53 protein-coding genes and 4 tRNA genes (1 of these 57 running past the window's edge) are annotated in these 57,671 nt (G+C 53.7%); 44 read left to right on the top strand and 13 right to left on the bottom strand.

Annotation, left to right across the window (positions count from 1 at the left end):
* From rffC to ABIE10_RS22725, 11 genes are all read left to right on the top strand, one after another.
* Positions 1–605, top strand: the 3' portion of a protein-coding gene (gene rffC / locus ABIE10_RS22775) for a dTDP-4-amino-4,6-dideoxy-D-galactose acyltransferase (protein ID WP_279263656.1). The gene continues 73 nt to the left of window position 1, outside the view; 605 of the gene's 678 nt are visible here — the last part of the coding sequence; its start codon lies off the left edge, out of view; the stop codon is at positions 603–605.
* A gap of 4 nt (positions 606–609) precedes the next feature.
* Positions 610–1,740 (top strand): dTDP-4-amino-4,6-dideoxygalactose transaminase, encoded by a 1,131-nt coding sequence (rffA, locus tag ABIE10_RS22770; RefSeq protein ID WP_200047449.1) that lies wholly within the window; start codon positions 610–612, stop codon positions 1,738–1,740.
* A 1-nt stretch (position 1,741) separates the two neighbouring features.
* Positions 1,742–2,992 carry a lipid III flippase WzxE gene (gene wzxE / locus ABIE10_RS22765; RefSeq protein ID WP_279263655.1) on the top strand — a complete coding sequence of 417 codons (1,251 nt, stop codon included), beginning with the start codon at positions 1,742–1,744 and terminating at the stop codon, positions 2,990–2,992.
* Positions 2,989–4,068 carry a TDP-N-acetylfucosamine:lipid II N-acetylfucosaminyltransferase gene (locus tag ABIE10_RS22760; protein WP_279265398.1) on the top strand — a complete coding sequence of 360 codons (1,080 nt, stop codon included), beginning with the start codon at positions 2,989–2,991 and terminating at the stop codon, positions 4,066–4,068. Before wzxE ends, ABIE10_RS22760 begins: the two co-directional genes overlap by 4 nt.
* Positions 4,065–5,420 (top strand): ECA oligosaccharide polymerase, encoded by a 1,356-nt coding sequence (gene wzyE, locus ABIE10_RS22755; protein WP_103767360.1) that lies wholly within the window; start codon positions 4,065–4,067, stop codon positions 5,418–5,420. Before ABIE10_RS22760 ends, wzyE begins: the two co-directional genes overlap by 4 nt.
* Positions 5,420–6,160, top strand: a complete 741-nt coding sequence (wecG, locus tag ABIE10_RS22750) for a lipopolysaccharide N-acetylmannosaminouronosyltransferase (RefSeq protein WP_047358750.1) — start codon at positions 5,420–5,422, stop codon at positions 6,158–6,160. The genes wzyE and wecG overlap by 1 nt, the downstream gene beginning before the upstream one ends.
* 278 nt (positions 6,161–6,438) lie before the next feature.
* A complete protein-coding gene (gene thrP / locus ABIE10_RS22745) occupies positions 6,439–7,824 on the top strand; it encodes a bifunctional threonine/serine APC transporter ThrP (RefSeq protein WP_181626745.1) in 1,386 nt (461 codons plus the stop codon).
* Between the two features lie 102 nt (positions 7,825–7,926).
* Positions 7,927–8,003 (top strand) — tRNA-Arg (locus ABIE10_RS22740).
* A 57-nt stretch (positions 8,004–8,060) separates the two neighbouring features.
* Positions 8,061–8,136 (top strand) — tRNA-His (locus tag ABIE10_RS22735).
* A 20-nt stretch (positions 8,137–8,156) separates the two neighbouring features.
* A tRNA-Leu gene (locus ABIE10_RS22730) sits at positions 8,157–8,242 on the top strand.
* Positions 8,243–8,283: 41 nt separating this feature from the next.
* Positions 8,284–8,360, top strand: a tRNA-Pro gene (locus ABIE10_RS22725).
* A gap of 459 nt (positions 8,361–8,819) precedes the next feature.
* On the opposite strand, the gene hemY is transcribed toward ABIE10_RS22725, so the two are convergent.
* The 4 genes from hemY to hemC are packed head-to-tail and all read right to left on the bottom strand — an operon-like array spanning position 8,820 to position 12,897.
* The gene (gene hemY, locus ABIE10_RS22720) at positions 8,820–10,019 is read right to left on the bottom strand and encodes a protoheme IX biogenesis protein HemY (protein ID WP_047499566.1); all 1,200 of its coding nucleotides are present in this window, start codon (positions 10,017–10,019) and stop codon (positions 8,820–8,822) included.
* A gap of 2 nt (positions 10,020–10,021) precedes the next feature.
* The gene (gene hemX / locus ABIE10_RS22715) at positions 10,022–11,197 is read right to left on the bottom strand and encodes a uroporphyrinogen-III C-methyltransferase (protein WP_019078439.1); all 1,176 of its coding nucleotides are present in this window, start codon (positions 11,195–11,197) and stop codon (positions 10,022–10,024) included.
* A gap of 21 nt (positions 11,198–11,218) precedes the next feature.
* Complete coding sequence (gene hemD / locus ABIE10_RS22710; RefSeq protein ID WP_429157143.1) at positions 11,219–11,959, bottom strand: uroporphyrinogen-III synthase; 741 nt, start codon at positions 11,957–11,959, stop codon at positions 11,219–11,221.
* Positions 11,956–12,897: a hydroxymethylbilane synthase gene (gene hemC, locus ABIE10_RS22705; RefSeq protein WP_141876191.1), complete on the bottom strand. Its 942-nt coding sequence runs from the start codon at positions 12,895–12,897 to the stop codon at positions 11,956–11,958. The genes hemD and hemC overlap by 4 nt, the downstream gene beginning before the upstream one ends.
* Before the next feature lie 395 nt (positions 12,898–13,292).
* On the opposite strand from hemC, the gene cyaA reads away from it, so the two are divergent.
* Positions 13,293–15,839, top strand: coding sequence for a class I adenylate cyclase (gene cyaA / locus ABIE10_RS22700; RefSeq protein WP_019078435.1), 2,547 nt, complete (start codon positions 13,293–13,295; stop codon positions 15,837–15,839).
* 40 nt (positions 15,840–15,879) lie between these two features.
* On the opposite strand, the gene cyaY is transcribed toward cyaA, so the two are convergent.
* Positions 15,880–16,200 carry an iron donor protein CyaY gene (cyaY, locus tag ABIE10_RS22695; RefSeq protein ID WP_181633065.1) on the bottom strand — a complete coding sequence of 107 codons (321 nt, stop codon included), beginning with the start codon at positions 16,198–16,200 and terminating at the stop codon, positions 15,880–15,882.
* 138 nt (positions 16,201–16,338) lie between these two features.
* Here cyaY and lptM point away from each other — a divergent pair, with 138 nt between their 5' ends.
* From lptM to corA, 8 genes are all read left to right on the top strand, one after another.
* On the top strand, positions 16,339–16,542 hold the full coding sequence (gene lptM, locus ABIE10_RS22690) for an LPS translocon maturation chaperone LptM (protein ID WP_429157139.1): 204 nt from the start codon (positions 16,339–16,341) through the stop codon (positions 16,540–16,542).
* Positions 16,543–16,590: 48 nt separating this feature from the next.
* Positions 16,591–17,415 (top strand): diaminopimelate epimerase, encoded by an 825-nt coding sequence (dapF, locus tag ABIE10_RS22685; protein WP_316147271.1) that lies wholly within the window; start codon positions 16,591–16,593, stop codon positions 17,413–17,415.
* Positions 17,412–18,119: a DUF484 domain-containing protein gene (locus tag ABIE10_RS22680; protein ID WP_049281622.1), complete on the top strand. Its 708-nt coding sequence runs from the start codon at positions 17,412–17,414 to the stop codon at positions 18,117–18,119. Before dapF ends, ABIE10_RS22680 begins: the two co-directional genes overlap by 4 nt.
* Positions 18,116–19,018 (top strand): tyrosine recombinase XerC, encoded by a 903-nt coding sequence (gene xerC, locus ABIE10_RS22675; RefSeq protein ID WP_049040600.1) that lies wholly within the window; start codon positions 18,116–18,118, stop codon positions 19,016–19,018. The genes ABIE10_RS22680 and xerC overlap by 4 nt, the downstream gene beginning before the upstream one ends.
* Entirely contained in the window at positions 19,018–19,734 is a 717-nt protein-coding gene (yigB, locus tag ABIE10_RS22670) for a 5-amino-6-(5-phospho-D-ribitylamino)uracil phosphatase YigB (protein ID WP_016155129.1), read from the top strand. The genes xerC and yigB overlap by 1 nt, the downstream gene beginning before the upstream one ends.
* A gap of 88 nt (positions 19,735–19,822) precedes the next feature.
* The gene (gene uvrD, locus ABIE10_RS22665; RefSeq protein ID WP_003828957.1) at positions 19,823–21,985 is read left to right on the top strand and encodes a DNA helicase II; all 2,163 of its coding nucleotides are present in this window, start codon (positions 19,823–19,825) and stop codon (positions 21,983–21,985) included.
* Between the two features lie 265 nt (positions 21,986–22,250).
* Positions 22,251–22,307: a YsgD/CorL family protein gene (gene ysgD, locus ABIE10_RS22660; RefSeq protein WP_212723238.1), complete on the top strand. Its 57-nt coding sequence runs from the start codon at positions 22,251–22,253 to the stop codon at positions 22,305–22,307.
* A gap of 154 nt (positions 22,308–22,461) precedes the next feature.
* The gene (gene corA / locus ABIE10_RS22655) at positions 22,462–23,412 is read left to right on the top strand and encodes a magnesium/cobalt transporter CorA (protein ID WP_003017920.1); all 951 of its coding nucleotides are present in this window, start codon (positions 22,462–22,464) and stop codon (positions 23,410–23,412) included.
* 41 nt (positions 23,413–23,453) lie between these two features.
* On the opposite strand, the gene rarD is transcribed toward corA, so the two are convergent.
* Entirely contained in the window at positions 23,454–24,347 is an 894-nt protein-coding gene (rarD, locus tag ABIE10_RS22650) for an EamA family transporter RarD (RefSeq protein WP_016155131.1), read from the bottom strand.
* A 51-nt stretch (positions 24,348–24,398) separates the two neighbouring features.
* Complete coding sequence (gene yigI / locus ABIE10_RS22645; protein WP_003017917.1) at positions 24,399–24,866, bottom strand: acyl-CoA thioesterase YigI; 468 nt, start codon at positions 24,864–24,866, stop codon at positions 24,399–24,401.
* A 165-nt stretch (positions 24,867–25,031) separates the two neighbouring features.
* Between yigI and pldA the strand changes: the two genes are divergently transcribed.
* From pldA to rhtC, 3 genes are all read left to right on the top strand, one after another.
* The gene (gene pldA, locus ABIE10_RS22640) at positions 25,032–25,901 is read left to right on the top strand and encodes a phospholipase A (protein WP_016157849.1); all 870 of its coding nucleotides are present in this window, start codon (positions 25,032–25,034) and stop codon (positions 25,899–25,901) included.
* Between the two features lie 88 nt (positions 25,902–25,989).
* Positions 25,990–27,819, top strand: a complete 1,830-nt coding sequence (gene recQ, locus ABIE10_RS22635; protein WP_019078429.1) for an ATP-dependent DNA helicase RecQ — start codon at positions 25,990–25,992, stop codon at positions 27,817–27,819.
* 64 nt (positions 27,820–27,883) lie between these two features.
* Positions 27,884–28,504, top strand: a complete 621-nt coding sequence (rhtC, locus tag ABIE10_RS22630) for a threonine export protein RhtC (RefSeq protein WP_019078428.1) — start codon at positions 27,884–27,886, stop codon at positions 28,502–28,504.
* Positions 28,505–28,548: 44 nt separating this feature from the next.
* Here the strand turns inward: rhtC and rhtB are convergent, their stop codons facing one another.
* Positions 28,549–29,169, bottom strand: a complete 621-nt coding sequence (gene rhtB / locus ABIE10_RS22625) for a homoserine/homoserine lactone efflux protein (RefSeq protein WP_003828938.1) — start codon at positions 29,167–29,169, stop codon at positions 28,549–28,551.
* 110 nt (positions 29,170–29,279) lie between these two features.
* Between rhtB and pldB the strand changes: the two genes are divergently transcribed.
* From pldB to ABIE10_RS22610, 3 genes are all read left to right on the top strand, one after another.
* Complete coding sequence (gene pldB / locus ABIE10_RS22620) at positions 29,280–30,296, top strand: lysophospholipase L2 (protein WP_003017911.1); 1,017 nt, start codon at positions 29,280–29,282, stop codon at positions 30,294–30,296.
* A gap of 15 nt (positions 30,297–30,311) precedes the next feature.
* Positions 30,312–31,112 carry a sugar/pyridoxal phosphate phosphatase YigL gene (gene yigL / locus ABIE10_RS22615; protein ID WP_008787091.1) on the top strand — a complete coding sequence of 267 codons (801 nt, stop codon included), beginning with the start codon at positions 30,312–30,314 and terminating at the stop codon, positions 31,110–31,112.
* Positions 31,113–31,192: 80 nt separating this feature from the next.
* Positions 31,193–32,092: a carboxylate/amino acid/amine transporter gene (locus ABIE10_RS22610; RefSeq protein ID WP_047358745.1), complete on the top strand. Its 900-nt coding sequence runs from the start codon at positions 31,193–31,195 to the stop codon at positions 32,090–32,092.
* On the opposite strand, the gene metR is transcribed toward ABIE10_RS22610, so the two are convergent.
* The gene (gene metR, locus ABIE10_RS22605; RefSeq protein ID WP_003017908.1) at positions 31,980–32,933 is read right to left on the bottom strand and encodes an HTH-type transcriptional regulator MetR; all 954 of its coding nucleotides are present in this window, start codon (positions 32,931–32,933) and stop codon (positions 31,980–31,982) included. The genes ABIE10_RS22610 and metR overlap by 113 nt on opposite strands.
* Before the next feature lie 234 nt (positions 32,934–33,167).
* Between metR and metE the strand changes: the two genes are divergently transcribed.
* Positions 33,168–35,429 carry a 5-methyltetrahydropteroyltriglutamate--homocysteine S-methyltransferase gene (gene metE / locus ABIE10_RS22600; RefSeq protein ID WP_429157131.1) on the top strand — a complete coding sequence of 754 codons (2,262 nt, stop codon included), beginning with the start codon at positions 33,168–33,170 and terminating at the stop codon, positions 35,427–35,429.
* A gap of 102 nt (positions 35,430–35,531) precedes the next feature.
* On the opposite strand, the gene ABIE10_RS22595 is transcribed toward metE, so the two are convergent.
* Complete coding sequence (locus ABIE10_RS22595; RefSeq protein WP_016155137.1) at positions 35,532–36,338, bottom strand: dienelactone hydrolase family protein; 807 nt, start codon at positions 36,336–36,338, stop codon at positions 35,532–35,534.
* Positions 36,339–36,603: 265 nt separating this feature from the next.
* On the opposite strand from ABIE10_RS22595, the gene udp reads away from it, so the two are divergent.
* From udp to tatD, 9 genes are all read left to right on the top strand, one after another.
* On the top strand, positions 36,604–37,365 hold the full coding sequence (gene udp, locus ABIE10_RS22590; RefSeq protein WP_006686084.1) for a uridine phosphorylase: 762 nt from the start codon (positions 36,604–36,606) through the stop codon (positions 37,363–37,365).
* A gap of 140 nt (positions 37,366–37,505) precedes the next feature.
* The gene (gene rmuC, locus ABIE10_RS22585) at positions 37,506–38,936 is read left to right on the top strand and encodes a DNA recombination protein RmuC (RefSeq protein ID WP_103767365.1); all 1,431 of its coding nucleotides are present in this window, start codon (positions 37,506–37,508) and stop codon (positions 38,934–38,936) included.
* A gap of 94 nt (positions 38,937–39,030) precedes the next feature.
* Positions 39,031–39,786, top strand: a complete 756-nt coding sequence (gene ubiE / locus ABIE10_RS22580) for a bifunctional demethylmenaquinone methyltransferase/2-methoxy-6-polyprenyl-1,4-benzoquinol methylase UbiE (protein ID WP_003017897.1) — start codon at positions 39,031–39,033, stop codon at positions 39,784–39,786.
* Between the two features lie 13 nt (positions 39,787–39,799).
* Positions 39,800–40,405: a ubiquinone biosynthesis protein UbiJ gene (gene ubiJ, locus ABIE10_RS22575; protein ID WP_016155139.1), complete on the top strand. Its 606-nt coding sequence runs from the start codon at positions 39,800–39,802 to the stop codon at positions 40,403–40,405.
* Positions 40,402–42,042, top strand: a complete 1,641-nt coding sequence (ubiB, locus tag ABIE10_RS22570; protein ID WP_016155140.1) for a ubiquinone biosynthesis regulatory protein kinase UbiB — start codon at positions 40,402–40,404, stop codon at positions 42,040–42,042. Before ubiJ ends, ubiB begins: the two co-directional genes overlap by 4 nt.
* A 78-nt stretch (positions 42,043–42,120) precedes the next feature.
* Complete coding sequence (gene tatA / locus ABIE10_RS22565) at positions 42,121–42,375, top strand: Sec-independent protein translocase subunit TatA (RefSeq protein WP_003017888.1); 255 nt, start codon at positions 42,121–42,123, stop codon at positions 42,373–42,375.
* A 3-nt stretch (positions 42,376–42,378) separates the two neighbouring features.
* Entirely contained in the window at positions 42,379–42,927 is a 549-nt protein-coding gene (tatB, locus tag ABIE10_RS22560; protein ID WP_016155141.1) for a Sec-independent protein translocase protein TatB, read from the top strand.
* 2 nt (positions 42,928–42,929) lie between these two features.
* A complete protein-coding gene (gene tatC / locus ABIE10_RS22555) occupies positions 42,930–43,721 on the top strand; it encodes a Sec-independent protein translocase subunit TatC (RefSeq protein WP_016155142.1) in 792 nt (263 codons plus the stop codon).
* A gap of 41 nt (positions 43,722–43,762) precedes the next feature.
* On the top strand, positions 43,763–44,545 hold the full coding sequence (gene tatD / locus ABIE10_RS22550) for a 3'-5' ssDNA/RNA exonuclease TatD (RefSeq protein WP_141876187.1): 783 nt from the start codon (positions 43,763–43,765) through the stop codon (positions 44,543–44,545).
* Positions 44,546–44,550: 5 nt separating this feature from the next.
* On the opposite strand, the gene rfaH is transcribed toward tatD, so the two are convergent.
* The gene (gene rfaH, locus ABIE10_RS22545) at positions 44,551–45,039 is read right to left on the bottom strand and encodes a transcription/translation regulatory transformer protein RfaH (RefSeq protein ID WP_047358740.1); all 489 of its coding nucleotides are present in this window, start codon (positions 45,037–45,039) and stop codon (positions 44,551–44,553) included.
* 204 nt (positions 45,040–45,243) lie between these two features.
* Here rfaH and ubiD point away from each other — a divergent pair, with 204 nt between their 5' ends.
* From ubiD to ABIE10_RS22525, 4 genes are all read left to right on the top strand, one after another.
* Positions 45,244–46,737 (top strand): 4-hydroxy-3-polyprenylbenzoate decarboxylase, encoded by a 1,494-nt coding sequence (gene ubiD, locus ABIE10_RS22540; protein WP_016155145.1) that lies wholly within the window; start codon positions 45,244–45,246, stop codon positions 46,735–46,737.
* Between the two features lie 40 nt (positions 46,738–46,777).
* The gene (fre, locus tag ABIE10_RS22535; protein ID WP_003828903.1) at positions 46,778–47,479 is read left to right on the top strand and encodes an NAD(P)H-flavin reductase; all 702 of its coding nucleotides are present in this window, start codon (positions 46,778–46,780) and stop codon (positions 47,477–47,479) included.
* 233 nt (positions 47,480–47,712) lie between these two features.
* Positions 47,713–48,627 (top strand): ROK family protein, encoded by a 915-nt coding sequence (locus ABIE10_RS22530; protein ID WP_019078422.1) that lies wholly within the window; start codon positions 47,713–47,715, stop codon positions 48,625–48,627.
* Positions 48,628–48,634: 7 nt separating this feature from the next.
* Positions 48,635–49,615, top strand: a complete 981-nt coding sequence (locus ABIE10_RS22525) for a LacI family DNA-binding transcriptional regulator (RefSeq protein WP_016155147.1) — start codon at positions 48,635–48,637, stop codon at positions 49,613–49,615.
* A gap of 213 nt (positions 49,616–49,828) precedes the next feature.
* On the opposite strand, the gene fadA is transcribed toward ABIE10_RS22525, so the two are convergent.
* Both fadA and fadB read right to left on the bottom strand, forming a co-directional pair.
* Positions 49,829–50,992 (bottom strand): acetyl-CoA C-acyltransferase FadA, encoded by a 1,164-nt coding sequence (fadA, locus tag ABIE10_RS22520; protein WP_429157122.1) that lies wholly within the window; start codon positions 50,990–50,992, stop codon positions 49,829–49,831.
* 9 nt (positions 50,993–51,001) lie between these two features.
* Entirely contained in the window at positions 51,002–53,191 is a 2,190-nt protein-coding gene (gene fadB / locus ABIE10_RS22515; RefSeq protein ID WP_115191173.1) for a fatty acid oxidation complex subunit alpha FadB, read from the bottom strand.
* Between the two features lie 189 nt (positions 53,192–53,380).
* On the opposite strand from fadB, the gene pepQ reads away from it, so the two are divergent.
* The 4 genes from pepQ to hemG are packed head-to-tail and all read left to right on the top strand — an operon-like array spanning position 53,381 to position 57,373.
* The gene (gene pepQ, locus ABIE10_RS22510) at positions 53,381–54,712 is read left to right on the top strand and encodes a Xaa-Pro dipeptidase (protein WP_016155150.1); all 1,332 of its coding nucleotides are present in this window, start codon (positions 53,381–53,383) and stop codon (positions 54,710–54,712) included.
* Entirely contained in the window at positions 54,712–55,326 is a 615-nt protein-coding gene (locus tag ABIE10_RS22505) for an IMPACT family protein (RefSeq protein WP_047499555.1), read from the top strand. Before pepQ ends, ABIE10_RS22505 begins: the two co-directional genes overlap by 1 nt.
* Before the next feature lie 38 nt (positions 55,327–55,364).
* Positions 55,365–56,816, top strand: coding sequence for a Trk system potassium transporter TrkH (gene trkH, locus ABIE10_RS22500; protein WP_003017848.1), 1,452 nt, complete (start codon positions 55,365–55,367; stop codon positions 56,814–56,816).
* A gap of 11 nt (positions 56,817–56,827) precedes the next feature.
* Positions 56,828–57,373 carry a menaquinone-dependent protoporphyrinogen IX dehydrogenase gene (gene hemG / locus ABIE10_RS22495; RefSeq protein WP_016155152.1) on the top strand — a complete coding sequence of 182 codons (546 nt, stop codon included), beginning with the start codon at positions 56,828–56,830 and terminating at the stop codon, positions 57,371–57,373.
* Positions 57,374–57,671: the final 298 nt, after the last annotated feature.

Raw genomic sequence — 57,671 nt, 5'->3', positions numbered from 1 at the left:
GTTTTGACCAACGCGCGCCGGTTCTAACCGCGGATGCGTTGCTGCCCTGGTCGCGTGTACAAGCAAAAATACTTGCCGCAAATAGCCATGAATTGGATGCTCTTCAGCATTTGGGTTTCTCAATGGTAGAAGGTGAAGTCGATTTTGTACTGCCGGTGACGTGTGCCTGCGGCGACCCCGGTGCGCAGGTCGCGCAACCTACGGATATCCCGGTATTACGCCATCTGGCAGGACAGGCATTTGCGCAAAGTCGTTTTCGCGCCCCGTGGTATGCCGAAGATGCCAGCGCGCGTTTTTACGCACAGTGGATTGAAAACGCGGTGCTGGGGACGTTTGATCACCAATGCCTCGTTTTTCGTAAACCGACTGGTGAGATTCGTGGCTATGTCTCGCTGCGTGAACTGAATGCGACCGAGGCGCGAATTGGCCTGCTGGCCGGGCGTGGTGCGGGTGCAGAACTGATGCAGGCCGCGCTTTGCTGGGCACAGGCCCGCGGTAAAACAACATTGCGTGTGGCGACCCAAATGGGTAACACCGCCGCGCTTAAACGTTATATACACAGTGGTGCGAATGTGGAAAGCACCGCGTATTGGTTATACAGGTGACACGATGATTCCATTTAATGCACCGCCGGTGGTGGGAACTGAACTCGATTACATGCAGTCTGCGATGAATAGCGGCAAACTGTGTGGTGACGGTGGCTTTACCCGTCGCTGTCAGCAGTGGCTGGAGCAGCATTTTGGCAGCGAGAAAGTGCTGTTGACGCCCTCCTGCACCGCATCGCTTGAGATGGCGGCATTGCTGCTGGATATCCAGCCTGGCGATGAAGTCATTATGCCGAGCTACACGTTTGTCTCTACGGCCAATGCCTTCGTGTTGCGCGGCGCGAAAATCGTCTTTGTTGATATTCGCCCGGATACCATGAACATTGACGAAACGCTGATTGAAGCGGCGATCACCGATAAAACCCGCGCTATTGTGCCGGTACATTACGCGGGCGTGGCCTGCGAAATGGATACCATCATGGGGCTGGCCACTAAACATAACCTGTATGTGGTGGAAGATGCCGCCCAGGGCGTCATGTCGACCTACAAGGGGCGTGCGCTGGGTACGATTGGTCACATCGGCTGCTTTAGCTTCCATGAGACCAAAAACTATACCGCAGGCGGGGAAGGTGGAGCGACGCTGATTAATGATAAAAAATTAGTCGAGCGCGCAGAGATCATCCGTGAAAAAGGGACGAACCGTAGTCAGTTTTTCCGCGGCCAGGTAGACAAGTATACCTGGCGTGATATCGGTTCCAGCTATTTGATGTCCGATCTGCAGGCGGCTTATCTGTGGGCGCAGTTGGAAGCGGCTGATCGTATTAACCAGCAGCGTCTGGCGCTGTGGCAAAAGTATTACGATGCCCTGGAACCGCTGGCGCGTGCCGGGCGTATTGAGCTGCCTTCGATACCGGAGGGTTGCGTACAGAATGCCCATATGTTTTACATCAAGCTGCGCGATATCGACGATCGCACGGCGTTGATTAACTTCCTGAAAGAAGCTGAAATTATGGCGGTGTTCCACTATATCCCGCTGCATGATTGCCCGGCTGGCGATAAATTCGGCGTGTTTGCCGGTGTTGATCGTTACACCACCCAAGAGAGCGAACGCCTGCTGCGTTTACCGCTGTTTTACAATCTGTCGCCGGTGAACCAGCGAACAGTCATTACGACCTTACTCAACTACTTCGCCTGATATGTCGCTTGCAAAAGCGTCCTTATGGACGGCGGCCAGTACGCTGGTAAAAATTGGCGCAGGTTTGCTGGTTGTGAAGTTGCTGGCGGTGTCGTTTGGACCGGCAGGCGTGGGGCAGGCGGGCAACTTCCGCCAGATGGTCACCGTGCTTGGCGTGTTGGCGGGGGCCGGCATTTTCAATGGCGTCACGAAATACGTTGCGCAGCATTATGACGATCCGGCCCGGCTCCGTAAGGTGGTCGGTACATCTTCCGCGATGGTGCTGGGATTCTCTACGCTGATGGCGGTGATTTTTTTGCTGGCGGCCGCACCTATCAGTCAGGGATTATTTGGTCATACTCATTATCAGGGGCTGGTTCGACTGGTTGCGCTGGTGCAGATGGGCATTGCCTGGGCGAACCTGCTGCTGGCGCTGATGAAGGGCTTCCGCGATGCGGCGGGTAACGCGCTGTCGTTGATTGTGGGGAGCCTGGTGGGTGTAGCGGCTTATTATGGCTGTTATCGCCTGGGAGGGTATGAAGGCGCCTTGCTGGGCCTGGCGCTGGTACCTGCGCTGGTCGTTCTCCCTGCCGCTATAATGCTGATTAAGCGTGGGACTATCCCCCTGCATTACCTGAAACCCTCGTGGGATAACGGTCTGGCAGGGCAGTTAAGCAAGTTTACGCTGATGGCGCTGATTACCTCCGTAACGCTGCCAGTGGCATACGTGATGATGCGAAACCTGTTGGCGGCGCAGTACAGCTGGGATGATGTGGGGATCTGGCAGGGGGTGAGCAGTATCTCCGATGCTTATCTGCAATTTATCACCGCCTCATTCAGCGTTTACTTGCTGCCGACGTTGTCGCGTTTGACTGAAAAGCGCGATATTACACGCGAAGTGATAAAGTCGTTGAAATTCGTGCTGCCGGCGGTTGCTGCCGCAAGCTTTACCGTCTGGCTACTGCGCGATTTTGCTATCTGGCTGCTTTTCTCCGCTAAATTCACCGCCATGCGCGACCTGTTCGCCTGGCAACTGGTCGGTGATGTGCTGAAAGTCGGCGCCTATGTTTTCGGTTATCTGGTGATCGCGAAAGCGTCGCTGCGGTTTTATATCTTGGCAGAAATTAGCCAGTTCATGTTATTGACGGCGTTTGCCCATTGGCTGATCCCTGCACATGGTGCGCTGGGCGCGGCACAGGCTTACATGGCAACGTACATTGTCTATTTCTCTCTTTGTTGTGGCGTGTTTTTACTCTGGCGTAGGCGGGTATGACTGTACTGATTCACGTTCTGGGATCGGATATCCCTCACCATAACCAAACCGTGCTGCGGTTTTTCAACGACTCGCTGGCCGCGACGAGCGAGCACGCGCGCACGTTTATGGTTGCAGGTCAGGATGCCGGATTCAGTGAGAACTGCCCGGCGTTATCGCTAAGCTTCTATGGTGGGAAAAAGGCGCTGGCTGAAGCGGTTATCGCGAAAGCAAAAGCGGATCGCCAACAGCGATTTTTCTTCCACGGTCAGTTCAACACCAGCCTGTGGTTAGCGCTGCTGAGCGGGGGAATTAAACCAGAGCAGTTTTACTGGCATATCTGGGGCGCGGATTTATATGAAGTCTCCAGTGGACTGAAATTTCGCCTGTTTTACCCCATTCGCCGTATGGCGCAGAACCGTGTGGGCTGCGTATTTGCCACGCGGGGTGATTTGAGCTATTTCGCCGAACATCATCCGCGCGTGCGTGGCGAGTTGCTCTATTTCCCAACGCGGATGGATCCCTCGCTCAATAATATGAGCAACGCGTGTCAGCGCAGCGGCAAGATGACGGTGCTGGTTGGCAACTCTGGCGATCGCAGCAATGAGCATATTGCCGCGCTACGCGCCGTCCATCAGCAGTTCGGCGACACGGTGAATGTGATTGTACCGATGGGGTACCCCGCCAATAATGCGGCTTATATCGACGAGGTTCGTCAGGCCGGCCTGGCATTGTTTAGCGCTGAGAATCTGCAAATTTTAAGTGAAAAGCTGGAATTTGATGCCTATCTGACATTATTACGTCAGTGTGATTTGGGTTACTTTATTTTTGCCCGTCAGCAGGGGATTGGTACCCTGTGTTTACTGATTCAGGCCGGTATCCCGTGCGTGCTCAACCGTGAAAATCCCTTCTGGCAGGATATGGTGGAACAGAATCTCCCGGTGTTATTTACCACTGATGAGCTCAATGAAGGCGTCGTACGCGAAGCGCAGCGCCAGTTGGCATCGGTAGATAAAAATTCAATCACCTTCTTTAGCCCGAATTATCTGCAGCCGTGGCACAACGCGCTGCGTATTGCTTCAGGAGAAACCGTATGAGCCTGATGCAATTTAGCGGTCTGCTGGTGGTATGGCTGCTCTCCACCTTGTTTATCGCCACGCTGACCTGGTTTGAATTCCGCCGCGTGCGTTTTAACTTCAATGTTTTCTTCTCACTGCTGTTTTTGCTGACGTTCTTCTTCGGGTTCCCGTTGACCAGCATACTGGTGTTCCGTTTTGATGTGGCAGTTGCTCCGCCGGAGATCCTGCTGCAGGCCTTGCTGTCAGCCGCCTGTTTCTATGCCGTCTACTACGTGACGTATAAAACCCGCCTTCGCAAGCGAGTCGAGGATAAGCCACGCAGGCCGCTATTTACCATTAATCGCGTTGAAGCGCATTTGACCTGGGTTATCCTGATGGCGATTGCATTGGTGAGCGTGGGCGTCTTCTTTATGCACAACGGATTCCTGCTGTTCAGACTGCAATCCTACAGCCAAATTTTTTCCAGCGAAGTCTCTGGCGTCGCTCTGAAGCGTTTCTTCTACTTCTTCATTCCGGCAATGCTGGTGGTCTATTTCCTGCGTCAGGACAGCAAAGCGTGGTTATTCTTTCTGGTGAGTACCGTCGCGTTTGGTTTGCTGACCTATATAATTGTTGGCGGGACGCGCGCCAATATCATCATTGCGTTTGCCATCTTCTTGTTTATCGGCATCATTCGCGGCTGGATTTCGCTGTGGATGCTGGCCGCCGCGGGCGTGCTGGGTATCGTCGGGATGTTCTGGCTGGCGCTGAAGCGCTATGGGATGAACGTTAGCGGCGACGAGGCGTTTTATACTTTCCTGTACCTCACGCGGGACACTTTCTCGCCGTGGGAGAATCTGGCGCTGTTGCTGCAAAATTACCACAATATTGAGTTTCAAGGGCTGGCGCCGATTGTCCGTGACTTCTACGTCTTTATCCCCTCCTGGCTGTGGCCTGGGCGGCCGAGTATTGTCCTCAACTCAGCGAACTACTTTACCTGGGAAGTGTTGAACAACCACTCAGGTCTGGCGATTTCGCCGACGTTAATTGGTTCACTGGTGGTGATGGGCGGGGCGCTGTTTATCCCGTTAGGCGCGATTGTCGTTGGACTCATCATCAAGTGGTTTGACTGGCTGTATGAGTTAGGCAACCGCGAAACCAATCGCTACAAGGCGGCGATTCTGCACAGTTTCTGTTTTGGCGCTATTTTCAATATGATCGTGTTGGCACGTGAAGGGCTGGATTCGTTTGTCTCGCGAGTGGTCTTTTTCCTCGTGATTTTCGGCGTGTGTCTGCTGGTGGCAAAACTGCTGTTTTGGCTATTCGATAGTGCGGGACTCATCCATAAACGAATCAAATCGCTGCCCCGGACACAGATTGAAGGATCGTAATGACAGATAACACAACTGCGCCACTCTACTCGCTGCGCGGGCTACAATTGATTGGCTGGCGCGATATGCAGCATGCGCTAAATTACCTGTTTGCCGAGGGACATCTCAGGTCAGGAACGCTGGTGGCAATCAACGCTGAGAAGATGCTGACGGCAGAAGATAACCCTGAAGTGCGGGATTTGATCAACGCCGCTGAGTTCAAATATGCGGATGGGATTAGCGTGGTGCGCTCAGTGCGCAAAAAATTCCCGCAGGCGCAGGTTTCACGCGTGGCAGGGGCTGATCTTTGGGAAGCGCTTATGGCGCGAGCCGGGCAGGAAGGAACGCCTGTCTTCCTGATTGGTGGCAAGCCTGAAGTTCTGGCGCAAACGGAAGCCAAACTGCGTGCCCAGTGGCGCGTGAACATTGTAGGCAGTCAGGACGGTTATTTTACCCCGGACCAGCGTCAGGCATTGTTTGAACGTATCCACGCCAGCGGTGCGCAGATTGTGACGGTGGCGATGGGCTCGCCGAAACAAGAGATCTTTATGCGTGACTGCCGGAAGATTCACCCTGAAGCGCTGTATATGGGCGTCGGTGGTACCTACGACGTCTTTACCGGTCACGTTAAGCGTGCGCCGCGAATCTGGCAGACTCTGGGGCTGGAGTGGCTGTATCGCTTATTGTCGCAGCCAAGCCGTATCACTCGTCAACTTCGCTTATTACGCTATCTCCGCTGGCACTATACCGGCAACCTCTGACGCCCTCTCTCCTCTGATAAGTAGCGTGATCTGCTAATTACGCTACTTATTCACAACATAATCGCTGCTTTCTCGCACAATCTATTTATTTTTTGAATGCTTTAATTGCCATTTAAGCGATTTTAGGAAACCATTCGCAACAATCATTGCAGTGCCGTGGTGTTTTTGACGCCAACCGTTAAGCGGTCGGTGCCGTATGGCCTGTTATGGCATAACAAGATGTACCCATAACGAGAACCGGTAATACCGGACAGTATGCAAACACAACAAGAGGATTTATGGCCGAGAACAAACCTGAGCTACAGCGTGGGCTGGAGGCTCGTCACATCGAATTAATTGCCCTTGGGGGGACTATTGGCGTCGGGCTATTTATGGGGGCCGCCAGTACCCTGAAATGGGCGGGACCTTCAGTTCTGCTGGCATACATCGTCGCCGGGCTGTTCGTCTTTTTCATTATGCGTTCTATGGGGGAGATGTTATTCCTCGAGCCGGTTGCCGGTTCATTTGCTGTTTACGCCCATCGATATATGAGCCCCTTCTTTGGTTATCTCACCGCCTGGTCATACTGGTTTATGTGGATGGCGGTGGGGATATCAGAGATTACCGCCATCGGGGTGTACGTCCAGTTCTGGTTCCCGGAAATGGCACAATGGATACCCGCACTGATTGCTGTCGGACTGGTTGCGTTGGCAAATCTCGCCGCGGTTCGCCTGTATGGTGAAATTGAGTTCTGGTTTGCCATGATTAAAGTGACCACCATCATTGTGATGATCGTCATTGGATTAGGGGTGATTTTCTTCGGTTTTGGCAATGGCGGTCAGGCGATCGGCTTTGGCAACCTGACTGAGCACGGCGGCTTCTTTGCTGGTGGTTGGAAGGGCTTCCTGACGGCATTGTGTATTGTCGTGGCTTCTTACCAGGGCGTGGAGCTGATCGGCATTACTGCGGGTGAAGCGAAGAATCCGCAGGTCACGCTGCGGAGTGCAGTAGGGAAAGTGCTGTGGCGTATTCTGATTTTCTACGTCGGTGCGATTTTTGTTATCGTCACTATTTTCCCGTGGAATGAGATTGGCAGTAACGGTAGCCCGTTTGTTCTCACCTTTGCCAAGATTGGTATTACCGCCGCGGCAGGGATTATTAACTTTGTGGTCCTGACGGCGGCGCTGTCGGGCTGTAACAGTGGGATGTACAGCTGTGGGCGTATGCTTTACGCGCTGGCAAAGAATCGCCAGCTACCTGCCGCTGTTGGAAAAGTTTCGCGCCAGGGCGTGCCGGTTGCCGGCGTGGCTATTTCTATCGCGATCCTGCTGGTTGGTTCGTGCCTGAACTACGTCATTCCCAACCCGCAGCGTGTGTTCGTTTATGTCTATAGCGCCAGCGTGCTGCCGGGGATGGTGCCGTGGTTTGTTATTCTGATAAGCCAGATACGTTTCCGTCAGGCGCATAAAGCGGCGATCGCCAGTCATCCCTTCCGCTCGATTCTGTTCCCGTGGGCGAACTATTTGACGATGGCGTTCCTGATTTGCGTATTAATCGGCATGTACTTTAATGAAGATACCCGAATGTCGCTGTTTGTTGGCATTATCTTCTTACTGGCCGTGACGCTCATTTATAAGGTTTTTGGCCTGAATCGTCATGGCACAGCCCAAAAATTGCAGGAATAAGCGACAAAACGCACAAACCATGACCAAACGATAATTTATTTTAAAAAAGCACTAGACAGCAGACCGAGACCTCCGTAATATCCAGCCCCGCAACGGCGCTAAGCGCCCGTAGCTCAGCTGGATAGAGCGCTGCCCTCCGGAGGCAGAGGTCTCAGGTTCGAATCCTGTCGGGCGCACCATTTAGTAATGGTGCCGGAGCTGCGGTGGTTTTAATACCGCGTAAAAGATTTGCAGTGGTGGCTATAGCTCAGTTGGTAGAGCCCTGGATTGTGATTCCAGTTGTCGTGGGTTCGAATCCCATTAGCCACCCCATTAATTTAAAGTTGTGAAATGCGAAGGTGGCGGAATTGGTAGACGCGCTAGCTTCAGGTGTTAGTGTCCTTAGGATGTGGGGGTTCGAGTCCCCCCCCTCGCACCACGACTTAAAGAATTGAACTAAAAATTCAAAAAGCAGTAAAACGGCGAGTAGCGCAGCTTGGTAGCGCAACTGGTTTGGGACCAGTGGGTCGGAGGTTCGAATCCTCTCTCGCCGACCAATTTTGAACCCCGCTTCGGCGGGGTTTTTTGTTTTCTGATTTTCCCTTCTCAGCCTTTATTTCCCCGAATTTCCTGATGTCTTAAAAAGTCCGGTTCCATTGTTTTTGCAGTGCAATCGTGGCATGCCTTGTGCAATAATATACGGGTAGATGCTCATTCCATCTCTTATGTTCGCCATCTGGCCTCATAAACTCAGGAATGATGCAGAGCCGTTTACGGTGCTTATCGTCCACAGACAGATGTCGCTCTGGCCTCATCAAACACCATGGACATAACGTTGAGTGAAGCACCCATTTATGTTGTCATACAGACCTGTTTAACGCCTGCTCCAAAAGAGCGGGCGTTTTTTTATGCATATACACCTCATCCTTCAAGTCGCCTCGAAGCATCTCGAATGATTTGGTGTATATGAAATAACGGTAGGCCCGGTAAGCGAAGCGTCACCGGGCAAGAAGGAATTACTGTGGGGGATTGTTGTTCTGCAGCGTCAACATCAGGCCATCACGACGCATGGTGGCGGCTTCTTCCGGCTGATGCAGTCTGTCCAACGCGTCAGCAAGCCAGGCGTAGTCATAGGCATCTGGACGCTGTTTGAGAGCGGCACGGAAGGCGAACGTGGCTTCCTGCCATTCGCCGTGCTTCATTAGCGACTGGCCCAGCGTGCTCCACAGTAATGGGCGATCGCCGACGGCTTTAATCTGCTGGCGCAACACTTTTTCTATCTGTTCCGGGTTGTTGGTTTTCAGACGCGGGATCGGCAGCACCAGGCGGTCGTCATACTGGCGTTTAAGACCATCAATGATGACCTGCTGCGCCGTATCGTGATCGTCACACTCAATCAGATGTTCAGCCATTGCCACCTGCAGGGCAACCTGGTGACGGGTTTTACGGTTCTGGTTTTTCCACCATGCACGTAGCCCCTCGCTGCCCTGATCGGCGCGAACCTGATCCATCAGACCAACCCATGCCTGCTGTTCCAGCATCGCGCGGTGCTCGTCATCACCCACGTGCGCTTTTGCCATGGATGGAATGATATCCAGTAACGAACTCCATGCACCGGTACGAATGTAGGCCTGTTCAGCCAGACGTAGCACTTCCGGATGACGTGGCGTCACTTCCAGCAGTTTATCTACGCTGTGGCGCGCGGCGTGATTTTCATTACGCGCCAACTGCAGGCGAACACGAGTGATTTCTACCGGGATCGTATCATTTCCGGCCAGTTCGGTAGCACGCTCAAGGTGTTGGTTGGCACGTGCTTCGTCACCGCGCTGTTGAGCCGCTTCTGCCGCCAGCAGGTAATTCACTACCGGCTGTTCTGCATGATCGGCGTTTTTCGACATCAGCTTTTCAACCTGCTGATAATCGCCTTCTGCCAGCTTGAGCAGCGCCTGCTCCGTCTGCTTACGGGCGCGACGACGCTTCCGACCGACAAACCATCCGCGGGTATGCGCGCCAGTGCGGAAAATTCGGCGCAGCAGCCATTCAATCGCAAACAGGACGACCATTGCGACGATCAGAATGATCACCAGACCCGTCACGCTGGTTTCGATATTGTAATTATCCGTCTGGATCAGTACGTAGCCCTGATGACCGGCAATCATTGGACCGACAACGATCCCGGCGATCAACAGCACAAAGAGCAATAATACTTTAAGCATCATTATTCTCCTTGCGGCGCAGTTGCCGGAGTTTCAGCTGAAGGCGCAGGAGCTGCTGCAACCGGCGCTGTGGCAGGCTGTGCCAGTAAATTACGTACGCGGGTCTGCATGAGCTTGTCGAGAAGCGCCTGGCTCTGCAGCGTTTCCGGTACGTCCATGCTGATGCTTTGTTGGCTCAGTTGGTCTACCTCTTCAAGGAAAGCTTTGGTGGCTGCATCGTCCGTGTCGTAGTAGGCGCGCACCCAGGTGGAGACGTTTTCCAGCGCCTGGCGATATGTTTCCTCCTGATGACGCGGCACGGCCTGGGCGGCCACTAACAGGCGAGAACGGATATTTTCACGTAAGTAAACGTCCTGGTTCGGTGCCAGCAGCGGGACGGCGGTTTCATCGCGACGGCGAACGGTGATAAAGCTGTCCATGAAGTTCTGCCAGCTTTTTTGCAGATTGACGCGCCATTCGCTGATCGAGCTGGAAAGCTCGCTGCTGTCGGAATCCATCGGCGAATCGTCGGTGTCGTTGTCGGCCAGACGCAGATTATCAATCTGGTTAGAGAGCTGATTCACTTTCAGGATAATGCCGTCATAGTCGACCTGAGTCACCGCAGAGAGGCTCGCGATATCGTCGGTAATCGCGCGACGGGCGGTAATCAGGCTTGGGTCATTCATATCCGCCAGACTGGCGTCAGCGCTTTTCAGCAGCGCCGCGGCGGTAGTAACGTCCTGATCGCTCCATAATTTGCGACCGGCCAGTTTCACCAGAAAATCAGCCTGCGCCAGCAGCCATGTCCCGGCATCGCTGCCGGAGATAGTGGCGACTTTTTGCTGGACTTCGTCAAGCTGTTTGACCAGCGCGGCCTGCTGGCGAGCGGCTTCATCCAACTGCGTTGCCTGCTGCTTAATAATGCCTTCCAGCTCAGCTTTTTGGCTTTCTTGCGCTTTTTGCAACGCCGTAAGCTGGTTCGCCAGCGCATCGCTGGTTGCTGTCTGCGTTGTTGCCTGCTGTTTCCCCCAACCGTACAGCCCAACGCCTGCAGCCAGCGCAATAGCAATCGCCACAGCGCTCAGAATCAGCGCCGTGCTGTTCTTACTCTTTTTTTCAGTATTGACTGGCTGTGACGTGGTTTCCACGGCCTCCCTGGTCTCTTCAACCACGGCGGAGGATTTTTCTTGTTCCGTCATTATGGCATCCCATTATGAGAGTTATTGTAATGCGCGTAGTAGCGCATCGTTGTCGGCGTTATCAGCGACCTTAATATCTTGCCAGCCCAGTTCCCGGGCGAGGTGCGCCAGACGCTCACTGACGACCAGCAGCCGACAGCGTAGTAACCAGTGCTCACGATACCACTGCGGAATGACCGACCAGAGCTGTTGTAGCATCTCTCCGCTGGTGACAACCACCGTGGTCACACCACGAGATTGCCAGCGCATCGCTTCTTCTGCACCATCGTAATATTTTGCACTGCGTTGATAACATTCACAAAAATCGACATCAGCTCCGCGTGCTGTCAGGGTTTCACCTATCAGCTCACGGCCACCATTGCCGCGTAATATAAGCGCGCGTTTTCCCGCAATATTTTGTAATTCAGGTAATTGTAGCAAGACTTCGCTAATTTCCCGATCCAGAGGGTAGTGAATATTGAAACCGCTAACGGTATGCAGCGCCAGCGCCGTTGTGCGACCAATGGCAAAATAACGCGGAAGGGAGGGCCAGCTTTTCCCTTGTTGCTGAAGCTCGGCATCTGCAAAGGTGACGGCGTGCTGCGAGAGGGCGAAGACCAGATCGTTTTCCGCCAGCGCCGACAGTCGGGAAGCCAGCGTTGCCAGTTCCCGACCGGGCGAAAACTCGATGAGCGGAAAGCTCCAGGCCACCTGCCCCAGTGTGCGCAGACGGCTCACTAACTCTTCCCCTGCGGGAGACGGGCGGGTGACCAGAATACTCATGCGGGGGCTTCTCCGTTGTAAACTTCAGCCAGAATGGTGCGCGCGCCGTTCTCCAGCAGCTCTTCAGCCAGAGAGATGCCCATCTGTTCAGCATCCTGCGCAGCGCCGCGACGTTCTCCGCATACCATCTGCGAACCGTCAGGCGCGCCGACCAGCGCCCGCAGCCAAATCTCACCGTTAATGAGTTCTGCATAACTGCCGATAGGGACCTGACATCCCCCTTCCAGGCGGGTATTCATGGCGCGTTCGGCTTTGACGCGTAGCGCCGTCTCTTCATGGTTGAGCGGCGCTAACAGCGCCTGAGTGCGCATATCATCCAGTCGACATTCTATGCCAACTGCGCCTTGCCCGACAGCGGGTAGGGAGACTTCCGGCGGCAGAGCGGTGCGGACTCGCGACTCAAGACCTAAACGTTTTAATCCGGCGACCGCCAGAATAATGGCGTCATAATCGCCGTTATCCAGTTTGCTCAGACGCGTACCTACGTTGCCGCGCAGCGAACGGATGACGAGATCCGGGCGACGCTTTGCCAACTGGCACTGGCGACGCAAACTGGATGTCCCGACGATACTGCCTGCCGGGAGTTCATCCAGCGTGTTGTACTTATTTGAGACGAAAGCATCACGCGGATCCTCTCGCTCGCAAATGGTGACCAGTCCAAGACCGTCAGGGAACTCAACCGGCACATCCTTCATGGAATGCACGGCGATATCGGCGCGTTTTTCCAGCAGCGCGACTTCCAGCTCTTTAACAAACAACCCTTTCCCCCCGACTTTCGCCAGCGGGGTATCAAGGATCACATCGCCACGGGTTACCATCGGAACCAGTTCCACGATCAGACCGGGGTGGTTTGCCATTAAGGCGTCTTTGACATAATGTGCCTGCCAGAGCGCAAGGGGGCTTTGGCGTGTGGCAATTCTCAAAACATTGTCTAACATGCTTGTTACCGTCATTATCAATCATTGACCATCCTAACATCCTTATCAAAGGGATGTCAGCGTTACGCTCAAACGTGAGTGAGAGGAAAAGGCGCTGCATCATCACTGGCAGTGAATAATGACGAGAAACCTCCCGACCGTATGAAGGAATTTACACGTAACGAACGGTGCTACACTTGTATGTAGCGCATCTTTCTTTACGGTCAATGAGCAAGGTGTTAAATTGATCACGTTTTAGACCATTTTTTCGGCTGTACAGCATAAAAAAATATGGGCGAAAAAACAGGTAACGGTTATTTTTGACATACGGTTTATCCGAATTGATGACGATTATTGTGAGCGCTTGTGCCGCAGCAATCGACAACATGACGGATAGCAACATCAGGCGATACGTCTTGTACCTCTATATTGAGACTCTGAAACAGAGACTGGATGCCATAAATCAACTGCGTGTGGATCGCGCGCTTGCTGCCATGGGACCTGCCTTCCAGCAGGTATACAGTCTGCTGCCGACATTATTGCACTACCACCATCCGCTGATGCCGGGTTACCTTGATGGTAACGTTCCCAAAGGCATATGCCTTTACACGCCTGATGAAACCCAACGCCACTACCTGAACGAACTGGAACTGTACCGCGGTATGTCACCGCAGGATCCTCCCAAGGGCGAACTGCCTATCACCGGCGTTTACTCAATGGGCAGCACCTCTTCGGTAGGGCAAAGCTGTTCCTCTGACCTTGATATTTGGGTCTGCCATCAATCCTGGCTGGATAGCGAAGAGCGCCAACTGCTGCAGCGTAAATGTAGCCTGCTGGAAAGCTGGGCCGCCTCGCTGGGCGTGGAAGTCAGCTTCTTCCTGATTGATGAAAACCGTTTCCGCCACAATGAAAGCGGCAGTTTGGGTGGTGAAGACTGTGGCTCGACGCAGCATATCCTGTTGCTTGATGAATTCTATCGCACCGCTGTGCGTCTCGCGGGTAAGCGTATTCTGTGGAATATGGTGCCGGGCGACGAAGAAGAGCATTACGACGATTACGTCATGACGCTTTACGCACAGGGGGTGTTAACGCCAAACGAATGGCTGGATCTCGGCGGACTCAGTTCGCTCTCCGCCGAAGAGTACTTTGGCGCCAGCCTCTGGCAGCTGTACAAGAGTATCGACTCCCCGTACAAAGCGGTATTGAAAACGCTGCTGCTGGAAGCTTATTCCTGGGAATACCCCAATCCACGCCTGTTGGCGAAAGATATTAAACAGCGCCTGCACGATGGTGAGATCGTCTCTTTTGGTCTCGACCCTTACTGCATGATGCTGGAGCGCGTTACCGAGTACCTCACGGCGATCGAAGACCCGACTCGTCTGGATTTAGTGCGTCGATGTTTCTACTTAAAAGTGTGTGAGAAACTGAGCCGCGAGCGCGCCTGCGTGGGCTGGCGTCGTGAAGTATTAAGTCAGTTAGTGAAAGAGTGGGGCTGGGATGACGCCCGTCTGACTATGCTGGATAACCGCGCTAACTGGAAGATTGACCAGGTACGCGAAGCGCATAACGAACTGCTCGATGCGATGATGCAGAGCTATCGTAACCTGATCCGTTTTGCCCGCCGAAATAACCTCAGCGTGAGCGCCAGCCCGCAGGATATCGGCGTGCTGACCCGTAAGCTGTATGCCGCGTTTGAAGCATTACCAGGTAAAGTAACGCTGGTGAACCCGCAGATATCTCCGGATCTCTCGGAACCGAATCTGACCTTTATCCATGTGCCGCCGGGCCGTGCCAACCGTTCGGGTTGGTATCTCTATAACCGCGCGCCTAACATGGACTCGATCATCAGCCATCAGCCGCTGGAATATAACCGCTACCTCAATAAACTGGTGGCGTGGGCCTGGTTCAACGGCCTGCTGACCTCGCGTACGCATTTATTTATTAAGGGCAACGGCATTGTTGATTTGCCGAAGCTGCAAGAAATGGTCGCCGACGTGTCGCACCACTTCCCGCTGCGACTGCCAGCGCCAACGCCGAAAGCGCTCTATAGCCCGTGCGAGATTCGCCACCTGGCGATTATCGTTAACCTTGAATATGACCCGACGGCAGCATTTCGCAATCAGGTGGTACATTTTGATTTCCGTAAGCTGGACGTCTTCAGCTTTGGTGAAGAACAAAATTGCCTGGTGGGTAGCGTCGACCTGCTGTACCGCAACTCGTGGAACGAAGTGCGTACGCTGCACTTCAACGGTGAGCAGGCGATGATTGAAGCGTTAAAAACGATTCTCGGCAAAATGCACCAGGATGCCGCGCCGCCGGATAGCGTCGAGGTTTTCTGCTATAGCCAGCATCTGCGCGGTTTAATTCGCACCCGCGTGCAGCAACTGGTGTCTGAGTGCATCGAGTTGCGCCTCTCCAGCACCCGTCAGGAAACCGGACGCTTCAAAGCGCTGCGCGTTTCTGGTCAGACGTGGGGTCTGTTCTTCGAGCGCCTGAACGTTTCGGTACAGAAGCTGGAAAACGCGATTGAATTTTATGGCGCGATTTCACATAACAAACTGCACGGGCTTTCCGTTCAGGTTGAGACCAATCATGTGAAACTCCCGTCAGTGGTTGACGGTTTTGCCAGCGAAGGGATCATTCAGTTCTTTTTCGAAGAAACGGGTGATGAGCAGGGCTTTAATATCTACATTCTGGATGAGAGTAATCGGGCTGAGGTGTATCACCACTGCGAAGGCAGCAAAGAGGAGCTGGTACGCGATGTCAGCCGTTTCTACTCGTCGTCGCACGATCGCTTTACCTACGGCTCCAGCTTCATCAACTTTAACCTGCCGCAGTTCTATCAGATTGTGAAAACCGACGGGCGCGCGCAGGTGATCCCGTTCCGTACCCAGCCGATTAGCGCCGTGCCGCCCGTCAGTCAGGAAAACGACACTCCGCTGTTGCAGCAGTATTTCTCGTGAGCATGATGCCGGATAAGCGAAGCGTATCCGGCAATAAAACTTAACGGAAGCTCACCTCTTCACCCGCCTGCTGTGTCGCCGCCTGTTCTAGCAGATCCCAGAACGTTTCGCCGCTACGATCGCAGATCCACTCGTCGCCTTTCAGGTCAAAGTGGTAGCCGCCCTGTTTGGTCGCCAGCCACACCTGATGCAGCGGCTCCTGACGGTTAATAATAATTTTGCTGCCGTTTTCGAAGCTGATGGTCAGCACGCCGCCGTTGATCTCACAATCGATATCGCTGCCGCCGTCCCAGTCATCCAGACGCTCTTCAATGGTCATCCACAGGGTGTCAGCAAGGCGATGAAATTCACTGTCGTTCATTTTCTTATCCTGTTTTTCGTGATGACGGCAGTATAACCTGAAACAAAACGCGTTGCAGATTACAGGCTAACTCTTGCTTTTACGCCTTCTCCTGCGATGATAGAAAACAGAAAGCATGAACTTTACAGGCAATCGATAATGAAAAACGTGTTAAACCCACTCGCTGTCATTTTTACTCTGTTCAGCCTGACGGGCTGTGGGCTAAAAGGCCCGCTCTATTTCCCGCCAGCAGATAAAACCGCGCCGCCTCCGACCAAGAGCGTTCAGCCGCAATCACAATCCACCACGCCAGAGAAAAACGATCGTGGGATTAGTGACGGGCCTTCTCAGGTGAATTACTGACGGCAGGAATAGATGTATATTTCTGTACCCGCGTGAACGGAGTGAATGATGCAATTCTCTAAAATGCATGGCCTTGGCAACGATTTTATGGTCGTCGACGCGGTAACGCAGAATGTCTTTTTCTCACCAGAGCTGATCCGCCGCTTGTCCGACAGGCATCTCGGCGTTGGATTTGATCAACTGCTGGTGGTTGAACCTCCGTATGATCCGGAGCTGGATTTCCACTACCGTATTTTTAATGCCGACGGTAGTGAAGTGTCACAGTGTGGCAATGGCGCCCGCTGTTTTGCCCGCTTTGTTCGCCTGAAAGGGCTGACCAATAAGCGTGATATTCGCGTCAGTACCGCTAATGGTCGTATGGTATTAACCGTAACCGACGACGAGCTGGTACGGGTGAATATGGGTGAACCCAATTTTGAACCCGCGCAGGTTCCGTTTCGCGCCAACAAAGCAGAGAAGACCTATATTATGCGCGTGGCTGAACAGACAGTATTGTGCGGCGTGGTTTCAATGGGGAACCCGCACTGCGTAATTCAGGTTGATGATGTTGATACGGCTACGGTAGAAACGTTGGGGCCGGTTCTGGAAAGCCACGAACGCTTTCCTGAACGCGCCAATATCGGATTTATGCAAGTGGTAAAGCGCGAGAATATCCGGCTGCGCGTCTATGAGCGCGGCGCGGGTGAAACGCAGGCCTGCGGCAGCGGTGCGTGCGCCGCTGTTGCGGTTGGCATCCAGCAGGGCCTGCTGGCAGAAGAAGTGAGGGTGGAATTACCGGGCGGTCGACTTGATATCGCCTGGAAAGGTCCGGGTCATCCGCTGTATATGACTGGCCCGGCGGCACATGTCTACGACGGATTTATTCACTTATGAAGCAACCAGGGGAAGAACTACAGGAAACGCTCATGGAGCTGGACGACCGGGCGGTCGTCGATTACCTGCAACGTAATCCTGAGTTTTTTATCCGTAATGCCCAGGCAGTTGAAGCGATGCGTGTTCCGCACCCGGTGCGGGGCACGGTCTCTTTAGTGGAATGGCATATGGCGCGGGCACGTAATCATATTAACGTGCTGGAAGAGAATATGGCGTTGTTGATGGACCAAGCCAACGCCAATGAAAGCCTGTTCTATCGTCTGTTAAATCTGCAAGCACGGCTGGTATCGGCCAGCAGTCTTGACGACATGCTGATGCGATTTCATCGCTGGGCGCGTGAGTTAGGGCTGGCTGGGGCGACGGTTCGTCTGTTCCCGGATCGCTGGCGACTTGGTGCGCCATCAAAATTCACTCATCTGGCATTAAGCCGTCAGGCTTTTGAACCGCTGCGTATTCAGCGTCTGGGCCAGTCACTGCACTATCTTGGACCGCTCAATGGCCCGGAACTTCTGGTCATGATGCCCGAAGCGAAAGCAATAGGCTCGGTGGCGATGTCGATGTTGGGGCAAGATGGATCCCTGGGCGTGATGCTGTTCAGCAGTCGCGACGTTAATCATTACCAGCAGGGGCAAGGTACGCAATTACTACAGGAAATCTCGCTGATGTTGCCGGAGCTGCTGGAGCGCTGGATTGAACGCGTATGACCGATTCACCCCTTTCTCAGGATGTGGCACGCTTTTTACGCTATCTGGGCGTTGAGCGGCAGCTTAGCCCGATCACATTGCTGAATTATCAGCGTCAGCTTGATGCCATCATTGCGTTAGCCGGAGAGACCGGTCTGCAAAGCTGGCAACAATGTGACGCTTCGATGGTACGCAGTTTTGCCGTGCGCAGCCGTCGTAAAGGGCTGGGGCCGGCGAGCCTGGCGCTGCGTCTCTCCGCATTGCGCAGTTTCTTTGACTGGCTGGTTAATCAGGGCGAGCTGAAAGCCAATCCCGCAAAAAGTGTTTCCGCACCGAAAGCACCGCGTCATCTACCTAAAAATATCGATGTCGACGATGTTAACCGTCTGCTGGATATCGACCTCAACGATCCCCTCGCCGTGCGCGACCGGGCAATGTTAGAAGTGATGTACGGCGCAGGGCTGCGTTTGTCTGAACTGGTTGGGCTGGATATTAAACATCTCGATCTCGACACCGGCGAAGTATGGGTGATGGGGAAGGGCAGTAAAGAACGTCGCCTGCCAATTGGCCGCAATGCAGTGGCGTGGATTGAGCACTGGCTGGACCTGCGGGGGCTATTTGGCTGCGATGACGATGCGTTATTCCTGTCAAAACTGGGCAAACGCATTTCTGCGCGTAATGTGCAAAAACGCTTTGCGGAATGGGGGATCAAACAGGGGCTGAACAGCCACGTACATCCCCACAAATTGCGCCACTCTTTTGCGACGCATATGCTGGAGTCGAGCGGCGATCTGCGCGGGGTACAGGAGTTATTGGGGCATGCTAATCTCTCCACTACCCAAATCTATACCCATCTTGATTTTCAACACCTGGCTTCAGTGTACGATGCGGCGCATCCACGCGCCAAACGGGGGAAATAATGCGTTTTTACCGGCCTCTGGGGCGCATTTCTGCGCTCACCTTTGACCTTGATGACACCCTTTACGATAACCGTCCCGTTATCACACGCACCGAGCAGGAAGCGCTCGCGTTTGTACAGAATTACCATCCGGCGTTGAATTCGCTGCAAAATAGCGACCTACAGCGCTTACGTCAGGCCGTTCGCGACGCTGAGCCGGAAATCTACCACGACGTTACCCAATGGCGTCACCGCGCCGTAGAGCGCGCTATGCTGGAGGCGGGATTGTCAGAAGCAGAAGCCAGAATGGGGGCAAATGCGGCGATGATGAATTTCGCCAAATGGCGTAGCCGCATTGACGTCCCGCAGGCGACGCATGACACGCTGAAGGCGCTGGCCCGCAAATGGCCGCTGGTGGCGATCACCAACGGTAACGCACAGCCAGAACTGTTCGGCCTGGGCGATTACTTTGAGTTTGTGCTGCGCGCCGGTCCCGACGGGCGATCAAAACCATTCAGCGACATGTACGCGCTGGCGGCAGATAAACTGAAAATGCCCGTGGCTGAGATTCTGCATGTGGGCGATGACCTGACGACAGACGTGGCGGGGGCCATCCGTTGCGGTATGCAGGCCTGCTGGATCAAACCGGAAAATGCCGACCTGATGCAAACCGCAGACAGCCGTTTGCTGCCGCATATCGAAATTTCACAGTTGGCATCTCTGACCTCGCTGATATAATCACCAGCAGAACTCTGTATATATACCCAGCTTTTTGGCGGATGGCGCTACGCTTATCCGCCTTACCTACTTTTACGCGGCGGTGCCAATGGACGTTTCTTACCTGCTCGACAGCCTTAATGATAAACAGCGTGAAGCGGTGGCCGCGCCACGCAGCAACATGCTGGTTTTGGCCGGCGCGGGGAGTGGTAAAACTCGCGTGCTGGTGCACCGTATCGCCTGGTTACTGACGGTAGAGAACAACTCGCCATACTCCATTATGGCGGTGACCTTTACCAACAAAGCAGCGGCGGAAATGCGCCACCGTATTGGCCAGATCATGGGAACCAGCCAGGGCGGTATGTGGGTGGGTACATTCCACGGTCTAGCGCACCGTCTGCTGCGCGCGCACCATATGGATGCGAACCTGCCGCAGGATTTCCAGATCCTCGACAGCGAAGACCAATTGCGTTTGCTCAAGCGTTTGATCAAGGCGATGAATCTTGATGAGAAACAGTGGCCGCCGCGTCAGGCGATGTGGTTTATCAATAGTCAGAAAGACGAAGGGCTGCGCCCGCACCATCTGCAGAGCTATGGCAACCCAGTTGAGCAAACCTGGCAGAAAGTGTATCAGGCCTATCAGGAAGCGTGTGATCGCGCGGGGCTGGTGGATTTCGCCGAGCTGTTGCTGCGCGCCCATGAACTGTGGCTCAACAAGCCGCATATCCTGCAGCACTACCGCGAACGCTTTACCAATATCCTGGTGGACGAATTCCAGGATACCAACAACATTCAGTACGCCTGGATCCGCCTGCTGGCGGGCGATACCGGCAAAGTGATGATCGTTGGCGATGATGACCAGTCGATCTACGGCTGGCGCGGGGCGCAGGTGGAAAACATCCAGCGCTTCCTCACGGATTTCCCGGGCGCAGAAACCATTCGCCTGGAGCAGAACTACCGCTCGACCAACAACATCCTCAGCGCGGCCAACGCCCTGATTGAAAACAACAACGGGCGTTTGGGTAAAAAGCTGTGGACCGATGGCGTCGACGGCGAACCAATTTCACTGTACTGCGCGTTCAACGAACTCGATGAAGCGCGTTTTGTGGTCAATCGTATCAAAACCTGGCAGGACAATGGCGGTGCGCTGGAACAGTGCGCCATTTTGTATCGCAGCAACGCCCAGTCGCGCGTGCTGGAAGAGGCGTTGTTACAAGCCAGCATGCCGTACCGTATCTATGGTGGGATGCGCTTCTTCGAACGCCAGGAAATCAAAGATGCGCTCTCTTACCTGCGCCTGATCGCTAACCGCAATGACGACGCTGCATTCGAACGCGTGGTGAATACGCCAACCCGCGGGATTGGCGATCGTACATTAGATGTCGTGCGTCAGACCTCCCGTGACCGCCAGCTTACGTTGTGGCAGGCCTGTCGTGAGCTGTTGCAGGAAAAAGCCCTCGCGGGTCGCGCCGCCAGCGCCTTACAGCGTTTTATGGAGCTGATCGATGCGCTGGCGCAGGAGACCGCCGATATGCCGCTGCACGTGCAGACTGACCGGGTGATTAAAGACTCCGGCCTGCGCATGATGTACGAGCAGGAAAAAGGCGAGAAGGGTCAGACGCGTATCGAAAACTTAGACGAACTGGTGACGGCAACGCGCCAGTTCAGCTACAACGAAGAAGACGAAGACTTAATGCCGCTACAGGCGTTCCTGTCACACGCCGCGCTGGAAGCAGGCGAAGGGCAGGCGGATACCTGGCAGGATGCGGTACAATTGATGACGCTGCACTCGGCGAAAGGTCTGGAGTTCCCCCAAGTATTTATCGTGGGTATGGAAGAAGGCATGTTCCCCAGCCAGATGTCGCTGGACGAAGGTGGGCGCCTCGAAGAAGAGCGCCGCCTGGCTTACGTAGGCGTGACTCGCGCGATGCAAAAGCTGACGCTGACCTACGCCGAAACGCGTCGTCTGTACGGCAAAGAGGTTTACCACCGTCCGTCGCGCTTTATCGGCGAACTGCCGGAAGCGTGCGTTGAAGAGGTTCGCCTGCGCGCCACGGTTAGCCGTCCGGTGAGCCATCAGCGGATGGGCACGCCAATGGCGGAAAATGATACCGGCTACAAGCTCGGCCAGCGCGTGCGCCACGCTAAGTTTGGTGAGGGCACCATCGTCAATCTGGAAGGAAGCGGTGAGCATAGTCGTTTGCAGGTCGCGTTCCAGGGGCAAGGGATCAAATGGCTGGTGGCAGCCTACGCCAGACTGGAAACGGTTTGATCGGTTTGGCTTTGCCGGATGGCGACGCTGGCGCGTCTTATCCGGCCTACAGACCGGGTAACATTTTGATTTCCAGGCCGGACAAGGCGAAGCCGCCATCCCGCTATCTGTCGGTTAATATTCTGAAATCATAGATAAATAATTCCCCTCTGCTAACCTTTCTGTATAAGGGGAAATTATTACTTTTTCGCCATCTGTTGCGTGTTGACGTCAAAATTTTGCTGGCGTAACATGCGCGCACGATTACGCTAAGAGGACATTCGCCTTGGACACACCCAGTAGATACTGGCTCATTATCCTGTCATCCAGGATCAACTCCTAAGGCTATCCCTTTTTGCTGATAGCCTTCGCGGTTGTCAGCGACCTTCTGTTTTTTCCCGTCGCGCTGAGTCAGGCTGTTTAATGGTCTGAAACCCAATTTGTTTCTGTGTGCCCTCCGAACTGTCCGATAATTTTTTGCATTGGGAGTCCCGGTCATGCTGAGCGCATTTCAACTGGAAAACAATCGTTTAACTCGCCTTGAGGCAGACGAGATCGAGCACCTGGCCAGTTCGGTTTGGGTCGATTTAGTCGAGCCGGATGACGAAGAACGAAACCGTGTGCAAAAGGACTTGGGCCAGAATCTGGCTACGCGCCCTGAACTGGAAGACATCGAAGCATCTGCGCGTTTTTTTGAAGACGAAGACGGTCTGCACATTCACTCCTTCTTCTTCTATGAAGATGCCGACGATCACGCGGGTAACTCAACCGTCGCATTTACCATTCGCGAAGGTCGCCTGTTTACTCTGCGCGAGCGCGAGCTGCCGGCATTTCGCCTGTACCGCATGCGTGCGCGTAATCAGGCGATGGTGGATGGCAATGCCTACGAGCTGCTGCTCGACCTGTTTGAAACTAAAATTGAACAGTTGGCGGATGAGATCGAAAACATCTACAGCGACCTGGAAAAACTCAGCCGTGTGATCATGGAAGGGCGTCAGGGCGATGAATATGACGAAGCGCTTTCGACGCTGGCGGAACTGGAAGATATCGGCTGGAAGGTCCGCCTGTGTCTGATGGATACCCAGCGCGCACTGAACTTCCTGGTGCGTAAAGCGCGTTTGCCGGGGAGTCAGCTGGAACAGGCGCGCGAGATTCTGCGCGATATCGAATCCCTGCTGCCGCACAACGAATCACTGTTCCAGAAGGTTAACTTCCTGATGCAGGCGGCGATGGGCTTTATCAATATCGAGCAGAACCGCATCATCAAGATCTTCTCGGTGGTCTCTGTGGTGTTCCTGCCGCCGACGCTGGTGGCTTCCAGCTACGGGATGAACTTTGAGTTCATGCCGGAACTGCACTGGAGCTTCGGTTACCCAGGGGCGATTGTCTTTATGATGCTCGCGGGTCTGGCACCGTATCTGTACTTTAAGCGCAAGAACTGGCTGTAATGGCTGTGCCGGATGGCGGTTACGCCTTATCCGGCACTTCTTCAGCTCCGACGTACCCGTCGTTGCGTATAAATCGCATCCATCACGAAAACTGCCAGCGCCACCCAGATAAACGCAAACGTGACCATTTTATCCGCTCCCGGAACTTCACCGTAGAAAGTGACGGCCAGCAGGAACATTAGCGTGGGTCCGATATACTGGAAGAAACCCAGCGTGGACAGACGCAGACGGGTCGCCGCGCCGGTAAAGCACAGCAGCGGAATGGTGGTCACGACACCTGCAGCAATCAGCAGCAGATTGAGCGACATGGGGTTTTGCCCCATATGGCTGGTTGGGCTGTCCGCAATGCCAAACAGATAGATGGCCGCAACGGGTAAAAGCCACAGGGTTTCGATCAGCATGCCGGTTTGTGCTTCGACGGCAATCTTCTTGCGTACCAGACCATAGAAAGCAAAACTGAACGCCAAGCCCAACGCGATGATTGGCAGCGATCCGAAGGTCCACAGCTGTACCAGTACGCCGCAGGCGGCTAACAGTACCGCCAGCCACTGCATGCGACGAAAGCGCTCGCCGAGGAAAAGCATTCCCAGCACAATATTCACCAGCGGGTTAATAAAATAGCCCAGGCTGGCTTCCAGCATATGATGATTATTGACCGCCCAAATGAACAGCAGCCAGTTTCCACCGATGAGCACTGCAGAGAGCGCCAGCAGGAAGATCTTCTTTGGCGTTTGTAGCAGCGTTTTGATGCCCGACCACTGGCGGCTGATGCTCATCAGTACCACCATAAAGAAAAATGACCAGATGACGCGATGCGTCAGGATCTCATCCGCCGGGACATAGTAAATCAGCTTGAAGTAGGCAGGAGCGATACCCCAAATAAAATAAGCAGCAAGAGCGAGTAACACGCCCTGCCGCGTTTGTTTAGCATCCATCGGGAAAACTCATTTCAGAAATGTAACAGCAGTTTACCTTTTTTTGAGCACTTACCCCACCATATAAGTGGCGGTTGCGCTGGCAATATAAAGCTGTTCTTCGTTATGCAGTTCCACGCGCGCAACGGCGACTTTATTCCCCGCCCGCAGCAGGCTGCTGGTGGCGGTAAAGCGATTTCCTCTCCCCGGGCGCAGGTAATCGACGCGCAAATCGATTGTTCCCATACGTGACATTCGCTGACGCAGTTCGTCCTCGCTGATCGTCTCATGGCGGGTCAGCGTACTGCCAACGCACACCAGCCCGGCGGCAACGTCCAGCGCCGACGCGATCACGCCGCCATGCAGAATGCTTTGCGCCCAGTTGCCGACCATCATCGGTTGATTATTAAAGGCTAATTGAGCAAATTCTTTCTCATAGCGTTCAAGCTCCAGACCCAGCGCCCGGTTAAACGGCATATGATAGACAAACATTTCACCCACTAACTTCAGCGCTTCCTCAGCAGTAAGTACGGCAGACATACGATCCCTACATCTCAATGGTTAATGAAATGTTGATATTATGCTTATTATTTGTTGTTTTCTACTTTAGGACGGGATAACTAACGAGGAACTCGCTAAGTATGTAGAATACTTGCCAGATAATTATACAATTCATCAATATTTTGGTTCAGGAGAACATTACCGATGCGGGCGATTCTGGGATGGTTACTACCAGCAGTCATGCTGCCGTTGACCGCGTATGCGCAGGAAGCGACAGTGAAAGAGATTCATGATGCACCGGCGGTTCGCGGCAGTATTATCGCCAACATGCTGCAGGAGCATGACAACCCTTTCACGCTTTATCCTTATGAGACCAACTATCTCATCTACACCAATACCAGCGACATGAACAAAGAGGCGATCAGCAGCTATAGCTGGTCCGAAAATGCGCGCAAAGATGAGGTTAAGTTTCAGCTAAGCCTGGCGTTTCCGCTCTGGCGCGGAATATTAGGCCCGAACTCGGTACTCGGCGGTTCCTATACCCAGAAGTCCTGGTGGCAGCTTTCGAACAGTGAAGAGTCTGCGCCGTTTCGCGAAACCAACTATGAACCGCAATTGTTCCTCGGTTTCGCCACCGACTATCGCTTTGCCGGTTGGACGCTCCGCGATGTCGAAATGGGCTATAACCATGACTCCAATGGTCGATCCGACCCCACCTCACGTAGCTGGAACCGCCTTTACACCCGGCTGATGGCTGAAAACGGTAACTGGCTGGTGGAAGTTAAGCCGTGGTACGTTATCGGCAGCACTGACGATAACCCTGATATCACCAAATATATGGGCTACTATCAGTTGAAAATGGGTTATCACCTGGGTGACGCGGTGATCAGTGTGAAAGGCCAGTACAACTGGAATACCGGCTACGGCGGCGCAGAGCTGGGGGCCAGTTATCCCATTACCAAGCATGTGCGTCTTTATACCCAGGTCTACAGCGGCTACGGCGAATCACTGATTGACTACAACTTCAATCAGACCCGTGTTGGCGTGGGTGTAATGCTTAACGATATCTTCTGACAGATATTGAGAGTATTTTAATCATTGCAGTTTCTCTCTCAGGCGCTGAAAATAGCGCCTGTTTTTATTTCAGGCTAATGGGGTTAATGTGGCGCAGGCGGAAGTGTTGAATCTGGAAATGGGCGCTAAACAGGTTTTGCAGGAAACCTTTGGCTACCAACAGTTTCGCCCTGGTCAGGAAGAAATCATTGATACCGTGATCGCTGGTCGCGACTGCCTGGTCGTTATGCCGACCGGTGGCGGAAAATCCCTGTGCTATCAAATTCCCGCATTATTGCTTAACGGCCTCACCGTTGTTGTTTCTCCGCTGATTTCTCTGATGAAAGATCAGGTCGATCAACTGCTTGCCAACGGCGTGGCGGCCGCGTGTCTGAACTCCACCCAAAGCCGTGAGCAGCAGCTTGAGGTGATGGCAGGCTGTCGTAGCGGGCAGATTCGCTTACTGTACATTGCGCCCGAACGCCTGATGCTGGATAACTTCCTTGAAAATCTGGCGCACTGGAACCCGGTGCTGCTGGCGGTTGATGAAGCGCACTGTATTTCGCAGTGGGGGCATGATTTCCGCCCGGAATACGCCGCGCTGGGGCAGTTGCGTCAACGTTTCCCAACCCTGCCGTTTGTCGCGCTGACCGCGACCGCGGACGAGACAACCCGGCTGGATATTGTGCGTCTGCTGGGGCTCAACGACCCGTTAATTCAGATCAGCAGCTTTGATCGCCCGAATATTCGCTACATGTTGATGGAGAAGTTTAAGCCGCTCGATCAACTGATGCGCTACGTGCAAGAGCAGCGCGGTAAGTCCGGTATTATTTACTGTAACAGTCGCGCTAAAGTAGAAGACACCGCCGCGCGTCTGCAAAGCCGAGGCATTAGCGCCGGGGCTTATCATGCCGGGCTGGAAAACGCTGTACGTGCAGAAGTGCAGGAGAAATTCCAGCGTGATGACCTGCAAATCGTGGTGGCGACCGTAGCGTTCGGTATGGGAATCAACAAACCTAACGTACGCTTCGTGGTGCATTTCGATATTCCGCGCAACATCGAGTCCTATTACCAGGAAACCGGCCGCGCCGGGCGTGACGGCCTGCCTGCGGAAGCAATGCTGTTTTACGATCCGGCTGATATGGCATGGCTGCGCCGTTGCCTCGAAGAGAAACCCGCCGGGCAACTGCTGGATATCGAACGGCATAAGCTCAATGCGATGGGGGCGTTTGCCGAGGCGCAAACCTGTCGTCGTCTGGTGCTGTTGAACTATTTTGGCGAGGGGCGTCAGGAGCCGTGTGGTAACTGCGACATCTGTCTCGACCCGCCAAAACAGTACGACGGACTCATGGATGCGCGCAAAGCGCTGTCGACTATCTACCGTGTTAATCAACGCTTTGGTATGGGTTATGTCGTGGAGGTTCTGCGCGGAGCGAATAACCAGCGAATTCGCGAGCTGGCCCATGACAAGCTGCCGGTCTATGGCATTGGTCGTGAGCAAAGCCATGAACATTGGGTAAGCGTTATCCGCCAGCTTATTCATCTTGGGCTGGTGACGCAGAATATTGCTCATCACTCCGCGTTACAGCTAACCGAAGCCGCGCGTCCGGTACTGCGTGGTGATGTTGCGCTACAGCTTGCGGTACCGCGTATTGTGGCGCTGAAACCGCGAGCGATGCAGAAATCCTTCGGTGGCAACTACGATCGCAAACTGTTCGCCAAATTGCGGAAGCTGCGTAAAGCCATTGCTGATGAAGAAAATATCCCGCCGTATGTAGTGTTCAACGATGCCACGCTGATTGAAATGGCTGAGCAGATGCCGGTTTCACCGAGCGAAATGCTGAGCGTTAATGGCGTGGGGATGCGTAAACTTGAGCGTTTTGGCAAAGAGTTTATGGCGCTTATTCGCGCGCACGTTGATGGTGACGACGAAGAGTAGTCAGCCAGGCAAAAAAGTGCCAGGATGGTGACTCACTGAACTATTTCCCCCGCGAGTCATTTTTATGTTAACGCTATTTTTCACCGTTGCGTTGGTGCATATCGTTGCGCTGATGAGCCCTGGTCCCGACTTTTTCTTTGTTTCTCAAACAGCGGTTAGCCGTTCGCGCAAAGAAGCCATGATGGGCGTGCTGGGTATTACTTGTGGCGTCATGGTCTGGGCTGGCATAGCGCTGCTCGGCCTACATCTGATTATCGAAAAAATGGCCTGGCTGCACACCATTATTATGGTGGGCGGGGGGCTGTATCTGTGCTGGATGGGTTATCAGATGCTACGCGGCGCGTTTAAAAAACAGGATGTTGCGACTCCCACTCCGCAGGTTGAGCTGGCGCAGAGCGGACGCAGCTTTTTGAAGGGGCTGCTGACCAACCTGGCGAACCCTAAAGCCATTATCTATTTTGGCTCCGTGTTCTCATTGTTCGTTGGCGATAACGTGGGAACGGGCGCACGCTGGGGGATCTTTGCCCTGATCATCGTGGAAACGTTGGCGTGGTTTACCGTAGTCGCCAGCCTATTTGCACTGCCGAAAATGCGTCGTGGCTATCAGCGTCTGGCGAAGTGGATTGATGGTTTTGCCGGTGCGCTGTTTGCGGGCTTCGGTATCCACCTGATTATTTCGCGTTAAGTTTCTTCCGGGCCGGATAAGCGCAAGCGCCTCCGGCGCCTTCATCAGGCATGCCGTGCCGAAGCTAACAAGGCGCCTATCAGCATAAACAGCGAGCCAAACACTTTGTTTAACGCTTTCATTTGCTTTGGCCCTTTAATCCAGCCAGCAATGCGCGTGGCCAGCGTCGCGTAACCGATCATCACAATGATATCGACCACGATGGTCGTGACGCCAAGCACCACGTACTGCATTAACTGCGGTTCCTGCGGCAGGATAAACTGCGGGAACAGGGCGGCAAGGAAAACAATGCTCTTGGGGTTGGTCAGATTAACAAAGACAGCGCGTTTGAACAGGCGGCTGCGCGATTGCGTATTCGCCATGGTGTTCAGATCGATAGCACCCGCCGCCCGCCATTGCTGAATACCCAGCCAAATCAGATAGGCCGCCCCTGCCCACTTCAGCACCTCAAATGCGATCACCGAACGTGAAAATAGCGTTCCCAGTCCTACGCCAACCAGAACGATATGAATGCCAAGTCCTGTCTGCAAACCAGCAATCGACGCGCTGGCACCGCGATAACCGTGACTGATGGCGGTGGTCATGGTGTTGATTGCGCCAGAGCCTGGAGACAAGCTCAAAATAATAGAGGTCAACAGGTAGGCGAACCACCATTCAAAGGTCATGAGAAACTCCCGGATTGTCTATTTTTATGCCACAATACGCTACTGCCGTTAGGTTGTGTCAGCGACGGCGAAAAAAACGATTTTACTTGGTCAGCGAGGCTGGATACCCGATGTTTCAGCAGCAAAAAGACTGGGAAACAAGAGAAAACGCGTTTGCTGCTTTTTCCATGGGGCCACTGACAGATTTCTGGCGTCAGCGGGAAGAAGCGGAATTTACGGGCGTGGATGATATCCCCGTCCATTTTGTGCGTTTTCACGCAGAAAAAAACGATCGCGTCATCGTCGTCTGTCCTGGACGCATTGAAAGCTACGTGAAATACGCTGAACTGGCGTATGACCTGTTTCATTCTGGTTTTGACGTCCTCATTATCGATCACCGTGGCCAGGGGCGTTCCGGGCGTATGCTTTCGGACCCGCATCGCGGTCATGTCGATAACTTTAATGACTATGTCGACGATTTAACCGCATTCTGGCAGCAGGAAGTGCTACCCGGTCCGTGGAGAAAGCGCTATATACTGGCGCATTCAATGGGCGGTGCGATAGCCACGTTATTCTTGCAGCGCCACCCGAATCAGTGTGATGCCATCGCGCTTTGCGCGCCGATGTTTGGTATTGTGATGCGCTTTCCCGACTGGATGGTACGCCACATTCTGGATTGGGCTGAAGGGCATCCGCGGATCCGCGAAGGTTATGCGATGGGTACCGGGCGCTGGCGGGCGCTGCCATTCGGTATGAATGCGTTAACCCATAGTCGACAGCGCTATCGGCGCAATCTACGCTTCTATGCGGATGAGCCACGGCTGCGCGTTGGCGGCCCCACCTACCACTGGGTACGTGAAGGTATTCTGGCAGGCGAACAGGTTCTGGCTGGAGCAGGAGACGACGCGACGCCGACGTTGCTGATTCAGGCCGAAGAAGAGCGTGTGGTAGATAACCGCATGCACGATCGTTTTTGTGAACTCCGCGCCGCAGCGGGCCATCCCGTAGAAGGGGGGCAGCCGCTGGTCATCAAAGGCGCGTACCATGAGATCCTTTTTGAAAAGGACGCAATGCGCTCAGTCGCGCTTAACGCTATTGTCGAATTTTTCGACAAGCATAACTCATCCAGCGGAACCCGCTTTGCCTAGAGGTTGAATTTTCTTATGTATCAGGTTGTTGCGTCTGATTTAGACGGTACGCTGCTTTCTCCCGACCATACTCTGTCCCCTTATGCCAAAGAGACGCTGAAGTTATTGACCGCTCGTGGCGTTAACTTCGTGTTTGCGACTGGCCGTCATCATGTTGATGTGGGGCAAATTCGCGATAACCTCGGCATTAAAACCTACATGATCACGTCCAACGGCGCGCGTGTGCATGATTCTGACGGGAATCTGGTGTTTTCCCATAACCTGGATCGCGACATTGCCAGCGACCTGTTTGGCGTAGTGAATGCAAACCCGGACATCGTGACCAACGTTTATCGTGATGATGAGTGGTTTATGAACCGCCATCGCCCGGACGAAATGCGCTTCTTCAAAGAAGCAGTGTTTAACTATTCACTGTTTGAACCTGCGCTACTGGAGCCGGAAGGCGTGAGTAAGGTGTTTTTCACCACCGATTCTCACGAAAGGCTGCTGCCGCTGGAACAGGCGATTAACGCTCGCTGGGGCGACCGCGTCAACGTCAGTTTCTCTACGCTTACCTGCCTGGAAGTCATGGCTGGCGGCGTATCGAAAGGTCATGCGCTGGAAGCGGTAGCGAAAGCGATGGGCTACAGCCTGAAAGATTGCATCGCTTTTGGCGACGGAATGAACGATGCGGAAATGCTCTCCATGGCAGGGAAAGGCTGCATTATGGGCAACGCTCACCAGCGCCTGAAGGATCTGCATCCGGAACTGGAAGTCATTGGTCTTAATGCCGACGATGCCGTGCCGCATTATCTGCGTGAGCTGTTTTTGCAGTAATGTTATTGTTCGTTAGTTGACCAGATGTCAACTTAAAACTTCGCTACAATGGGCGTACCTTTTGTTAAGAGACATCCATTGTGGCGTTACTCATCATTACCACAATTCTGTGGGCCTTTTCCTTTAGCCTGTTTGGCGAGTACCTTGCCGGTCATGTCGATAGCTATTTTGCGGTGCTGGTGCGCGTTGGGCTGGCGGCGCTGGTGTTCCTGCCGTTTTTACGTACCCGTGGGCATAGCGTAAAAACCATCGCGCTGTATATGCTGGTGGGCGCCATGCAGCTTGGCATTATGTATATGCTGAGTTTTCACGCCTATCTGTACCTGACGGTTTCAGAACTGCTGCTCTTTACCGTGCTGACGCCGCTCTACATTACGCTGATTTATGACCTGATGAGCGGACGTCGTCTGCGCTGGAGCTACGCCTTCAGTGCGTTGCTGGCGGTGGTTGGTGCGGGGATCATTCGTTACGATCAGGTGACCAGCCACTTCTGGACCGGCCTGCTGCTGGTGCAGTTGTCCAATATCAGCTTTGCCATTGGCATGGTGGGCTACAAGCGTCTGATGGAAACGCGGCCAATGCCGCAGCACAACGCCTTTGCCTGGTTTTACATGGGGGCCTTTATGGTGGCGGTCGTGGCCTGGTTCATGCTGGGGAATGCGCAGAAAATGCCTGCAACCACGCTACAGTGGGGAATTCTGGTCTTTCTTGGCGTGGCAGCGTCCGGCATTGGTTACTTTATGTGGAACTACGGCGCGACCCAGGTGGATGCGGGGACGCTGGGCATCATGAACAATATGCATGTGCCGGCCGGGCTGCTGGTTAACCTGGCTATCTGGCATCAACAGCCTCACTGGCCAAGCTTCATCATTGGTGCGGCTGTGATAGTGGCTTCACTGTGGGTACATCGAAAGTGGGTCGTTCCGCACTCCGTACAAACGGCAGGTGATCGCAGGCGTGATTCCGCGCTGAGCGAATAAACGCTTCCGTGACTGGCTGTCGCTGCTCGCCATCGCGCACGGCGGCGTACAGCCGACTCCACAATCCATCGCCCAGGGTTTTGGTCACCACCAGGCCCTGGCGTTCAAAACTCTCCACCACCCAGTGCGGTAAAGCTGCAATACCCATTCTGGCTGCAACCATCTGAATCAGCAGCAGGGTGTTATCCACGCTTTTCAGCGACGGACTAACGCCCGCAGGCTGCAAGAAATGCCGCCAGACATCCAGTCGACTCCGTTGCACCGGGTAAATAAGCAGCGTCTCACTGGCTAAATCCTCCGGCGTAATCTGCGTCTTGCTGGCCAGCGGATGGTCCGGCGCCAGTACCAGGCGGACTTCAAAATCGAACATCGGCGAGTAGTGCAGTCCGCTACGCGGCAGAATGTCGGATGTCAGCACCAGATCCAGCTCATCCTGTTGTAGCGCTGGTTGCGGATCGAACGTCACGCCGGATTTAAAGTCCATCTCCACCTGCGGCCAGTTGGCACGAAAATTCTCCAGCGCGGGCGTCAGCCATTGAATACAGCTATGGCATTCAATAGCGATCCGCAGCCGGGTTTGCTGCGGTTCGTTGCAGGCCTGCAGCGCACGACCAATTTGCGGCAACACCTGATTTGCTAACTGCAGCAAAATTTCGCCTTGCGGCGTAAAGCGCAGAGGCTGGCTTTTACGGATAAAAAGTCGAAAGCCAAGGCGCTGTTCCAGATCGCTGAACTGGTGAGAGAGGGCGGATTGGGTCTGATGCAACGTCGCCGCTGCGGCCGCCAGCGAACCACTATTCCGCAACGCCTGGAGCGTTTTCAGGTGTTTAATCTCGATCATGAAAGTCCTTCACTTCGGCATGAACAAATTGCGCTTGAGGAATATACAGTAACTGTCAATTATGGATGTGTAAACATCTGGATGGCTAAAATCCTTCGTCTTTTAAATTTATGGTGCGTTGGCTGCGTTTTTCCACCCCGGTCACTTACTTCAGTAAGCTCCTGGGATGAATACACTTGCCACCTTCCCTAAATTAAAAATCAATAGGATTTACATATAATTAGAGGAAGAAAAATGACAATACTTAATCACACCCTCGGTTTCCCTCGCGTTGGCCTGCGTCGCGAGCTGAAAAAAGCGCAAGAAAGCTACTGGGCGGGAAATTCTTCCCGTGAAGATTTGCTAACCGTTGGCCGCGAGCTGCGTGCCCGTCACTGGGATCAGCAGAAGCAGGCGGGCGTTGACCTGCTGCCAGTGGGCGATTTTGCCTGGTACGATCACGTGCTGACCACCAGCCTGCTGCTCGGCAACGTTCCGGCTCGTCATCAAAATAAAGACGGCTCGGTCGATATCGATACCTTATTCCGCATTGGCCGTGGCCGCGCACCAACCGGGGAGCCCGCGGCGGCGGCAGAAATGACCAAATGGTTTAACACCAACTATCACTACATGGTGCCAGAGTTCACCAAAGGTCAGCAGTTCAAACTGACCTGGACCCAACTGTTGGATGAAGTGGATGAAGCGTTGGCGCTCGGTCACAAGGTGAAACCTGTGCTGCTGGGACCGGTAACTTACCTGTGGCTGGGGAAAGTGAAGGGCGAACAGTTTGACCGCCTGAGCCTGTTGAACGATATTCTGCCGGTTTACCAGCAGGTGCTGGCTGAGCTGGCGAAACGCGGTATTGAGTGGGTGCAGATTGATGAACCGGCTCTGGTGCTGGAGCTGCCTCAGGTTTGGCTGAACGCCTTCAAACCGGCGTATGACGCGCTGACGGGTCAGGTAAAGCTGCTGCTGACCACCTACTTCGAAGGCGTAACGCCAAACCTGGATACCATTACCGCGCTGCCGGTGCAGGGGCTGCATGTTGACTTCGTGCACGGTAAAGATGATGTGGCCGAGCTGCACAAGCGTCTGCCTGCCGACTGGTTGCTGTCAGCGGGGCTGGTGAACGGTCGCAACGTCTGGCGTGCCGATCTCAGCGAAAAATACGCGCAAATTAAAGATATCGTCGGGAAACGAGACCTGTGGGTAGCTTCTTCCTGCTCCTTGCTGCACAGCCCAATCGATCTCAGCGTGGAAACCCGCCTTGATGCAGAAGTGAAGAGCTGGTTTGCCTTCGCCCTACAAAAATGCGGCGAGCTGGCGCTGCTGCGTGATGCGTTGAACAGCGGTGATACGGCGGCAATTGTGGCGTGGAGCGCACCGATCCAGGCTCGTCGTCACTCTACCCGCGTACACAACGCCGCAGTGGAAAAACGTCTGGCGGCGATCACCGCTCAGGACAGCCAACGTACCAACGCTTACCCGGTACGCGCCGAAGCGCAGCGTGCCCGCTTTAATCTGCCGGCATGGCCGACCACCACTATCGGCTCATTCCCGCAAACCACGGAAATTCGCGGCCTGCGTCTGGACTTCAAAAAGGGCAACCTGGATGCAAGTAACTACCGCACCGGTATCGCGGAACATATCAAACAGGCGATTGTTGAACAGGAACGTCTGGGGCTCGACGTGCTGGTGCACGGTGAAGCCGAACGTAACGACATGGTGGAATATTTTGGCGAGCACCTGGACGGTTTCGTCTTTACCCAGAATGGTTGGGTGCAGAGCTACGGCTCTCGCTGCGTGAAGCCGCCGGTGGTTATTGGCGATGTCAGCCGCCCGGAAGCGATCACCGTGGAGTGGGCGAAGTATGCCCAGTCGCTGACCGACAAACCGGTAAAAGGCATGTTGACCGGTCCGGTGACCATTCTCTGCTGGTCATTCCCGCGTGAAGACGTGACGCGTGAAACCATTGCTAAGCAGATTGCGCTGGCGCTGCGTGATGAGGTAGCGGATCTGGAAGCGGCGGGTATTGGCATCATCCAGATTGACGAACCGGCACTGCGCGAAGGTCTGCCGCTGCGCCGCAGCGACTGGGCGGCGTATCTGGAGTGGGGCGTGGAAGCCTTCCGCATTAACGCGGCGGTGGCGAAGGATGAAACCCAGATCCACACCCACATGTGTTACTGCGAGTTCAACGACATCATGGACTCCATTGCGGCGCTGGACGCGGACGTGATCACCATTGAGACTTCACGCTCTGATATGGAGTTGCTGGAATCGTTTGAAGAGTTCGACTATCCGAACGAAATCGGGCCGGGCGTATACGATATTCACTCGCCGAACGTCCCGAGCGTGGAGTGGATTGAAGCCCTGCTGAAGAAAGCCGAGCAGCGTATTCCGGCCGAGCGTCTGTGGGTCAACCCGGACTGCGGCCTGAAAACGCGCGGCTGGCCGGAAACCCGCGCCGCGCTGGCGAACATGGTCAAAGCCGCGCAGAACCTGCGTCAGGTGTAATTCCGTGCCGGTGGCCGGGAAGCGCAAGCGCTTACCCGGCTTACAGGAAATAGCAAGAGTTGTAGGCCCGGTAAGGTGTAGTCGCCGCCGGGCAATTAACGTTTATTTCTTCCCGCCGTATTGTGTGAACCACTCCAGCATTCTCAGCCAGCCATCTTTCGCGGACTCTTCGTGATAGCTCGGACGATAATCGGCGTTAAACGCATGTCCGGCATCGGGATAGACCACGATTTCCGCTTTTGCATTGGCGGCACGCAGCGCCTGACGCATTGTTTCAACGGTATCTTGCGGAATACTGGTGTCCTGGCCGCCATAAAGTCCCAGAACGGGGGCGTTAAGATCGGTCGCGATATCAACAGGATGTTTCGGTGAGTTGAGGGTTTTATCCCCCACCAGTTTGCCATACCACGCTACCGCCGCTTTTAACTGCGGATTATGAGCTGCATACAGCCAGGTGATGCGTCCACCCCAGCAAAATCCGGTGATCATCAACTGGTGGGCATCTCCTCCGTTACGAGAAGCCCAACTGGCGACGTGATCCAGATCGGCCAATACCTGAGAGTCAGGCACTTTGGCGACAAGGCTGCTGAGTAACGTGGGGATATCGGCAAAGTCATTGGGATCGCCTTCACGAAAATAGAGCTCTGGTGCGATAGCCAGATACCCTTCCAGAGCCAGACGGCGGCAAACGTCACGAATGTGTTCATGAATGCCAAAAATCTCCTGCACGACAATGACCACTGGTAGCGGGCCATCGGACTGTTTTGGTCGTGCGTGATACGCTGGCATATCATCGCCTTGTGAAGGTATGGACGTTACACCGGCGATAATGGCGTTATCCGGAGTGTGAACCGTGGTAGACGTCGGTGGAGATACAGCAGGTGCAAAGCCAGATTGTCGTGTTGTCATGGTATTCTCCGTACCCTTAAATATTCAGCCAAAAAGCGCATTGTTAACTATAGACACATGCAACGAACCACATTGCCTTAAACGGTCTATCTTTTGTGCAGGGCTTCCTTACATCGCATCATTTATGTGATTCAAGTCACTATTTTATGGTAATGGAATGCAATTGATTTACATCATAGTGATTACTGTCACGAAAATATGTTCATGCCTTCGGTAAAGTGTGTTTTTGCTTCTTCTGACAAAACCGATTCACAGAGGAGTTTTTATGTCTAAGTCTGATGTTTTTCATCTCGGCCTCACTAAGAACGATTTACAAGGGGCTCAGCTCGCTATCGTCCCTGGCGACCCGGAGCGTGTGGAAAAGATCGCCGCGCTGATGGATAAGCCGGTTAAGCTGGCATCTCATCGCGAGTTCACTACCTGGCGTGCTGAGCTGGATGGTAAAGCCGTGATCGTTTGCTCTACCGGTATCGGCGGTCCGTCAACCTCTATTGCCGTAGAAGAACTGGCACAGCTGGGCATTCGTACCTTCCTGCGTATCGGTACGACTGGCGCCATCCAGCCACATATCAACGTAGGTGATGTACTGGTCACCACAGCGTCTGTCCGTCTGGACGGTGCAAGCCTGCACTTCGCGCCAATGGAATTCCCGGCCGTCGCGGACTTCGAGTGCACCACCGCGCTGGTGGAAGCGGCGAAATCTATCGGCGCCACCACCCACGTAGGCGTTACCGCGTCTTCTGATACCTTCTATCCGGGCCAGGAGCGTTATGACACCTTCTCTGGTCGCGTAGTGAGCCGTTTCAAAGGCTCAATGGAAGAGTGGCAGTCTATGGGTGTCATGAACTACGAAATGGAATCTGCTACGCTGCTCACCATGTGCGCAAGCCAGGGTCTGCGTGCTGGTATGGTCGCGGGGGTTATCGTGAACCGTACTCAGCAAGAGATCCCTAATGCGGAAACGATGAAACAAACAGAAAGCCACGCGGTGAAAATCGTGGTGGAAGCTGCGCGTCGTTTACTGTAATTCTCCCGTCTATTCAAAAAGGCCGACGCGTTCGGCCTTTTTATTTTGCGTAGTGCCTCGCAGGAAATTCCTTTTAAACTGGACGTTTATACAGCACAATTCTATTTTGTGCGGGTAAGTCGTTGCTGTAAGGGGGCGTTGTGGATATTTCAATTATGATGAGTGCCGTGCTGGCGTTAGCCGCAGGGCTGCTGGTGGGGTGGCTAGCAACAAAAGCGCACGCCGATCGGATCCGTGCTGACCTCATCGAAGAACGACGCGAACTGGATATTGCGCTAAGCGCCGCCCGCCAGCAGCTCTCACAGGAAGCCCACTGGCGCGATGAGTGCGAACTACTCAATAACGAATTGCGCAGTCTGCACAGCATCAACACCTCTCTGGAAGCCGATCTTCGAGAAGTCACTACCCGTCTGGAAGCGACGCAGCAGCATGCGGAAGATAAAATCCGCCAGATGATCAACAGCGAACAGCGTCTGAGCGAACAATTTGAAAATCTGGCGAACCGTATTTTCGAGCACAGCAACCGTCGTGTAGACGAGCAAAATCGCCAAAGCCTGAACAGCCTGCTTACACCGCTTCGCGAACAACTGGACGGTTTTCGACGCCAGGTTCAGGATAGCTTTGGTAAAGAGGCGCAAGAACGCCATACTCTGGCGCACGAAATTCGTAATCTGCAGCAACTGAACGCGCAGATGGCGCAGGAAGCGGTAAACCTGACGCGGGCATTAAAAGGCGATAACAAAACGCAGGGCAACTGGGGCGAGGTCGTACTCACGCGGGTGCTTGAGGCTTCCGGTCTGCGCGAAGGCTATGAATACGAAACCCAGGTCAGCATTGAGAACGATGCCCGTTCGCGGATGCAGCCAGATGTCATCGTCCGGTTACCGCAGGGCAAAGATGTGGTGATCGACGCGAAAATGACGCTGGTCGCCTATGAACGCTATTTTAATGCTGAAGATGAATACACCCGCGAGAGCGCGTTGCAGGAGCACATCGCCTCGGTACGAAACCATATCCGTCTGCTGGGGCGCAAAGACTATCAGCAGCTTCCTGGGCTGCGCACACTTGACTATGTGCTGATGTTTATCCCCATTGAGCCTGCTTTTTTACTGGCGCTCGATAGACAGCCTGAACTGATTACCGAAGCCCTTAAAAATAACATTATGCTGGTTAGCCCTACCACGTTGTTGGTGGCATTGCGCACGATTGCCAACTTGTGGCGCTACGAGCATCAGAGTCGTAATGCGCAACAGATCGCCGATCGGGCCAGCAAACTTTATGACAAGATGCGATTGTTTGTGGATGATATGTCGGCAATTGGCCAAAGCCTGGATAAAGCTCAGGATAACTACCGACAGGCGATGAAAAAACTCTCTTCAGGCCGTGGAAACGTCCTGTCGCAGGCAGAAGCGTTTCGCAGTTTAGGCGTGGAAATTAAGCGCGAGATTAATCCTGAACTGGCTGAACAAGCCACTACGCAGGATGAAGAGTACCGCTTGCGCTCGGTCCCTGAGACGCAGCAGGATGAACCTTACCCTGATGATGAAGCGGTAAACCAGCAATCAAACTAGTCCGTTTGGGGTAGTTGAACCGGGCAGAAGGGTAGGGCAAATTGGCCCAATCTGTTACACTTCTTGAACATTTTTTGGATGAGCAGGCACTGAGATGGTGGATAATTCACAAGAAACGACGCACTTTGGCTTTCAGACCGTCGCTAAAGAGCAGAAAGCTGACATGGTGGCCCACGTTTTTCATTCTGTGGCGTCTAAATATGACGTTATGAATGACTTAATGTCATTTGGCATTCATCGTTTGTGGAAGCGCTTCACCATTGACTGCAGTGGCGTGCGTCGCGGGCAAACCGTTCTCGATTTGGCGGGCGGTACGGGCGATCTGACGGCGAAATTCTCTCGCATGGTAGGCGAAACTGGCAAAGTTGTGCTGGCGGATATCAACGACTCAATGCTCAAAATGGGTCGTGAAAAGCTGCGTAATATCGGCGTCGTGGGTAACGTTGAGTACGTTCAGGCGAATGCGGAAGCATTACCTTTCCCAGACAACACGTTTGACTGCATCACCATCTCTTTCGGTCTGCGCAACGTAACGGATAAAGACAAAGCATTACGATCTATGTATCGCGTGTTGAAGCCGGGCGGACGTCTACTGGTGCTGGAGTTCTCCAAGCCGATTATCGAACCGCTGAGCAAAGCCTACGACGCATACTCTTTCCACGTTTTGCCGCGCATTGGTTCTATGGTGGCAAGCGATGCAGACAGTTATCGCTATTTGGCGGAGTCCATCCGCATGCATCCCGATCAGGACACCTTAAAAGCAATGATGCAAGATGCCGGGTTCGAAAGCGTTGATTACTACAACCTGACGGCAGGTGTCGTTGCGCTGCATCGTGGTTACAAGTTCTGACAGGAGATTGGGGATGCCTTTAAAACCCTTAGTGACCGCCGGCGTTGAAAATTTGCTTAACACCTTTCTGTATCGTTCTCCTGCGCTCAAGTCAGCCAGAACGCGTTTACAGGGCAAAGTGCTGCGTGTTGAGCTCAAAGGATTTTCAACACCGTTAGTGCTGGTGTTTAGTGAGCGCCAGGTCGATGTGCTGGGGGCATGGGAAGGCGAAGCCGATTGCACCGTAATCACACATGCCAGCGTGTTACCGAAATTACGCGACCGGCAGCAACTCACCACGCTTATCCGCAGTGGTGAGCTGGAGGTTCAGGGCGATATCCAGGTGGTACAGAATTTTGTCGCGTTGGCCGATCTGGCGGAGTTTGATCCCGCAGAACTGTTAGCACCTTATACCGGCGATATCGTCGCGGAAGGGGTCAGCAAAGTTTTGCGTGGTGGAGCGAAGTTCCTGTGCCACAACATTCAACGCCAGCAGCGCTATGTTGCCGAAGCGATCACCGAAGAGTGGCGTATGGCTCCAGGTCCGCTTGAGGTTGCATGGTTTGCAGAAGAAACGGCAGCCGTTGAGCGTGCGGTCGAATCTCTGGCCAAACGGCTGGAAAAACTGGAGGCCAAATGACGCCAGGTGAAGTACGGCGCCTTTATTTCATCATTCGCACTTTTTTAAGCTACGGTCTTGATGAACTCATCCCCAAAATGCGTATCACGCTGCCGCTCCGGTTGTGGCGTTACACGCTGTTCTGGATGCCCAACCGACATAAAGACAAACCGCTGGGAGAACGGCTGAGACTGGCTTTACAGGAGCTCGGCCCGGTGTGGATTAAGTTCGGGCAAATGCTCTCTACCCGCCGTGATCTTTTCCCGCCGCACATCGCCGATCAGCTAGCGCTATTGCAGGATCGGGTAGCCCCATTCGATGGGCAAAGAGCGAAAGAACAAATCGAAGAGGCGATGGGGGGGCTGCCCGTCGAAGAATGGTTTGATGATTTTGAGATCACACCGCTGGCATCCGCGTCTATTGCTCAGGTTCACACCGCGCGACTGAAATCGAATGGGAAAGAGGTGGTGATCAAAGTTATCCGCCCGGACATACTGCCGGTAATTAAAGCGGATTTGAAACTGATCTACCGCCTTGCCCGCTGGGTACCTCGCCTGATGCCAGACGGCCGCCGCCTGCGACCAACAGAAGTGGTCCGTGAATATGAAAAAACGTTGATTGATGAGCTGAATCTGCTGCGCGAGTCGGCGAACGCGATTCAGCTGCGACGTAATTTTGAAGACAGCCCAATGCTGTACATCCCGGAAGTGTACTCTGACTATTGCAGTCAGAACATGATGGTGATGGAGCGCATTTACGGTATTCCCGTTTCAGATGTCACCTCGCTTGAGAAGAACGGCACCAATATGAAGCTGCTGGCTGAACGCGGTGTTCAGGTCTTCTTTACTCAGGTATTCCGCGACAGCTTTTTCCATGCGGATATGCACCCTGGGAACATTTTCGTGAGTTATGAGCATCCTGAAAACCCGAAATACATTGGTATTGATTGTGGGATTGTGGGTTCTTTAAACAAAGAAGATAAGCGTTATCTGGCTGAAAACTTCATCGCGTTCTTTAACCGCGACTACCGCAAAGTTGCTGAACTGCATGTGGATTCTGGCTGGGTTCCGCCGGATACCAACGTAGAAGAGTTTGAATTTGCCATTCGTACCGTGTGCGAGCCGATTTTCGAAAAACCGCTGGCGGAGATTTCCTTTGGCCATGTGCTGTTAAATCTGTTCAACACAGCGCGCCGATTCAATATGGAAGTTCAGCCTCAACTGGTATTGCTACAGAAGACTCTGCTGTACGTTGAAGGTGTCGGACGACAGCTCTACCCGCAGTTAGATTTGTGGAAAACGGCCAAGCCTTTCCTCGAATCCTGGATCAAAGATCAGGTCGGTATTCCGGCGCTTGTTAGGGCATTTAAAGAAAAAGCACCGTTCTGGGTCGAAAAAATGCCAGAAATACCTGAACTGGTGTATGACAGTTTGCGCCAGGGCAAATATTTACAGCACAGTGTTGATAAGATTGCCCGCGAGCTTCACGCGAATCATGTACGTCAGGGACAATCCCGTTATTTATTGGGCATTGGTGCAACATTGTTGCTCAGTGGAACATTCCTGCTGGTAAGCCGTCCTGAGTGGGGGCTTATGCCGGGCTGGTTAATGGCCGGCGGTGTCTTAGCCTGGTTGATCGGCTGGCGCAAAATGCGCTGAATTTTTCATCGCCCTAGGCAGGTCGTGTAACGTATACTACGGCCTTATTAATTCATCATCTATGACAGAGGAACATGTATGGGTGGTATCAGTATTTGGCAGTTGTTGATCATTGCCGTCATCGTTGTACTGCTATTTGGCACCAAGAAACTCGGCTCCATCGGTTCCGATCTTGGCGCGTCGATTAAAGGCTTCAAAAAAGCAATGGGTGATGATGAGCCAAAGCAAGATAAAACCAGCCAGGACGCTGATTTTACTGCTAAATCCATTACCGATAAGCAGGGCGAAGTGAAAAAAGAAGACGCCAAAAGCCAAGATAAAGAGCAGGTATAATCCGTGTTTGATATCGGTTTTAGCGAACTGTTATTGGTGTTCGTGATCGGCCTCATCGTCCTGGGGCCGCAACGTTTACCTGTAGCGGTAAAAACGGTTGCTGGCTGGGTTCGTGCTTTGCGTTCCCTGGCAACTACTGTTCAGAATGAACTGACCCAGGAGCTTAAGCTTCAGGAGTTTCAGGACAGCCTGAAGAAAGTAGAGAAAGCGAGCCTGACAAATCTGACCCCGGAGTTGAAAGCCTCAATGGATGAGCTGCGTGAAGCGGCAGAGTCGATGAAGCGTTCTTACAGTGTGCACGATCCTGAGAAAGAGAGCGATGAAGCGCACACTATCCATAATCCGGTGGTGAAAGAAGCTGAAGCGCAGCGAGAAGGGGTCACCCCTGCTGCCGCTGAAAACCAGGCCAGTTCGCCGGAGCAAAAACCGGAATCCACGGGTGCTAAAACGCCAGAGCCAACGGAAAACACTTCCGCTACGTTAATGGATGCAGAAAAGAAAGCTGTCGCACCTGTTGCCGAATCCTCCCCCTCGTCGAGTGATAAACCGTAAACATGGCTGTAGAAGATACCCAACCGCTCATCACGCATCTTATTGAGCTGCGTAAGCGACTCCTGAACTGCATCATTGCGGTAATCGTGATCTTTTTGGCGTTGGTTTACTTTGCCAACGACATTTACCATATGGTCGCGGCGCCGTTGATTAAACAGATGCCGCAGGGTGCAACGATGATCGCCACCGATGTGGCTTCGCCGTTCTTTACCCCAATCAAGTTGACCTTCATGGTATCGCTGATCCTGTCAGCGCCAGTGATCCTCTACCAGGTGTGGGCATTTATTGCGCCGGCGTTGTATAAACATGAACGCCGTCTGGTTGTTCCGCTGCTGGTCTCCAGTTCGTTGTTGTTCTACATCGGCATGGCATTCGCCTATTTTGTTGTCTTCCCGTTAGCGTTTGGTTTTCTGGCCAACACGGCTCCGCAAGGCGTGCAGGTATCAACGGACATTGCCAGCTATCTCAGCTTTGTAATGGCGCTATTTATGGCTTTCGGTGTCTCTTTTGAGGTGCCTGTCGCCATCGTGCTGCTATGCTGGATGGGCATTACGACGCCAGATGATTTACGCAAAAAACGTCCTTATGTTGTGGTGGGTGCTTTTGTCGTCGGGATGCTACTGACTCCGCCAGATGTCTTCTCGCAAACGTTGTTGGCGATACCGATGTACTGCCTGTTCGAGGTGGGTGTTTTCTTCTCTCGTTTCTATGTCGGTAAGCGACGTACGAGAGATGAGGACAACGAGGCTGAAGAAGCAAAAGAAGCCGAAGCCACCGAGAAAACTGAAGAATAAATTCAACCGCCCGTCAGGGCGGTTGTCATATGGGAGGAAGCATGTTTGATATTGGCGTTAATTTAACCAGTTCACAATTTGCGAAAGACCGGGATGAGGTCGTGGCGCGCGCCTTTGCTGCGGGCGTAAACGGTATGCTTCTGACCGGAACAAACCTTCACGAAAGCCAGCAGGCGTTAAAGCTGGCGCAGCATTATCCGCATTGCTGGTCCACGGCTGGCGTGCACCCGCATGACAGCAGCCAATGGCAATCCTCAACGGAAGACGAGATCATCGCGCTGGCAAACCAGTCGAAGGTAGTCGCTATTGGTGAGTGCGGCCTGGATTTCAATCGCAATTTCTCCACGCCGCAGGAGCAGGAACGTGCTTTTGAAGCGCAACTGCGCATTGCTGCTGAACTGCAGATGCCGATTTTCATGCATTGTCGGGATGCGCATGAGCGTTTTCTGACGTTGCTGGAGCCGTGGCTGGACAGCCTCCCAGGCGCGGTGCTGCACTGTTTCACCGGTTCGCGCCAGGAGATGCAGGACTGCGTGGACCGAGGGCTTTATATCGGTATCACCGGGTGGGTCTGTGATGAACGCCGGGGGATGGAACTGCGGGAGCTGCTGCCGTTTATTCCGGTGGAAAGACTGCTGATAGAAACCGATGCACCTTACCTGCTCCCTCGCGACTTAACGCCTAAACCGGCGTCACGTCGCAATGAACCGGCGCACCTGCCGCATATTCTTGAGCGAATTGCTCACTGGCGTGGGGAAGATCCTCAATGGCTGTCAGCAACCATTGATGCCAACGTCAGAACGCTGTTCGAAGTGACCTTCTAAACGACTTATATTTTTCGAAAACCGGTATTTTTCACGCTCTGCTTAATCTCTTTATTCAAGAGGTTAAGCAGTAGCATGGAACGCGCTTCGCCATCCGGTTCGGTGAAGATCGCTTTCAGTCCCTCAAACGCCCCTTCAGTAATAATCACGCTGTCCCCTGGCTGAGGGGTTTGCGGGTCAACAATACCTTCAGGCTTGTAGATAGAAAGCTGGTGAATTACGGGGGATGGGACGGTCGCAGGTGTCGCTCCAAAACGAACAAAATGGCTGACACCACGCGTGGCGTTGATCGTGGTGGTGTGGATCACTTCCGGGTCGAACTCGACAAACATGTAATTAGGGAATAGTGGTTCACTGACTGTGGTACGTTTACCGCGCACCATTTTTTCCAGGGTGATCATAGGCGTCAGGCAGTTCACCGCCTGTCTTTCCAGGTGTTCCTGGGCTCGCTGAAGTTGCCCACGTTTGCAGTACAGTAAATACCAGGATTGCATAATAACTCTTATTCGCTTGTTCTGAGCGCTAGCATAGCAAAAGCCATGAGTTAAGTTAATTATACCCGCCTCAAAGCAGGCTGAAACCCAACGGGTATATACTCCCAGGGCTTATATGTATCGCCAGAGTTCACGCTAATTTAACAAAAATACAGCATCACAATGATGAACGCCGTATAATGAAGCGCTTACGAAGAGGCCACAATGGACGCCATGAAATATCACGATTTACGCGACTTCCTGACGCTGCTTGAACAGCAGGGCGAGCTCAAACGCATTTCGCTTGAGGTGGATCCCCACCTGGAAATTACTGAAATTGCCGATCGCACCCTACGTGCTGGCGGGCCTGCGTTACTGTTTGAGAATCCTAAAGGCTATTCAATGCCGGTGCTGTGTAACCTGTTTGGCACACCGAAGCGTGTTGCGATGGGGATGGGGCAGGAAGATGTCTCGGCACTACGGGAAGTCGGTAAACTGTTGGCGTTTTTGAAAGAGCCGGAGCCACCGAAAGGATTCCGCGATCTGTTTGATAAGCTGCCGCAGTTTAAGCAGGTGCTGAACATGCCGACTAAGCGGTTGCGCGGTGCGCCTTGTCAGCAAAAAATCTACTCCGGTGATGACGTCGATTTAAACCGTATTCCGATTATGACCTGTTGGCCGGAAGATGCCGCACCGCTGATTACCTGGGGGCTAACCGTAACGCGTGGCCCACATAAAGAGCGGCAGAATCTGGGTATTTATCGCCAGCAGTTGATTGGCAAAAACAAGCTCATTATGCGCTGGCTGTCCCACCGCGGCGGCGCGCTCGATTACCAGGAGTGGTGTGCGGCGCATCCTGGCGAACGCTTCCCGGTTTCGGTGGCGTTGGGGGCAGATCCTGCGACCATTCTGGGGGCCGTGACGCCCGTCCCTGATACATTATCCGAGTACGCATTTGCCGGGCTGTTACGCGGCACCAAGACCGAAGTGGTCAAATGTATTTCCAACGATCTGGAAGTGCCCGCCAGTGCTGAAATCGTGCTGGAAGGGTATATCGAACCGGGTGAGCTGGCCCCGGAAGGACCGTATGGCGATCATACCGGTTACTACAACGAAGTAGATAGCTTTCCGGTCTTTACCGTCACGCACATTACTCAGCGTGAAGAGGCGATTTATCACTCTACTTATACCGGGCGTCCGCCTGATGAGCCCGCAGTGCTTGGCGTGGCGCTGAATGAAGTTTTCGTTCCTATTCTGCAAAAGCAGTTCCCGGAAATCGTCGATTTTTACCTGCCTCCGGAAGGCTGTTCATATCGTCTGGCCGTGGTGACGATGAAAAAACAGTACGCTGGTCATGCCAAACGCGTCATGATGGGTGTTTGGTCGTTTTTGCGCCAGTTTATGTACACCAAATTTGTTATTGTCTGCGATGATGATGTCAATGCACGCGACTGGAATGATGTGATTTGGGCAATTACTACCCGTATGGACCCGGCTCGGGATACGGTACTGGTAGAGAATACGCCAATTGATTACCTGGACTTTGCCTCGCCGGTTTCCGGCCTGGGTTCAAAAATGGGGCTGGATGCCACAAATAAATGGCCGGGCGAAACCCAACGCGAATGGGGACGCCCGATTAAAAAAGATCCTGAAGTAACTGCGCGTATTGACGCAATTTGGGATGAACTGGCCATCTTTAATGACGGCAAAAGCGCCTGAGGCGCGATCGTTTTGCCTATTGATCCGACAGAGAGAGCGCATGACAACCTTAAGCTGTAAAGTGACCTCGGTAGAAGCTATCACTGATACCGTATATCGCGTTCGTTTAGTGCCAGACGCGGCGTTTTCCTTTCGTGCTGGCCAGTATTTAATGGTCGTGATGGACGAAAGGGATAAGCGTCCGTTTTCCATGGCATCCACGCCGGACGAGCAAGGATTCATTGAGCTGCACGTTGGCGCCTCTGAGCTAAATCTTTATGCCATGGCTGTGATGGACCGCATTCTGAAAGACCGGGAAATCAAGGTCGACATTCCGCATGGCGAAGCCTGGCTGCGTGATGAAGACGAGCGCCCGCTGATCCTGATTGCCGGTGGTACAGGGTTCTCTTACGTGCGTTCCATTCTGCTTACTGCGCTGGCGCGTAATCCAAACCGCGATATCACCATTTACTGGGGTGGGCGCGAAGAGAAGCATCTCTACGATCTCTCCGAACTGGAAGCGTTGTCTGTTAATCACCCGAATCTGCGCGTTGAGCCAGTGGTGGAACAGCCAGAAGACGGCTGGCGTGGTCGTACGGGAACCGTGTTAACGGCGGTATTGCAGGATTACGGTACCCTGGCTGAGCACGATATCTACATTGCCGGTCGTTTTGAAATGGCCAAAATCGCGCGCGATCTGTTCTGTAATGAACGCAGTGCGCGTGAAGATCGCCTGTTTGGCGACGCTTTCGCGTTCATTTAAGCGCTGTGCGCCGGAGCCCTTCCGGCGCATCCATCAATCATCTGTCTTCCAACTAGCAGGGCGCAGGCCCGGCGTCATTGCCTCTCTTTCTCATCATAATTATTTTTTAGTAAACATAATATGTCCGTCACTCAAACATAAATTGAGTTTTTGTGACAGCTCTCCATGTGTTTAGTAAACAAAATAGGCAAGCTAAACCGCATCACATTGTGAGATGCAAATGAGGAAAAATCATGAGGCTCGGACTGGATATCGGCGGGACTAAAATCGAAGCGGTGGTGATTGATAACGCGGGTGAAATTGTTTACCGCGAACGATGCGCGACACCAAAGCAGCGTTACGGTGATTTTTTCCAGGCCGTGACGGAGATGATAGCCAGGGCTATGCAGGCCATTAATCAGCCTTTATCGGTTGGCGTCGGGGTGCCAGGTGCGGTGGATAGCGAAGGTTTGATTAAGAATTCCAACATTCTGGTGCTGAATCAGCAGGCCTTTGCGCAAGATCTCGAGCGTGCATTAGGAATGCCAGTGCCCGTTACTAATGATGCCAACTGCTTTACCCTGTCAGAAGCGATGGACGGTAGTGGGCGTGGGCATAGCGTGGTATTTGGCGTGATCCTCGGTACCGGATGCGGCGGTGGTCTATGCATCGAGAACCGGTTGATCTCCGGCCCTAACGCCTGTGCCGGAGAGTGGGGGCATAATGCCTTGCCGCGCTACCACGGATCTCGGGACGGGGCTGAAGTGACATGCTATTGCGGACAGTTGAACTGTATTGAGAGCTTTATTTCGGGGAGTGGCCTGGAGCGCCAGTATATGAATCACACCGCGCAACATATGGGTGTGCCACAAATTATGCAACGGGTAGCATCGGGTGATGCAGACGCCTGTTTGTTATGGGAACGCTATTGCGATCAACTGGCTCGCGCGTTGGCGAGTGTGGTAAATATGCTCGATCCCGATGTTATCGTGCTGGGGGGCGGGGTATCCAATATCGATTTACTGTACTCAGGCTTACAGGCGCGAGTGGCGCAGTACGTGTTTGGTAAACAGTGCCGCACACCGATCGTTCAGGCCCGCCACGGCGACAGCAGCGGCGTACGCGGCGCAGCATGGCTGGGGGCGCAACAAGCCACAGTAAATCCATGAGACTGAAATGACGAAACCTGTACGTATCAGAGACATTGCCGACGCTTGTGGCGTCTCGGTTGGCGCTGTTTCCCGCGCGCTAAAAGGGCAACCGGGGCTGCGTGAAGAGACCCGGCAGCGCATTATTTCAGTGGCGCAGCAGCAGGGTTATGATTTTTCTCGCCTGCGCGCAGACAAAATCAAACGTGTCCTGTTTTTACTGCATCGCCAGCACAATATCAGCCGGGCTTTACCGTTTTACTCTCAGCTGCTGCTGGGGATAGAAGATCTGTGTCGCGAAAAGGGGGTTGCGCTGAGCTTTCTCTCTATAGGTCCAGGCGATGCAGTGAGTGAGCAGGTAATGCTGCACCAGCCTGATGCGCTAATCTGCGCGGGATTTTTTGAACCTGAGTTGCTTGGGCTGCTACAACAGATGAAATTGCCGCTGGTGCTGGTGGATCTCTGGGCGCCAGGACTGCCTTGCGTGAATCCTGACAATACTCTGGGCGGCTATCTGGCTACGCAACATCTGATTGCACAAGGCCGCAGCCGCATTGCTTTTCTTGCCAGTACGCTTGCGCACTACAGCATCCGTCAGCGTGAAAAGGGCTACCGTCAGGCATTGTATGAAGCCCGTTTGCTAATGCCGCCAGAGTACGATGTCGTTGCGCCGCCGCTGCTGGATACCGAGCAATCTCTGGTGGATGCGGTTAATGAGCTACTCAGACTGCCAGAGCCGCCCGATGCCATTTTTGCCTATAACGACGCGGCAGCGATGGTTGTTCAGCAGGTGTGTGCGCAGCAGGGTATACGTATCCCGGAAGATCTTGCGCTGGTGGGGTTTGATGATATCGATGCTGCGGCCTGGTCACATCCGCCGCTGACTACCATTGCGGTTGATAAAAAACAGCTGGGGCGTGAAGCGCTGCGTTTACTGCTGGAAGAAAATCAGGAAGAGAATCTGCTGCTGCCGGTGCAGTTAGTGGTGCGTGGTAGTTCAGGGAAATAAAAAACCCGCCCCTGACAGGCGGGAAGAACGGCAACTAAACTTTCTCTCTTCGCCATTGGCACCATAACTGTGTTGGCTTCGCTCATTCACCCGAATCACTTACTATACGTAAGCTCATCGGGATTCATTCGCTTGCCGCCTTGTTCTGGCACCAATGGCTTTGAGATAACATTTCGTAGGCCGGGCAAGCGAAGCGCCCCCGGCATGCTTTGATTAAACTCGCTCAAATACCGTTGCGATACCCTGACCTAACCCGATACACATCGTCGCCAGACCAAACTGCACGTCTTTGCGTTCCATCAGGTTGAGCAGGGTGGTGCTGATACGCGCCCCAGAACAGCCCAGCGGGTGACCCAAGGCGATCGCCCCGCCGTTGAGGTTGATCTTCTCATCGATCTGCTCCATCAGCCCCAGATCTTTAATACACGGCAGGATCTGAGCGGCAAAGGCTTCGTTCATCTCAAACAAACCGATGTCGCTGGTGGAGAGCCCCGCTTTTTTCAGCGCCAGCTTTGAGGCCGGAACCGGGCCGTAACCCATGATTGACGGATCGCAGCCGACAACAGCCATCGAACGAATACGGGCACGCGGCGTCAGACCCAGTTGACGGGCGCGGCTTTCGCTCATTACCAGCATCGCCGCTGCGCCGTCGGAGAGCGCAGAAGAGGTACCGGCAGTCACCGTTCCGTTCACCGGATCGAACGCCGGGCGCAGGGTGGAGAGCGCTTCAACGGTCGTTTCCGGACGGATAACCTCATCGTAGTTAAACTGCTTCAGCACGCCGTCGGCATCATGACCGCCGGTCGGGATGATTTCGTTTTTAAAAGCGCCAGACTGTGTTGCAGCCCAGGCACGAGCGTGTGAACGTGCGGCGAAAGCGTCCTGCATTTCACGGCTGATGCCGTGCATGCGGGAGAGCATTTCTGCGGTCAGGCCCATCATCCCTGCGGCTTTCGCCACGTTGCGGCTCATACCCGGGTGGAAATCAACGCCGTGGCTCATTGGCACATGGCCCATATGCTCAACGCCGCCAATCAGGCACGCCTGAGCATCACCAGTCATGATCATGCGTGCCGCATCGTGCAGCGCCTGCATGGATGAACCGCACAGGCGATTGACCGTGACGGCCGGAACGGAGTGCGGAACTTCCGCTAGCAGCGCGGCATTACGGGCGATATTGAAACCCTGCTCCAGCGTTTGTTGCACACAGCCCCAGTAAATGTCATCAAGCGCGGTTGGCTCCAGCGCCGGATTACGCGCCAGCAGGCTACGCATTAAATGTGCTGAGATATCTTCTGCCCGCACGTTCCGAAACGCGCCCCCTTTCGAACGGCCCATCGGGGTACGGATCGCATCAACAATTACAACCTGTTCCATTGTGACTCCTTAAGCCGTTTTCAGGCTGCCAACCGGGCGGGCTGGCTCAACCTGGGGATAATACGGTTCGTTATGGCGCGCTTTATCACGCAGACCGACCGGAACTTCATACAGCGGACCAAGGTGCTGATACTGCTGAGCCATATCGAGATACTTCGCGCTGCCGAGCGTATCCAGCCAGCGGAACGCACCGCCATGGAACGGAGGGAAGCCCAGACCGTATACCAGCGCCATATCGGCTTCTGCCGGGCTGGCGATAATGCCTTCTTCCAGGCAACGCACTACTTCGTTGACCATAGGGATCATCATGCGGGCGATAATCTCTTCATCGCTGAAGTCGCGTTTCGGCTGGCTGACCTCTGCCAGCAGATCGTCAACGGTGGCATCTTCTTCTTTCTTCGGCTTGCCCTTGTTGTCTTCTTTATAACGCCAGAATCCGAGACCGTTTTTCTGCCCGAAACGGTTAGCATCAAACAGGGCGTCTATCGCATCGCGATAATCTTTCTGCATACGCTGAGGGAAGCCTGCGGACATCACCGCCTGCGCGTGGTGCGCGGTATCAATACCTACCACGTCCAGCAGATAAGCCGGGCCCATCGGCCAACCAAACTGTTTTTCCATCACTTTGTCGACTTTGCGGAAATCCGCCCCGTCGCGCAGTAACTGACTGAAACCGGCAAAATAGGGGAACAGCACGCGGTTAACGAAGAAACCAGGGCAGTCATTAACCACAATCGGCGTTTTGCCCATCTGGCTTGCCCAGGCGACAACCTTAGCGATGGTTTCATCCGAGCTTTTCTCGCCGCGAATGATCTCAACCAGCGGCATACGGTGCACCGGGTTAAAGAAGTGCATCCCACAGAAGTTTTCCGGACGCTTAAGCGCGCTGGCCAGTTCGTTGATTGGGATGGTGGAAGTATTCGAAGCCAGTACAGTGTCCGGGCGAACCTGATCTTCGGTTTCCGCCAGTACCGCTTTTTTCACTTTTGGGTTTTCTACGACCGCTTCAACTACCACGTCCACGCGCTCGAAACCGCTATAGTCGAGGGTGGGATGAATGGTGGAAATAACGCCCGCCATTTTCAGACCGTCAATTTTGCCGCGCTCAAGCTGTTTGTTCAGTAGCTTGGCCGCTTCGGTCATGCCCAGCGTTAATGATTTGTCGTTGATATCTTTCATGACAACCGGCACGCCTTTCCAGGCCGACTGGTAAGCGATGCCGCCGCCCATAATGCCTGCGCCCAGCACAGCCGCTTGCTTTGGCGCTTCAACATTTTTGGTGAGCTTTTTGGCTTTGGCTTTCACGAACTGATCGTTAAGGAAAATTCCAACCAGTGCGCGGGCTTCATTGGTGTGCGCGAGTGGAACAAAGCTTTTATTTTCCAGATTCAGCGCTTCTTCACGACCAAAACGGGCCGCTGCTTCAATGGTTTTTACCGCGGTAATCGGTGCGGGATAATGCTTACCTGCCGTCTGCGCCACCATACCTTTGGCGATGGTAAAGCTCATTGCTGCTTCAATTTTGCTGAGTTTCAACGGCTCCAGCTTCGGCTGACGTTTGGCTTTCCAGTCGAGGTCGCCGTTAATCGCCTGATGTAATACCGCGATCGCGCCATCAAGCAGTTTGTCTTGCTTCACTACGCCATCGACCAGACCGATTTTTAGCGCCTGCTCAGCACCCACATCTTTACCCGCAGCAATAATTTCCAGCGCGCTGTCCGCACCCAGCATACGTGGCATACGCACGGAGCCGCCAAAGCCTGGCATAATGCCCAGCTTGGTTTCTGGCAGGCCGATGCGCAGGTCCGGCGTAGCCAGACGATAATCGGTCGCCAGGACACACTCACAGCCGCCGCCCAGCGCATAGCCGTTAACCGCTGAGAGAGTCGGAACAGGCAGATCTTCCAGGCGATTAAACACGCTGTTGGCAAAATGCAGCCACTGGCTCAACTGCTCTTCAGGCACGAGGAACAGTGAAAGGAATTCGGTGATGTCGGCACCAACAATAAAGGCTGCTTTGTTAGAACGCAGCAGCAGCCCTTTTAAATTCGGTTGTTTTTCCAGCACGTCAAGCGCATGGCCCAGGCTGGCAACGGTGGCCGTGTCGAGTTTATTGACTGAGCCTGGGGCATCGAACACCAGTTCGGCGATGCCATCTTCCAGCCAGTCGAGGTACAGGGTGTCGCCTTTGTAAAGCATGTCAGTCTCCTGAATCCGCAAGGTGATCTGGTCATACCAGATGAATCGAAGTGTGTGTTTTATGTTAATAAAATGCAAATGAATGATTAAAGAAATGACGATTTGATCACGCTCGGCAGAAATCACGCACTCACAAAACGATGTGCTAAGATGCGGACACTTGAGGTCAAAAAAACAGAAGGATAGAAAATGGAATCACTGGCCGCACTCTATAAAAATCATATCGTTACCCTACAAGAACGGACGCGCGACGCGCTGGAGCGCTTCAAGCTGGATGCGTTACTTATTCACTCAGGAGAACTTGTTAACGTCTTTCTCGACGATCATCCCTACCCGTTTAAGGTCAATCCGCAATTCAAAGCCTGGGTGCCTGTAACGCAGGTTCCTAACTGCTGGTTGCTGGTGGATGGCGTGAATAAGCCGAAATTGTGGTTCTACCTGCCGGTCGATTACTGGCACAACGTTGAGCCGCTGCCGACCTCCTTCTGGACGGAAGAAATTGAGATCATCGCGCTGCCAAAAGCTGATGGTATCGGTAGCCAGCTGCCTGCTGCTCGCGGCAATATCGGTTACATCGGTCCGGTTCCGGAACGCGCGCTGCAGCTGGACATCGCGGCCAGCAATATCAACCCGAAAGGGGTTATCGACTACCTGCATTATTATCGTGCTTACAAAACAGATTACGAACTGGCCTGTATGCGCGAAGCACAGAAAATGGCGGTGAATGGACACCGTGCCGCGGAAGAAGCGTTCCGTTCCGGGATGAGCGAGTTTGACATCAACCTCGCTTACCTGACTGCTACCGGTCATCGCGACACCGACGTGCCGTACAGCAACATCGTGGCGCTTAACGAGCATGCTTCGGTTCTGCATTACACCAGACTGGATCATCAGGCTCCGTCTGAAATCCGCAGTTTCCTGCTGGACGCCGGTGCGGAATACAACGGCTATGCAGCAGACCTGACGCGTACGTGGTCGGCGAAAAGCGACAACGACTATGCGCATCTGGTGAAGGATGTGAATGACGAGCAACTGGCGCTGATTGCCACTATGAAAGCGGGTACCAGCTACGTGGATTATCACATTCAGTTCCATCAGCGCATCGCGAAGCTGCTGCGTAAGCATCAAATCATCACCGATATGAGTGAAGAGGCGATGGTGGAAAACGATCTTACCGGGCCGTTTATGCCGCATGGCATTGGTCACCCGCTGGGCCTGCAGGTACACGATGTCGCTGGCTTTATGCAGGATGACAGCGGTACGCATCTGGCCGCGCCGTCGAAGTATCCTTACCTGCGTTGCACCCGCGTGCTGCAACCGGGCATGGTCCTGACCATCGAACCGGGCATCTACTTCATTGAATCGCTGTTGGCGCCGTGGCGTGAAGGGCAGTTCAGCAAACACTTCAACTGGCAGAAAATTGAAGCCCTGAAACCGTTCGGCGGTATTCGTATTGAAGATAACGTGGTGGTCCACGAGAACAATATCGAAAACATGACACGGGATTTAAAACTGGCGTAATGGACAGTTGGCTAATCCCTGCGGCGCCGGTAAGCGTCGTTGAAGAGATCAAAAAAAGCCGCTTCATTACGCTGCTCGCCCATACGGACGGCGTAGAAGCGGCGAAAGCGTTTGTTGAGTCAGTCAAAATGGAACACCCGGACGCCCGCCACCATTGTGTGGCGTGGGTGGCGGGCGCGCCCAATGACTCGCAGCAGCTGGGATTTTCAGACGATGGCGAACCGGCTGGTACGGCAGGCAAACCGATGCTCGCGCAGCTGATGGGGAGTGGCATCGGTGAGATTACCGCGGTGGTGGTGCGCTACTACGGCGGTATCCTTCTGGGTACGGGTGGGCTAGTGAAAGCCTACGGTGGCGGCGTGAATCAGGCGTTGCGTCAGTTAACGACGCAGCGCAAGACGCCATTAACCGAATATACTTTGCAGTGTGAGTACGGTCAGCTGGCAGGCATTGAAGCTTTGCTGGGGCAGTTTGACGGTAAAGTTGTTGCCAGTGATTACCAGGCTTTTGTTCGGCTCAGGGTGGCGCTTCCTTATGCCAAAGTGGATGAATTTTCGGCAAAACTGGCGGATTTTAGTCGGGGTTCATTGCAATTGTTAGCGATTGAAGAATAATCCCCACCTCATTTTAAAGAACTAAGGAAGCGGCAGAGATGCATTTTCGCGCCATCACCCGAATCGTTGGACTACTGGTCATCTTATTCTCGGGGACAATGATTATCCCCGGACTGGTAGCGCTCATCTACCGCGATGGGGCAGGGCGTGCGTTTACTCAAACTTTCTTCGTTGCTCTGGCGATCGGCTCCATGCTGTGGTGGCCAAACCGTAAAGAGAAGGGCGAGCTGAAATCGCGCGAAGGGTTTCTGATTGTCGTTTTGTTCTGGACCGTGCTGGGTAGCGTGGGTGCGCTACCGTTCATCTTTGCGGAAAGCCCTAACCTCACGATAACTGACGCTTTTTTTGAATCCTTCTCCGGATTAACCACCACGGGGGCGACAACGCTGGTGGGGCTGGATTCATTGCCACACGCTATCCTCTTTTATCGACAGATGCTGCAATGGTTCGGCGGGATGGGGATCATCGTGCTGGCGGTGGCTATTCTGCCTATTCTTGGCGTCGGCGGGATGCAGCTCTACCGGGCAGAAATGCCGGGCCCGCTGAAAGATAACAAAATGCGTCCGCGTATTGCCGAAACGGCGAAAACGCTGTGGCTTATCTATGTATTACTGACGGTGGCGTGTGCGCTGGCGCTATGGTTTGCCGGGATGCCCGCGTTTGACGCTATTGGGCACAGCTTTGCTACGATAGCCATCGGCGGCTTTTCCACACACGATGCCAGCGTGGGGTATTTCGACAGTCCCACGATTAACACCATTATTGCTATCTTCTTGCTGATCTCCGGTTGTAACTATGGTCTGCACTTCTCTTTACTCAGCGGTCGCAGCCTGAAGGTCTACTGGCGCGATCCAGAATTCCGCATGTTCATTGGGGTGCAGCTGACGCTGGTGGCTGTCTGTACGCTGGTGCTGTGGATACACAATACCTACGGTTCGGCACTCACGACCATCAACCAGGCTTTTTTTCAGGTGGTATCAATGGCGACGACCGCCGGATTTACTACGGACAGTATTGCCCGCTGGCCGCTGTTCCTGCCGGTGCTGTTGCTGTGTTCTGCTTTTATTGGCGGCTGTGCCGGGTCGACGGGCGGTGGCTTGAAGGTGATTCGAATCCTGTTGCTGTTTAAGCAGGGTAACCGCGAATTGAAACGACTGGTCCACCCGAATGCGGTTTACAGTATCAAGCTGGGTAACCGTGCTTTGCCGGAGCGAATCCTTGAAGCTGTGTGGGGATTCTTCTCTGCCTATGCGCTGGTCTTTATTATCAGTATGCTGGCGATTATTGCGACCGGTGTTGATGACTTCTCCGCGTTTGCCTCTGTTGTGGCGACGCTGAATAACCTGGGGCCAGGGCTGGGGGTTGTTGCCGACAACTTTGCCAGTATGAACCCCGTGGCGAAGTGGATCCTGATTGCCAATATGCTGTTTGGTCGTCTGGAGGTCTTTACCCTGCTGGTACTCTTTACCCCTACTTTCTGGCGTGAATAATGGAGTAACACGTGAAAACACTGATTCTTTTTTCTTCCCGGGACGGACAAACGCGTGAAATCGCCGAGTATCTGGCTTCTGAACTCAAAGAGCTGGGCGTTTGGGCGGATGTCGTTAATTTGCATCGTACCGCGGAGCCTGACTGGCAAAATTATGACAGCGTGGTGATTGGCGCCTCGATTCGCTATGGTCATTACCATGCAGCTTTTCAGGAGTTTGTGAAAAAGCATGCCACGCGGCTGAACGCGATGCCGAGTGCCTTCTACTCCGTAAACCTGGTTGCCCGTAAACCGGAGAAACGCACGCCGCAAACTAACAGTTATGCGCGTAAGTTCCTGATGAGTTCGCCGTGGCGGCCTGATCGCAGTGCGGTTATTGCTGGCGCTTTGCTGTATCCACGCTATCGCTGGTATGACCGCGTTATGATCCAACTGATAATGAAGATGTCAGGCGGTGAAACAGATACCAATAAAGAAGTGGTGTATACCGATTGGGAACAGGTCGCGGATTTCGCGCGGGAAATCGCCCAATTAACCCACAAAACGTTGTCAAAATAAGCACAAAGAATAAAAAATACGCACTCGGAAGATTATTTTAAATTTCCCCTTGTCAGCCTGAAATAACTCCCTATAATGCGCCTCCACTGACACGGAACAACGGATTACACGCCGCCGGGTCAGCGGGGTTCCACTGAGAATCTCGCAGAGAAAAGCAAAAATAAATGCTTGACTCTGAATGAGGAAAACGTAATATACGGGATCTCGCGACAGAGCGCTAAAGCGCGTCGCAACTGCTCTTTAACAATTTATCAGACAATCTGTGTGGGCACTCGAAGATACGGATTCTTAACGTCGC

The organism is Citrobacter sp. 506 (assembly GCF_050434985.1).
In the GTDB taxonomy this organism is placed as follows: Bacteria; Pseudomonadota; Gammaproteobacteria; order Enterobacterales; family Enterobacteriaceae; genus Citrobacter; species Citrobacter braakii.
This window is presented reverse-complemented; position numbering and strand designations above follow the sequence as displayed.

Excerpts from the sequence above, each read along its gene's own strand:
- ubiD (WP_016155145.1), top strand. The coding sequence starts at position 45,244 with ATGGACGCCATGAAATATCACGATTTACGCGACTTCCTGACGCTGCTT.
- dapF (WP_316147271.1), top strand. The coding sequence starts at position 16,591 with ATGCAATTCTCTAAAATGCATGGCCTTGGCAACGATTTTATGGTCGTC.
- pldB (WP_003017911.1), top strand. The coding sequence starts at position 29,280 with ATGTTTCAGCAGCAAAAAGACTGGGAAACAAGAGAAAACGCGTTTGCT.
- hemD (WP_429157143.1), bottom strand. The coding sequence starts at position 11,959 with ATGAGTATTCTGGTCACCCGCCCGTCTCCCGCAGGGGAAGAGTTAGTG.
- hemY (WP_047499566.1), bottom strand. The coding sequence starts at position 10,019 with ATGCTTAAAGTATTATTGCTCTTTGTGCTGTTGATCGCCGGGATCGTT.
- ubiE (WP_003017897.1), top strand. The coding sequence starts at position 39,031 with ATGGTGGATAATTCACAAGAAACGACGCACTTTGGCTTTCAGACCGTC.
- ABIE10_RS22595 (WP_016155137.1), bottom strand. The coding sequence starts at position 36,338 with ATGACAACACGACAATCTGGCTTTGCACCTGCTGTATCTCCACCGACG.
- ABIE10_RS22505 (WP_047499555.1), top strand. The coding sequence starts at position 54,712 with ATGGACAGTTGGCTAATCCCTGCGGCGCCGGTAAGCGTCGTTGAAGAG.
- fadB (WP_115191173.1), bottom strand. The coding sequence starts at position 53,191 with ATGCTTTACAAAGGCGACACCCTGTACCTCGACTGGCTGGAAGATGGC.
- corA (WP_003017920.1), top strand. The coding sequence starts at position 22,462 with ATGCTGAGCGCATTTCAACTGGAAAACAATCGTTTAACTCGCCTTGAG.
- pldA (WP_016157849.1), top strand. The coding sequence starts at position 25,032 with ATGCGGGCGATTCTGGGATGGTTACTACCAGCAGTCATGCTGCCGTTG.
- fre (WP_003828903.1), top strand. The coding sequence starts at position 46,778 with ATGACAACCTTAAGCTGTAAAGTGACCTCGGTAGAAGCTATCACTGAT.
- hemC (WP_141876191.1), bottom strand. The coding sequence starts at position 12,897 with ATGTTAGACAATGTTTTGAGAATTGCCACACGCCAAAGCCCCCTTGCG.
- rfaH (WP_047358740.1), bottom strand. The coding sequence starts at position 45,039 with ATGCAATCCTGGTATTTACTGTACTGCAAACGTGGGCAACTTCAGCGA.
- rhtC (WP_019078428.1), top strand. The coding sequence starts at position 27,884 with ATGTTAACGCTATTTTTCACCGTTGCGTTGGTGCATATCGTTGCGCTG.
- hemX (WP_019078439.1), bottom strand. The coding sequence starts at position 11,197 with ATGACGGAACAAGAAAAATCCTCCGCCGTGGTTGAAGAGACCAGGGAG.
- yigL (WP_008787091.1), top strand. The coding sequence starts at position 30,312 with ATGTATCAGGTTGTTGCGTCTGATTTAGACGGTACGCTGCTTTCTCCC.
- rffA (WP_200047449.1), top strand. The coding sequence starts at position 610 with ATGATTCCATTTAATGCACCGCCGGTGGTGGGAACTGAACTCGATTAC.
- metR (WP_003017908.1), bottom strand. The coding sequence starts at position 32,933 with ATGATCGAGATTAAACACCTGAAAACGCTCCAGGCGTTGCGGAATAGT.
- yigB (WP_016155129.1), top strand. The coding sequence starts at position 19,018 with ATGCGTTTTTACCGGCCTCTGGGGCGCATTTCTGCGCTCACCTTTGAC.
- pepQ (WP_016155150.1), top strand. The coding sequence starts at position 53,381 with ATGGAATCACTGGCCGCACTCTATAAAAATCATATCGTTACCCTACAA.
- wzxE (WP_279263655.1), top strand. The coding sequence starts at position 1,742 with ATGTCGCTTGCAAAAGCGTCCTTATGGACGGCGGCCAGTACGCTGGTA.
- ubiJ (WP_016155139.1), top strand. The coding sequence starts at position 39,800 with ATGCCTTTAAAACCCTTAGTGACCGCCGGCGTTGAAAATTTGCTTAAC.
- cyaY (WP_181633065.1), bottom strand. The coding sequence starts at position 16,200 with ATGAACGACAGTGAATTTCATCGCCTTGCTGACACCCTGTGGATGACC.
- metE (WP_429157131.1), top strand. The coding sequence starts at position 33,168 with ATGACAATACTTAATCACACCCTCGGTTTCCCTCGCGTTGGCCTGCGT.
- ABIE10_RS22760 (WP_279265398.1), top strand. The coding sequence starts at position 2,989 with ATGACTGTACTGATTCACGTTCTGGGATCGGATATCCCTCACCATAAC.
- fadA (WP_429157122.1), bottom strand. The coding sequence starts at position 50,992 with ATGGAACAGGTTGTAATTGTTGATGCGATCCGTACCCCGATGGGCCGT.
- tatA (WP_003017888.1), top strand. The coding sequence starts at position 42,121 with ATGGGTGGTATCAGTATTTGGCAGTTGTTGATCATTGCCGTCATCGTT.
- rarD (WP_016155131.1), bottom strand. The coding sequence starts at position 24,347 with ATGGATGCTAAACAAACGCGGCAGGGCGTGTTACTCGCTCTTGCTGCT.
- udp (WP_006686084.1), top strand. The coding sequence starts at position 36,604 with ATGTCTAAGTCTGATGTTTTTCATCTCGGCCTCACTAAGAACGATTTA.
- yigI (WP_003017917.1), bottom strand. The coding sequence starts at position 24,866 with ATGTCTGCCGTACTTACTGCTGAGGAAGCGCTGAAGTTAGTGGGTGAA.
- ABIE10_RS22525 (WP_016155147.1), top strand. The coding sequence starts at position 48,635 with ATGACGAAACCTGTACGTATCAGAGACATTGCCGACGCTTGTGGCGTC.
- wecG (WP_047358750.1), top strand. The coding sequence starts at position 5,420 with ATGACAGATAACACAACTGCGCCACTCTACTCGCTGCGCGGGCTACAA.
- trkH (WP_003017848.1), top strand. The coding sequence starts at position 55,365 with ATGCATTTTCGCGCCATCACCCGAATCGTTGGACTACTGGTCATCTTA.
- ubiB (WP_016155140.1), top strand. The coding sequence starts at position 40,402 with ATGACGCCAGGTGAAGTACGGCGCCTTTATTTCATCATTCGCACTTTT.
- thrP (WP_181626745.1), top strand. The coding sequence starts at position 6,439 with ATGGCCGAGAACAAACCTGAGCTACAGCGTGGGCTGGAGGCTCGTCAC.
- ABIE10_RS22530 (WP_019078422.1), top strand. The coding sequence starts at position 47,713 with ATGAGGCTCGGACTGGATATCGGCGGGACTAAAATCGAAGCGGTGGTG.
- rhtB (WP_003828938.1), bottom strand. The coding sequence starts at position 29,169 with ATGACCTTTGAATGGTGGTTCGCCTACCTGTTGACCTCTATTATTTTG.
- tatC (WP_016155142.1), top strand. The coding sequence starts at position 42,930 with ATGGCTGTAGAAGATACCCAACCGCTCATCACGCATCTTATTGAGCTG.
- tatD (WP_141876187.1), top strand. The coding sequence starts at position 43,763 with ATGTTTGATATTGGCGTTAATTTAACCAGTTCACAATTTGCGAAAGAC.
- ABIE10_RS22680 (WP_049281622.1), top strand. The coding sequence starts at position 17,412 with ATGAAGCAACCAGGGGAAGAACTACAGGAAACGCTCATGGAGCTGGAC.
- xerC (WP_049040600.1), top strand. The coding sequence starts at position 18,116 with ATGACCGATTCACCCCTTTCTCAGGATGTGGCACGCTTTTTACGCTAT.
- wzyE (WP_103767360.1), top strand. The coding sequence starts at position 4,065 with ATGAGCCTGATGCAATTTAGCGGTCTGCTGGTGGTATGGCTGCTCTCC.
- lptM (WP_429157139.1), top strand. The coding sequence starts at position 16,339 with ATGAAAAACGTGTTAAACCCACTCGCTGTCATTTTTACTCTGTTCAGC.
- uvrD (WP_003828957.1), top strand. The coding sequence starts at position 19,823 with ATGGACGTTTCTTACCTGCTCGACAGCCTTAATGATAAACAGCGTGAA.